Source organism: Streptomyces sp. DH10, from assembly GCF_029813805.1.
In the GTDB taxonomy this organism is placed as follows: domain Bacteria; phylum Actinomycetota; class Actinomycetes; order Streptomycetales; family Streptomycetaceae; genus Streptomyces; species Streptomyces coeruleofuscus.
In genome coordinates this window covers 112484-167573 of the sequence record NZ_JARVKU010000016.1, presented here as the reverse complement: position 1 = coordinate 167573, position 55090 = coordinate 112484, and the positions used below count along the sequence as shown (strand labels likewise).

General features: G+C 72.2%; 57 protein-coding genes and 1 pseudogene (2 of these 58 cut by a window edge). 29 read left to right on the top strand and 29 right to left on the bottom strand.

Features of this window, described 5'->3' with window-relative positions; genetic code table 11:
* Positions 1–161, top strand: partial view of an ABC transporter permease gene (locus QC385_RS29485; protein ID WP_279544437.1) — the 3' end only. 2221 nt of this gene lie to the left of the window's left edge; only the last 161 of its 2382 coding nucleotides appear in the window; its start codon lies beyond the left edge, outside the window; its stop codon occupies positions 159–161.
* A gap of 31 nt (positions 162–192) precedes the next feature.
* Here the strand turns inward: QC385_RS29485 and QC385_RS29480 are convergent, their stop codons facing one another.
* From QC385_RS29480 to QC385_RS29470, 3 genes are read right to left on the bottom strand one after another with little or no spacing between them, the layout of a single operon-like run.
* Positions 193–1638 carry a hypothetical protein gene (locus QC385_RS29480; RefSeq protein WP_279544436.1) on the bottom strand — a complete coding sequence of 482 codons (1446 nt, stop codon included), beginning with the start codon at positions 1636–1638 and terminating at the stop codon, positions 193–195.
* Complete coding sequence (locus QC385_RS29475; RefSeq protein ID WP_279544435.1) at positions 1635–2087, bottom strand: hypothetical protein; 453 nt, start codon at positions 2085–2087, stop codon at positions 1635–1637. Before QC385_RS29475 ends, QC385_RS29480 begins: the two co-directional genes overlap by 4 nt.
* Before the next feature lie 5 nt (positions 2088–2092).
* On the bottom strand, positions 2093–2932 hold the full coding sequence (locus QC385_RS29470) for a glycoside hydrolase family 16 protein (protein WP_279544434.1): 840 nt from the start codon (positions 2930–2932) through the stop codon (positions 2093–2095).
* A 296-nt stretch (positions 2933–3228) separates the two neighbouring features.
* Here QC385_RS29470 and QC385_RS29465 point away from each other — a divergent pair, with 296 nt between their 5' ends.
* Positions 3229–7146, top strand: coding sequence for an nSTAND1 domain-containing NTPase (locus tag QC385_RS29465; protein WP_279544433.1), 3918 nt, complete (start codon positions 3229–3231; stop codon positions 7144–7146).
* A gap of 6 nt (positions 7147–7152) precedes the next feature.
* Here QC385_RS29465 and QC385_RS29460 read toward each other — a convergent pair whose 3' ends face one another.
* Positions 7153–8073 carry a hypothetical protein gene (locus QC385_RS29460; protein WP_279544432.1) on the bottom strand — a complete coding sequence of 307 codons (921 nt, stop codon included), beginning with the start codon at positions 8071–8073 and terminating at the stop codon, positions 7153–7155.
* Between the two features lie 132 nt (positions 8074–8205).
* Complete coding sequence (locus QC385_RS29455) at positions 8206–8586, bottom strand: ArsR/SmtB family transcription factor (protein WP_279544431.1); 381 nt, start codon at positions 8584–8586, stop codon at positions 8206–8208.
* Positions 8587–8682: 96 nt separating this feature from the next.
* Between QC385_RS29455 and QC385_RS29450 the strand changes: the two genes are divergently transcribed.
* The gene (locus QC385_RS29450; RefSeq protein WP_279544430.1) at positions 8683–9888 is read left to right on the top strand and encodes an MFS transporter; all 1206 of its coding nucleotides are present in this window, start codon (positions 8683–8685) and stop codon (positions 9886–9888) included.
* 165 nt (positions 9889–10053) lie between these two features.
* Here the strand turns inward: QC385_RS29450 and QC385_RS29445 are convergent, their stop codons facing one another.
* Positions 10054–10608: a DUF4232 domain-containing protein gene (locus tag QC385_RS29445; RefSeq protein ID WP_279544429.1), complete on the bottom strand. Its 555-nt coding sequence runs from the start codon at positions 10606–10608 to the stop codon at positions 10054–10056.
* Between the two features lie 529 nt (positions 10609–11137).
* Here QC385_RS29445 and QC385_RS29440 point away from each other — a divergent pair.
* The 12 genes from QC385_RS29440 (at position 11138) to QC385_RS29385 (ending at position 23446) form a co-directional block, all read left to right on the top strand.
* Positions 11138–13183 carry a flavin monoamine oxidase family protein gene (locus QC385_RS29440; RefSeq protein WP_279544428.1) on the top strand — a complete coding sequence of 682 codons (2046 nt, stop codon included), beginning with the start codon at positions 11138–11140 and terminating at the stop codon, positions 13181–13183.
* Positions 13180–15024 (top strand): alpha-keto acid decarboxylase family protein, encoded by a 1845-nt coding sequence (locus QC385_RS29435; RefSeq protein WP_279544427.1) that lies wholly within the window; start codon positions 13180–13182, stop codon positions 15022–15024. The genes QC385_RS29440 and QC385_RS29435 overlap by 4 nt, the downstream gene beginning before the upstream one ends.
* A 25-nt stretch (positions 15025–15049) precedes the next feature.
* Positions 15050–15559, top strand: coding sequence for an inclusion body family protein (locus QC385_RS29430; RefSeq protein ID WP_279544426.1), 510 nt, complete (start codon positions 15050–15052; stop codon positions 15557–15559).
* Positions 15560–15889: 330 nt separating this feature from the next.
* Positions 15890–16258, top strand: coding sequence for a hypothetical protein (locus QC385_RS29425; protein WP_279544425.1), 369 nt, complete (start codon positions 15890–15892; stop codon positions 16256–16258).
* Positions 16259–16335: 77 nt separating this feature from the next.
* Positions 16336–16884: a GNAT family N-acetyltransferase gene (locus tag QC385_RS29420; RefSeq protein WP_279544424.1), complete on the top strand. Its 549-nt coding sequence runs from the start codon at positions 16336–16338 to the stop codon at positions 16882–16884.
* Positions 16885–16894: 10 nt separating this feature from the next.
* Positions 16895–17806: a LysR family transcriptional regulator gene (locus QC385_RS29415; protein WP_279544423.1), complete on the top strand. Its 912-nt coding sequence runs from the start codon at positions 16895–16897 to the stop codon at positions 17804–17806.
* A gap of 167 nt (positions 17807–17973) precedes the next feature.
* Positions 17974–19143 carry a CaiB/BaiF CoA transferase family protein gene (locus QC385_RS29410; RefSeq protein ID WP_279544422.1) on the top strand — a complete coding sequence of 390 codons (1170 nt, stop codon included), beginning with the start codon at positions 17974–17976 and terminating at the stop codon, positions 19141–19143.
* A gap of 19 nt (positions 19144–19162) precedes the next feature.
* Positions 19163–19936: a crotonase/enoyl-CoA hydratase family protein gene (locus QC385_RS29405; RefSeq protein ID WP_279544421.1), complete on the top strand. Its 774-nt coding sequence runs from the start codon at positions 19163–19165 to the stop codon at positions 19934–19936.
* A 6-nt stretch (positions 19937–19942) separates the two neighbouring features.
* Positions 19943–20689: an acetoacetate decarboxylase gene (locus tag QC385_RS29400; RefSeq protein WP_279544420.1), complete on the top strand. Its 747-nt coding sequence runs from the start codon at positions 19943–19945 to the stop codon at positions 20687–20689.
* A complete protein-coding gene (locus QC385_RS29395) occupies positions 20686–21636 on the top strand; it encodes a 3-hydroxyacyl-CoA dehydrogenase NAD-binding domain-containing protein (RefSeq protein ID WP_279544419.1) in 951 nt (316 codons plus the stop codon). Before QC385_RS29400 ends, QC385_RS29395 begins: the two co-directional genes overlap by 4 nt.
* A gap of 1 nt (position 21637) precedes the next feature.
* Positions 21638–22840 (top strand): acyl-CoA dehydrogenase family protein, encoded by a 1203-nt coding sequence (locus QC385_RS29390; RefSeq protein ID WP_279544418.1) that lies wholly within the window; start codon positions 21638–21640, stop codon positions 22838–22840.
* 183 nt (positions 22841–23023) lie between these two features.
* Positions 23024–23446: a hypothetical protein gene (locus tag QC385_RS29385; protein ID WP_279544417.1), complete on the top strand. Its 423-nt coding sequence runs from the start codon at positions 23024–23026 to the stop codon at positions 23444–23446.
* Positions 23447–23513: 67 nt separating this feature from the next.
* Here QC385_RS29385 and QC385_RS29380 read toward each other — a convergent pair whose 3' ends face one another.
* Together QC385_RS29380 and QC385_RS29375 are read right to left on the bottom strand one after the other, a co-directional pair.
* Entirely contained in the window at positions 23514–25454 is a 1941-nt protein-coding gene (locus QC385_RS29380) for a protein-arginine deiminase domain-containing protein (protein WP_443033028.1), read from the bottom strand.
* 118 nt (positions 25455–25572) lie between these two features.
* Positions 25573–26538: a helix-turn-helix domain-containing protein gene (locus QC385_RS29375; protein WP_279544416.1), complete on the bottom strand. Its 966-nt coding sequence runs from the start codon at positions 26536–26538 to the stop codon at positions 25573–25575.
* Positions 26539–26659: 121 nt separating this feature from the next.
* On the opposite strand from QC385_RS29375, the gene QC385_RS29370 reads away from it, so the two are divergent.
* The gene (locus tag QC385_RS29370) at positions 26660–27703 is read left to right on the top strand and encodes a saccharopine dehydrogenase family protein (protein WP_279544415.1); all 1044 of its coding nucleotides are present in this window, start codon (positions 26660–26662) and stop codon (positions 27701–27703) included.
* Positions 27704–27721: 18 nt separating this feature from the next.
* Here QC385_RS29370 and QC385_RS29365 read toward each other — a convergent pair whose 3' ends face one another.
* Both QC385_RS29365 and QC385_RS29360 read right to left on the bottom strand, forming a co-directional pair.
* On the bottom strand, positions 27722–28177 hold the full coding sequence (locus QC385_RS29365; protein ID WP_279544414.1) for a hypothetical protein: 456 nt from the start codon (positions 28175–28177) through the stop codon (positions 27722–27724).
* 84 nt (positions 28178–28261) lie between these two features.
* On the bottom strand, positions 28262–29614 hold the full coding sequence (locus QC385_RS29360) for a hypothetical protein (protein ID WP_279544413.1): 1353 nt from the start codon (positions 29612–29614) through the stop codon (positions 28262–28264).
* Positions 29615–29727: 113 nt separating this feature from the next.
* Between QC385_RS29360 and QC385_RS29355 the strand changes: the two genes are divergently transcribed.
* Complete coding sequence (locus QC385_RS29355) at positions 29728–30963, top strand: molybdopterin-dependent oxidoreductase (protein WP_279544412.1); 1236 nt, start codon at positions 29728–29730, stop codon at positions 30961–30963.
* A gap of 385 nt (positions 30964–31348) precedes the next feature.
* Here the strand turns inward: QC385_RS29355 and QC385_RS44120 are convergent, their stop codons facing one another.
* From QC385_RS44120 to QC385_RS29335, 3 genes are read right to left on the bottom strand one after another with little or no spacing between them, the layout of a single operon-like run.
* Positions 31349–32113, bottom strand: coding sequence for a class I SAM-dependent methyltransferase (locus QC385_RS44120; RefSeq protein ID WP_336621334.1), 765 nt, complete (start codon positions 32111–32113; stop codon positions 31349–31351).
* On the bottom strand, positions 32110–32799 hold the full coding sequence (locus tag QC385_RS29340) for a TIGR04282 family arsenosugar biosynthesis glycosyltransferase (protein WP_279544410.1): 690 nt from the start codon (positions 32797–32799) through the stop codon (positions 32110–32112). Before QC385_RS29340 ends, QC385_RS44120 begins: the two co-directional genes overlap by 4 nt.
* The gene (locus QC385_RS29335; RefSeq protein ID WP_279544409.1) at positions 32796–33500 is read right to left on the bottom strand and encodes a glycosyltransferase family 2 protein; all 705 of its coding nucleotides are present in this window, start codon (positions 33498–33500) and stop codon (positions 32796–32798) included. Before QC385_RS29335 ends, QC385_RS29340 begins: the two co-directional genes overlap by 4 nt.
* Before the next feature lie 123 nt (positions 33501–33623).
* On the opposite strand from QC385_RS29335, the gene QC385_RS29330 reads away from it, so the two are divergent.
* Both QC385_RS29330 and QC385_RS29325 read left to right on the top strand, forming a co-directional pair.
* Positions 33624–34367, top strand: a complete 744-nt coding sequence (locus tag QC385_RS29330) for a response regulator transcription factor (RefSeq protein WP_279544408.1) — start codon at positions 33624–33626, stop codon at positions 34365–34367.
* Entirely contained in the window at positions 34364–35476 is a 1113-nt protein-coding gene (locus QC385_RS29325) for a sensor histidine kinase (protein ID WP_279544407.1), read from the top strand. Before QC385_RS29330 ends, QC385_RS29325 begins: the two co-directional genes overlap by 4 nt.
* A 470-nt stretch (positions 35477–35946) precedes the next feature.
* Here the strand turns inward: QC385_RS29325 and QC385_RS29320 are convergent, their stop codons facing one another.
* From QC385_RS29320 to QC385_RS29305, 4 genes are all read right to left on the bottom strand, one after another.
* Positions 35947–36948, bottom strand: coding sequence for an NAD-dependent epimerase/dehydratase family protein (locus QC385_RS29320; RefSeq protein WP_279544406.1), 1002 nt, complete (start codon positions 36946–36948; stop codon positions 35947–35949).
* Positions 36949–37026: 78 nt separating this feature from the next.
* Positions 37027–37653: a glyoxalase gene (locus QC385_RS29315; protein WP_279544405.1), complete on the bottom strand. Its 627-nt coding sequence runs from the start codon at positions 37651–37653 to the stop codon at positions 37027–37029.
* 62 nt (positions 37654–37715) lie between these two features.
* Positions 37716–37913 (bottom strand): hypothetical protein, encoded by a 198-nt coding sequence (locus tag QC385_RS29310; RefSeq protein ID WP_279544483.1) that lies wholly within the window; start codon positions 37911–37913, stop codon positions 37716–37718.
* Positions 37914–37925: 12 nt separating this feature from the next.
* A complete protein-coding gene (locus tag QC385_RS29305) occupies positions 37926–38282 on the bottom strand; it encodes a PRC-barrel domain-containing protein (protein WP_279544404.1) in 357 nt (118 codons plus the stop codon).
* A gap of 169 nt (positions 38283–38451) precedes the next feature.
* Here QC385_RS29305 and QC385_RS29300 point away from each other — a divergent pair.
* A pseudogene (locus QC385_RS29300) lies at positions 38452–38637 on the top strand (acyl-CoA desaturase); the annotation flags it as partial.
* Positions 38638–38678: 41 nt separating this feature from the next.
* Positions 38679–39077, top strand: coding sequence for a DUF5994 family protein (locus QC385_RS29295; RefSeq protein WP_279544403.1), 399 nt, complete (start codon positions 38679–38681; stop codon positions 39075–39077).
* Positions 39078–39098: 21 nt separating this feature from the next.
* Here the strand turns inward: QC385_RS29295 and QC385_RS29290 are convergent, their stop codons facing one another.
* Entirely contained in the window at positions 39099–39350 is a 252-nt protein-coding gene (locus QC385_RS29290) for a hypothetical protein (RefSeq protein ID WP_279544402.1), read from the bottom strand.
* Positions 39351–39508: 158 nt separating this feature from the next.
* On the opposite strand from QC385_RS29290, the gene QC385_RS29285 reads away from it, so the two are divergent.
* The 4 genes from QC385_RS29285 to QC385_RS29270 all read left to right on the top strand — a co-directional run bounded on the left by QC385_RS29285 (position 39509) and on the right by QC385_RS29270 (position 41463).
* Positions 39509–40021, top strand: coding sequence for a DUF5994 family protein (locus QC385_RS29285; protein ID WP_279544401.1), 513 nt, complete (start codon positions 39509–39511; stop codon positions 40019–40021).
* 149 nt (positions 40022–40170) lie between these two features.
* Entirely contained in the window at positions 40171–40767 is a 597-nt protein-coding gene (locus QC385_RS29280; protein WP_279544400.1) for a DUF5994 family protein, read from the top strand.
* 5 nt (positions 40768–40772) lie between these two features.
* Positions 40773–40988 carry a hypothetical protein gene (locus QC385_RS29275; protein WP_279544399.1) on the top strand — a complete coding sequence of 72 codons (216 nt, stop codon included), beginning with the start codon at positions 40773–40775 and terminating at the stop codon, positions 40986–40988.
* A 34-nt stretch (positions 40989–41022) separates the two neighbouring features.
* Positions 41023–41463, top strand: coding sequence for an STAS domain-containing protein (locus QC385_RS29270; RefSeq protein WP_279544398.1), 441 nt, complete (start codon positions 41023–41025; stop codon positions 41461–41463).
* Here the strand turns inward: QC385_RS29270 and QC385_RS29265 are convergent.
* On the bottom strand, positions 41440–42426 hold the full coding sequence (locus QC385_RS29265) for an AraC family transcriptional regulator (protein ID WP_279544397.1): 987 nt from the start codon (positions 42424–42426) through the stop codon (positions 41440–41442). The two genes, QC385_RS29270 and QC385_RS29265, sit on opposite strands and share 24 nt — an antisense overlap.
* 81 nt (positions 42427–42507) lie before the next feature.
* On the opposite strand from QC385_RS29265, the gene QC385_RS29260 reads away from it, so the two are divergent.
* Positions 42508–43347 (top strand): NAD(P)H-binding protein, encoded by an 840-nt coding sequence (locus QC385_RS29260; RefSeq protein ID WP_279544396.1) that lies wholly within the window; start codon positions 42508–42510, stop codon positions 43345–43347.
* Positions 43348–43361: 14 nt separating this feature from the next.
* On the opposite strand, the gene QC385_RS29255 is transcribed toward QC385_RS29260, so the two are convergent.
* From QC385_RS29255 to QC385_RS29210, 10 genes are all read right to left on the bottom strand, one after another.
* Positions 43362–43703, bottom strand: coding sequence for a MerR family transcriptional regulator (locus QC385_RS29255; RefSeq protein WP_279544395.1), 342 nt, complete (start codon positions 43701–43703; stop codon positions 43362–43364).
* A 454-nt stretch (positions 43704–44157) separates the two neighbouring features.
* Positions 44158–44469 carry an SCO5918 family protein gene (locus QC385_RS29250; RefSeq protein WP_279544394.1) on the bottom strand — a complete coding sequence of 104 codons (312 nt, stop codon included), beginning with the start codon at positions 44467–44469 and terminating at the stop codon, positions 44158–44160.
* Between the two features lie 46 nt (positions 44470–44515).
* Positions 44516–44863 carry a CBS domain-containing protein gene (locus QC385_RS29245; RefSeq protein WP_443033024.1) on the bottom strand — a complete coding sequence of 116 codons (348 nt, stop codon included), beginning with the start codon at positions 44861–44863 and terminating at the stop codon, positions 44516–44518.
* A 47-nt stretch (positions 44864–44910) separates the two neighbouring features.
* Positions 44911–46398, bottom strand: a complete 1488-nt coding sequence (locus QC385_RS29240; RefSeq protein ID WP_279544393.1) for a DEAD/DEAH box helicase — start codon at positions 46396–46398, stop codon at positions 44911–44913.
* A 199-nt stretch (positions 46399–46597) separates the two neighbouring features.
* Positions 46598–46801 carry a cold-shock protein gene (locus QC385_RS29235; protein WP_030730357.1) on the bottom strand — a complete coding sequence of 68 codons (204 nt, stop codon included), beginning with the start codon at positions 46799–46801 and terminating at the stop codon, positions 46598–46600.
* Positions 46802–47249: 448 nt separating this feature from the next.
* The gene (locus tag QC385_RS29230) at positions 47250–48491 is read right to left on the bottom strand and encodes a PP2C family protein-serine/threonine phosphatase (RefSeq protein ID WP_279544392.1); all 1242 of its coding nucleotides are present in this window, start codon (positions 48489–48491) and stop codon (positions 47250–47252) included.
* A gap of 21 nt (positions 48492–48512) precedes the next feature.
* Positions 48513–48815: a hypothetical protein gene (locus tag QC385_RS29225; RefSeq protein ID WP_279544391.1), complete on the bottom strand. Its 303-nt coding sequence runs from the start codon at positions 48813–48815 to the stop codon at positions 48513–48515.
* Positions 48816–48962: 147 nt separating this feature from the next.
* The gene (locus QC385_RS29220; protein ID WP_279544390.1) at positions 48963–49415 is read right to left on the bottom strand and encodes a DUF5990 family protein; all 453 of its coding nucleotides are present in this window, start codon (positions 49413–49415) and stop codon (positions 48963–48965) included.
* 67 nt (positions 49416–49482) lie between these two features.
* The gene (locus QC385_RS29215) at positions 49483–50313 is read right to left on the bottom strand and encodes a hypothetical protein (RefSeq protein ID WP_279544389.1); all 831 of its coding nucleotides are present in this window, start codon (positions 50311–50313) and stop codon (positions 49483–49485) included.
* A 215-nt stretch (positions 50314–50528) separates the two neighbouring features.
* Positions 50529–52073, bottom strand: a complete 1545-nt coding sequence (locus tag QC385_RS29210) for a fused MFS/spermidine synthase (RefSeq protein WP_443033023.1) — start codon at positions 52071–52073, stop codon at positions 50529–50531.
* Between the two features lie 260 nt (positions 52074–52333).
* Between QC385_RS29210 and QC385_RS29205 the strand changes: the two genes are divergently transcribed.
* The 3 genes in view from QC385_RS29205 to QC385_RS29195 are tightly spaced (at most 12 nt apart) and all read left to right on the top strand, a layout consistent with a single transcriptional unit that may run on beyond the window.
* A complete protein-coding gene (locus tag QC385_RS29205) occupies positions 52334–52972 on the top strand; it encodes a (2Fe-2S)-binding protein (protein WP_279544387.1) in 639 nt (212 codons plus the stop codon).
* Between the two features lie 12 nt (positions 52973–52984).
* Positions 52985–53965, top strand: coding sequence for an FAD binding domain-containing protein (locus QC385_RS29200; RefSeq protein ID WP_279544386.1), 981 nt, complete (start codon positions 52985–52987; stop codon positions 53963–53965).
* Positions 53962–55090, top strand: partial view of a xanthine dehydrogenase family protein molybdopterin-binding subunit gene (locus tag QC385_RS29195; RefSeq protein WP_279544385.1) — the 5' portion only. Its footprint extends 1067 nt past the window's final position; the window shows 1129 of its 2196 coding nt (coding positions 1–1129); its start codon is at positions 53962–53964; its stop codon lies beyond the right edge, outside the window. The genes QC385_RS29200 and QC385_RS29195 overlap by 4 nt, the downstream gene beginning before the upstream one ends.

Genomic DNA, 55090 nt, shown 5'->3' with positions numbered 1-55090 from the left:
TCGGCATGGCTCAAGGGTTGTGCCGGGAACTGGGGCTGCCGGTCGAGCTGTCGGTGGCCTGGCCCTGGGTCGCGGGTGTGGTGGCCGGATGTCTGCTGCTCGCCACGGCGGCCACCGTGCTCCCGGCCCGGGCCGCGCTGGCGCGGATGCGGCGGGCGTGACAGGACGGCCCGGGCCGGGAGGAACGGACGGTCAGCGTCGGACGACCGGGCGGAAGGCGTCCCGTACGCCGGACTTGGACGTCGAGACGAACTGGTCGCCCGGTCCCAGGTCGTACTGGTAGTACCTGTAGCGCAGCACACTCGGGCAGCTTCCGCCGCCGATCTGGACCGAGCGGGGGTCGAGGCGCTTGCCGGTGCGCAGTTCGTAGACCTTCAGGGGGATCTTGACCTTGTAGAAGGTCACTTGGTGGGGCAGGTACTTCGACCTGTCGTTCTCGTAGGAACAGGTCTCCACGGCGGCCCCGTTCTCCGCCGCGCCCGCGCAGACCACGAGCGCGGCCTTGGCCGGGTCGCCGGTGCGCCAGGAGCCGGGGAGCTTGCCGGTGTACTCGGAGTCGCCGAGGAACAGGGCGCGGTGGGTGCCCTTGCGGTACGGCGGGGCTTCGCTGTACTTCGCGGGCTCGGAGCAGTAGCCGGAGTCGGCGCTGTAGGTGTTCTCGACCAGGCCGCGCACGTGGTCCAGTTCGATGGCGAGGGTCGCCTTGCGCACGCCGTCGCGGGCCTCGTCCGCGCGGGTGTCGTCCGGGTAGGCGTCGAGGAGCCGCTGGTAGTGGGTCCGCGCCTGCTGCCAGGCGCCCTCGCTCATCAGATGGTCGCCGCATCCCACCAGGGCGGCGGGTTCCGTGCGTGCCGCCGCGTCGGCGGAGCGGTCCAGTACGTCGTGGCCGGTGCCGCGGTCGCGGAGCCAGGCGGTGAGGGCGGCGGTGTCGCAGGAGTCGTCGGTGGGCAGGCCGTCGAGGAAGGTGTCCAGGACCGTCCTGACGGTCTGCTCGTTGCCGGGCCGGCTGAGGACGCCGGCGAGCGTGCCGAAGCCCCGCCCCAGGTCCTCGGTGCTGCCGCTGCGGGCGGCGCGGGCCAGGGTGGCCGCCGCCCCGTCCAGCCGGCGGCACGCCTCCACCACCGCGTCGCCGGGTTCCACCACCGGCGCGCCCGCCAGGCGGTGGCCCCACCACACCTCGCCCTGCGCGGCGACGGCCGCCTCGCAGTCGCCGCCCTCGCGGGCCCCGGTCACGCGGTCCTCGATGCCGTACGCGTCGGCGCGGAGCAGTGCGGCGGTCAGTACCACCGCGAGCGCGAGGCCGAGCGTGCCCGCGCGCTGCCCGCGTCGTACGACGTGTTCCGGGCGGCGACGGGCCAGGAACCAGCCGTGGGCGATGCCGGCCGCCCACCACAGGAGCAGCAGGACCTCGTACCGGGTCTCGGCGGTCGAGGCGATGAGGTCGAGGAGCAGGGCCGTGCCGAGGACGGCGACGGCGGCCAGGCGCCACCGGCGCAGCAGCAGATAGCCGATGCCGAGCAGCGTGGCGTTGCCGAGGGCGACCGCCGCCGGGTCGGCGGGGGATGCCGGCGGGTCGGTGGGGGCCGGGGACCGCGGTGGGTCGTACGCGGGGTAGGTCATGTGGTGGTCACCGGTCATGCGGTGGTCACCCCCGGGTCCGGAGCGCGTACCGAGAAGTACCGGCGGCCCGTCTCGCCGCTCACCGTCCACAGCGCCGCCAGGTCCGCGAACGCGACCAGGAACGCGGGGAGGCTGGGTGCCCCGCCGGCCAGCGAACCGACGGAGGCGAGGACCATCCCCAGGGCCGCGAAGGACAGGCACACGATGAGCACCACACGGACCCAGAGGCGGCGGCCCCGCGCCAGGGCGACGCCGACGACCTGGAGTGCCGCCAGGCCCCAGCAGAACAGCGCCAGGAACCAGGCCAGGGCCATCGGCATGAGCAGGTCCTGCCCGTGGTCCAGCTTGCTCTGGTTCTCGTCGATGACCGCCCAGCCGCCGAAGACGTTGCCGAGCGCGTGTGCGCCGGCCAGGACGAGAACGAAGATCAGGGATTTCGGCATACGCGTCGTCGTGGAGTCCGGCATCACGGTCACCTCACGCCCTCGTCGTCCGGCAGGTCGTAGACCCGCGCCCAGTCCACTTCGTAGACGGCGCTCTGGAGGCCGTCCCCGTGGAAGTTGTCGAGCTGGATGGTCTGGTGCATCGACGGGGCGCACTGGACGCAGTCCCGGTCCGCGTTCGCGCCGCCGGAGAAGCGGAACCACTCCTCGCCGTCGATGAAGCCGCGCAGGTGGTCCGGGGTCCACTCGACGGCCACGTTGTGCCACCGCGACAGGTCCACACCGCAGGTGCGGGCGTGTTCCTGCTGCACGGGCACGTCCTGCGGGTGCGGGTAGTGCAGGAACGCCTCGGCGCACTTCTCGCCGGGGGCGCCGTTCTCCAGGTAGTCGTACTCGCCGTCCTCGGGGTGCTCGTTCGAGTCCGGCCACAGGATCAGCAGCGGGTGATACGGCCTGCCGTTGTCGGGGGCGGTGGCCCGGGAGCGCACGCGGGCCTCCCATCTGCCGTACTTCTGGCCGTACCGCGAGGCGATCCAGCCGGTGTCGCCGTCCGCCTCGCCGGTCATGCGCAGGATTCCGCCGACGACGCGGGTGTTGGCGTCGCAGCGGCGGCCGTTGCCGCTGTGGCCCGGCCAGCACTCGCCGGGACCGCCGCCCGCCAGGCGCCACTTGGCGCGGTCCGGTACGGCGGGCCCGGCCTCGGAGCCGTAGCCGAACTCGTCCGACCACGCGGAAAGCGGCTCGCCCCAGCCGTACAGCTCCGCCGCGGTGGTCGCCGAGTGGGGTGCCGCCGTCGCCGTGAGCGTCATCGTGAGCGCCGCCGCGCCCAGCCCCACGGCGAGGTGCCGGGTGCGATGTCGTGCGTGCATGGCTCTCCTCCAGCCTGTCGCGGGTGTGTGCGGACGTGGGCGCGGTCCGAGCCCTCCCCTCGCAGGGCTCGGACCGCGCAGCCGCCGGAAAACGGCCCGTCCCGGCCACGTCCTCGGGCCATTCGACCGCCGTGCGCCGTTGTTCGGCTGGCCACTCACCAGCACCGAACAACCCCGGGGCGCCAACCGGACCGAGTGGCCTGGAGGAAGCGTGAGGATCGGGTGAACTCCCGTGTCACGGCCGCCGATACGGCCGAAGGTCAGTCAAGGGCGTGCGAGGTGAGGGGGGCGGGTACGTGCCGGGACAGACAGGGCCGGGTCGCGCCGAGGGCGAGCTGGATCCGGACGCCGGGCCGGTGCAGCGGTTCGCCGCCGGGCTGCGTGCGCTGCGCGAGGCCGCGGGCAGGCCCACCTACCGGGAGATGGCCCGGCGGGCGCGGTACGGGGTGACCACCCTGTCGCAGGCGGCGGCGGGCAGGCAGCTGCCCACCCGCGCGGTGACGCTCGCCTACGTCAAGGCGTGCGGCGGCGACCTCGCCGAGTGGGAGCGGCGCTGGCGCGAGGCGTCTCAGGAGCTGGCCGCCGAGACGGCCGCCGAGGACACCGCCCGGCCGCCCTACCGCGGCCTGACCCGGTTCGAACCGGGCGACGCCGAACTGTTCTTCGGCCGTGACCGGCTCGTGGAGCGGCTCACCGAGCTGAACCGCAAGCACCGCTTCACCGCCGTCTTCGGCCCCTCCGGCAGCGGCAAGTCGTCGCTGCTGCGGGCGGGCCTGATCCCACGGCTGCGGGCGGCCGGCCACGACGACGTGCCGCCCGCGGCCGTACGGATCCTCACCCCCGGCGCCGACCCGCTGCGCACGCACGCCGAGCGGCTGGAACCCGTACCGGACACCGACGCCGACACCTGGCTGATCGTCGACCAGTTCGAGGAGTTGTACACCCTCGGCGCCGGCCCGGCCGACCGCGACACCTTCATCGACCGGCTCGTCGCCGCCACCGACGCCGACAGCAGACTGCGCGTCGTCATCGCGGTGCGGGCCGACTTCCTCGGCCGGTGCGCCGAACACCCCGGGCTCACCGCCGCGTTGCAGGACGCCACGCTGCTCGCCGGTCCGATGAGCCGGGCGGAACTGCGGGAGGCCGTCGTCCGCCCGGCCACCGCGGCAGGCCTGATCGTCGAACGCACCCTGACCGAGCGGCTCCTGGACGAGGTCGAGGACGCCCCCGGCGGACTGCCCCTGATGTCGCACGCCCTGCTGGAGACCTGGCGCCACCGCAGCGGCCGGGCCCTGACCGAGGCGGCGTACGAGGCGGCCGGCGGGCTGCACGGCGCCGTCGTACGGACGGCCGAGCAGGTGTACGGGGAACTGACGGAACAGCAGGCCGAGTTGGCGCGCCGGATCCTGCTGCGCCTAGTCGCGCCCGGCGACGGGGCCGCCGACACGCGCCGCCCCACCGACCACGCGGAGCTGGACTTCGGAGACCCCGCCGACACCCGGCTGGTCCTGGAACGGCTGGCCCGGGCCCGCCTCATCACCTTCGACGACGGCACCGCCGACCTCGCCCACGAGGCGCTCATCACCGCCTGGCCCCGCCTGCGTGCCTGGATCGACGCCGAACGCGACCGGCTGCGCGTCCACCGCGCCCTCTCCGAGGCGGCCCGCACCTGGCAGGACCTCGCGCAGGAGACCGCCGCGCTCTACGCCGGTTCCCGGCTGTCCGCCGCACGCGACGCCTTCCCGACGGACGGCGCGGCCCCCGGCAGTGACGAACTGACGCCGCTGGAGAGGCGGTTCCTCACCACCTCGCTCCGCCGCCGGCACCGCGCCGCGCTCCTGCGCCGCACGGTCGTGGCGGTACTCGCCGCGCTCGCCCTGCTCGCCACCGGCACCGCCGTCGTCGCCCTCCAGGCTCGCGCCACCGCGCAGGCCGAACGGGACGACGCCGTCTTCGGCGGGCTCACCGCCGAGGCCGACCGGGTCCGCGACACCCACGCCGGGCTTTCCGCCCGGCTCGACGTGGCCGCGTACCGCATGCGCTCCACCCCGGACCTGCGGACCCGGCTGGCCTCGGACGCGGGCCGGGTCCTGGCCACGCGGCTGGCCGGGCACGACGGCGTCGGCAGCTCCGTGGCGTACGCGCCCGACGGCCGCACCCTGGCCGGCGGCGGCCACGACGGCACGGTCCGGCTGTGGGACACCGGCGGCGGTCCCCTGGGCGAACCGCTGCGGTTCGGGACGGACCGGGTCGGAGCGGTCGCGTTCGCACCGGCGGGCCGCGACCTGCTGGCGGCCACCGGCGAAGGCGGCGTGATCCGCCTGTGGGACGTGCGCGACCGGGAGCACCCCCGCGCCCTCGGCCGCCCGCCGGCGAGCCACGGCGAGGAGAACATCGTCTCCGTCGCCTTCGCCCCCGACGGCCGCACCCTGGCCACCGCCGGCGACGACGGCACCGTACGCCTGTGGGACCTGACCGACCCGGCCCGCCCCGCGCCCCTCGGAAAGCCCGCCGCGGCCGACGACTCGGAGGACCGCAGCGTCCGCGCGGTCGCCTTCGCGCCGGACGGGAAGACCCTGGCGACGGCGGGCTACGACGGCACCGTCCGGATGTGGCGGTACGGCGGGAACGACGGGAACGGCGGGAACTTCGGAGACGGCGAGAACGGCGGGAAAAACGGGAACGACGGGAACGACGGGAACGACAGAGACGGTGAGAACGGCGGGAACGGCGGGAACGACGGCATCACACCGCTGGGCAAGCCCCTGCGCGCCCACACCGACCCGGTCTGGACCCTCGCCTTCTCGCCGGACGGGCGCACGCTGGCCACCGCCGGTTTCGACGAGACCGTACGGCTGTGGGACGTGTCGCGCCCGGCCCGGCCCACCTCGCTGGGCGAACCGCTCACCGGTCACACCGCGCCCGTCATGTCGGTCGCGTTCAGCCCCGACGGGGAGACCCTGGTGAGCGCCGGCGAGGACGACGCGCCCCTGCTGTGGAACGTGGCCAACCCCGCCTATCCCCAGCGGCTCGGGGAGCCGCTGACCGGGCACACGGAGCCCGTGTGGGAGGTCGCCTTCAGCCCCGACGGCCGTACCCTCGCCAGCACCGGCGCCGACGGCGGCGTGCTGCTCTGGCACCGGCCGCCGACCGTCCTCACCGACTTCACCAATCCGGTGACCGCCGTCGCCTACAGCCCCGACGGCCGCCTGCTCGCCGCCGCCAGCACCGACGACGGGCTGGTCCGCCTGTGGGACGTGCGCCGCCCGGACCGCCCGCGCCGGCTGCCGAGGCCGCTCCCCCATGAAGACCGGGTGCTGGCGGTCGCGTTCGCACCGGACGGCCGTACGGCGGTCAGCGGCTCCGCGGACGGCACCGTACGCCTGTGGGACCTCTCCGTGCCCGACCGCCCCGCCCCGCTCGGAGCGCCCCAGCGCGCACATGACGGGGAAGTGGGCGCCGTCGCGTTCGCGCCGGACGGCCGCACCCTGGCCACCGGCGGCACGGACGACACGGTTCGGCTGTGGGACGTACGGCGACCGGACCGGGCACGGCCGCTCGGCGCACCGCTGCGCGGCCACACGGACGCCGTCACCTCCGTGGCCTTCGCCCGGGGCGGCCGCCTCCTGGCCACCGGCGCCGAGGACGCCACGGCCCGCCTGTGGCACGTGGACGGCGACGGCACACGGGCCCGGCCCGCGGGCGCCGCCCTCACCGGACACGACGAGTCGGTCGAAGCGGTGGCCTTCGCCCCGGACGGGAGGACACTGGCGACGGGCAGCGACGACCGCACAGTGCGGCTGTGGGACGTGCGGGACGTCGAACGGCACGACCGGGCCCGCCCGTCGGGGGAGGAGCTGACCGGACACCGCGCGGCGGTCAGGGCCCTGTCCTTCGCCCCGGACGGCAAGACGCTGGCGACCGGCGGCGGCGACCACACCGTCCGCCTGTGGGACGTGTCCGACCCGGCCCGGGCCGAGCCGTCCGGCCAGGAACTCACCGGCCATCTCGACACCGTCACCACCGTCGCGTTCAGCCCGCGCGGCGACGCCCTCGCCTCCGCCGGCTACGACCTGACGGCCCGGGTGTGGACGCTGGACGAGGACCGCGCGGCGGAGTACGTCTGCGAGCACACCGGCGGGATCCTGACCCGGGCCGACTGGGAGGAGCATCTGCCGCAACTGCCCTACAGGCAGGCCTGCGCAGGGCGGTAGAGGTGCTCACTGGCGGGCGAACTTCAGCACGGCACCGTCCTTGTTGTGGGCGACGACGTTCGCTTTCAGGCCGTTTCCGAACCCCGCCTCACCGCCCGCGCCTCCGAACTGCATCACGCCGCCCCCCGACTGGAAGGTGATGGAGTCGTCAGCCACGATGACGTGCACCTTCGTGCCCTTCGCCGTGATGTCCGCCGTAGACGTCACCAGGACCTCGCACGCACCGTCCGAGCAGGCCTGGTAATTCTTCCCGTCCGCCGCCTTGGGCAGCGGGCCGGTGGGGCCGGGCGCGGCCGGGTCCCCCTCCCCGGACGACTCGCCGGGCTTCCAGCCCGGCGCGCACTGCTCGGCCTGTTCATACGCCGCCGCGAGGCGCGGAATTCTCTTGGCCAGCGCGGGCAGGTCCGGCTGGGGCGGGGTGAGGGACTGCACCCGCTTGTCGACGTCCGCGACAGTGCTCTCGGCGTACTCGAGGCCCACCGCCGGTGACTGTGCTTCGAGCTCGTTCGCGACACTCCTCACCTTCTTCCGCAGGGCGTCGCGCAGCCGGTCGGCCGCGGGAACGCCCGACGGACCGAGGGCCTCCAGGCCGTCGGCCACGGTCTCCACGTCCGCCGGTGTCGAGGAGAGATAACTGAGGGCGCGGGCGTGGGCGAGCATCCCGGTCTCGTCGTCCGAGTCCCGGATCTCCTTCAGGTCCGCGGCGCTCTCCTTCCGCAGGTTCTGAAGCGCGACCGTCGACTCGCACATGTCACCGGCCCACGCGACGAGTTCGGACGACTGCGACGGTGACGATGACGGCGACCGGGCGGGCTTCGGCTCGGCCGACGACCTGGCGGCCTTCCCGTCCGTCCCGCCCTCCCCGCACCCCGCGACGGCCAGTACCAGCCCGGCGACCACGACCGCGACGCCCCTGCTCCTGCCCATCCGATGACCCCTCTCCGTGCTGCGGCCCTTTCCGGCGAGCCCAGTTCAGCCGGGGCACGGATTGTTCGGCCACCCGGTCCGCCGCCCGAACAACGTGTCCGGGCGGTCGTCGGTGGCGGTTCCCGCCTCAGCTCACGGCGTCTTCGGAGTCCACGCCGCCACCAGCTCCAGGAGGCCGGGGAAGCGGGCGTCGAGGTCGGCCACGCGGACGTGGCTGCGGCGCTCCAGGCCGTACTGGCGCTGACGGGTGACACCGGCCTCGCGCAGGGCCTTGAAGTGGTGGGTGAGGGAGGACTTGGGGCGGTCCAGGCCGAACCAGCCGCAGGAGTGGTCGAACGCCTCCGACTCCAAGAGGAGCTTGCGCACGATCGTCAGACGCAGCGGGTCGCTCAGCGCGCCCAGCACCGTCTCCAGGCGCAGTTCCTCGACCGCCGGCTCGAGCAGCGGTTCCGGCAGGTTCTCCGGTTCCGGCAGCACCTTGATGACCGGCACGTCGTGAGCCGTCGCGGACATGGGCAGTTCCCTGTCATCCGAATTGCTTGTACGAGTTTCATCGTACTGCATGCTAGGTTCGAAAAAACTCGTACTGAGCTCGCCGGAGGGATCCCCATGTCGGAACGTCAGGCCGCACTCCGTACCCCCACCTGGTGGGTGTGGCTGGCGGCGTGGCCGGTCACCGCCGTCTTCGTGCTGTCCAACGCGGCGACCCCGCTGTACGTGCTGTGGCAGCGGGACATCGGGTTCTCCAGGGGCACCCTGACCGTCGTGTTCGCGTTCTACATCGTCGGCCTGCTCGGCTCGCTGCTCGTCTCGGGCGTCGTCTCCGACCGGCTGGGACGCAAGCCCGTGCTGCTGCCCGCGCTCGTCCTCGCACTCGCCGCCTGTGCGATCTTCGCGACCGCCACGACCGTCACCGCGCTGCTCATCGCCCGGCTGTTCACCGGGATCGCCGTCGGCGCCGTCGTCTCCGCGGGCATGGCCGCCGTGACGGACGTGGCGGGACCGGAGCGTCGGCGGCTGGCCGCCCTGCTCGCCTCCTGTGCGATGGTCTTCGGGGCCGGCCTCGGTCCGCTGCTCGCCGGCGTGCTGTCCGAGACGCTGCAGGCGCCCACGGTGACCGTCTTCGCCGTCGAGGCGGTGCTGCTGGTCACGGCCGTCCTCGCCGTGCTGCGCATGCCCGTACGGCGTCCCGTCGCGCCCGGTAAGGGCGCCTGGGCGCGGGTGCCAGGCGTGCCGCGCGGCAACGGCGTCCATCTCGCCCTGGGAATCGCGGTGTTCGCCCCCGGTATCACCGCCACGTCGTTCGTGCTGTCGCTCGGCCCCACCCTGCTGACCGAACTGCTCGGCACCACCAGCCGGATCGTCGCCGGAGCCATGGTGTTCGCCATGTTCCTCGCCGCCACCGGCGTGCAGTTCGCCGTGCGGAAGCTGCCGCGGCGCACCGTCCTGACCGCCGGCGCGATCAGCACCGCCCTCGGTATGGCCGCACTGATCGCCGCCGTGCCCGCCTCGTCCGTCGTCCTGCTCGTCGCCTCCGCCCTGCTCGCCGGGGCCGGCCAGGGCATGGGCCAGCTGGGCGGCCTCTCCCTGCTCAACTCCACCGTCCCGCCGCAGCGGCTCGCCGAGGCCAACGCCGCTCTGAACGTGGGCGGTTACCTCCCGGCGGGTCTCCTGCCGGTGTCCACCGGCTACCTCATGGACGCGGTGGGACCGCCCACCGGGGCGACCGTCTTCGGCACCGCCCTGACGGGCCTGGCCGTCGTCGGCGCGCTCTTCGTCCTCGTGGGCCACCGCCGGGTTCCCGAACCCGCCTGACCGTCAGGCGGCCGGTCCCCTTCCCGGCCCCTGGCGGTCGACGTCCCCACGGGGAGTCTCAGGTGCGGCTCGGCCCGTCCGAACAGTCGGGCGCCTCACAGTCTTCACGTGCTCCGCGTCCCACGGCACCGCCATCACCGGCGGTGCCGTGGGACGCCGGACGGCTCAGCCGAACAGGGCGTCGTACACGTCGCTCTGCCAGTACGTGACGAAGTTGGCGCTGTTGAAGTACACACCGCCGTTGGGCAGTGGCAGCGTCGCGCCCTTGCCGAGCGAGCCGTTCAGGTTCTTGTTCGAGAAGTCCACTCCCAGGGTCTTGGCGATGTGGCCCTCGTAGCCGTCGGGGCTGGAGGTCCCGATGCCGGCGTACCCGGACTCGCCGGGAGCCAGAGTCACCACGGCCTGAGGCTCGCTGGAGTCCAGCCACGGGACGGGGGCCTGGGCGTCGGCGCCGGCGGCCAGGTAGGGCGCGCCGTAGAGGTTGCAGGGCTTGGTGCCGGTGTTGGTGGCCGTCAGGAGCAGGGTGTTGATGGGCCGGGAGACCTTCTCGACGGTCAGCTTCGTGTTCGCCGCGGTGCAGTCGACGGTCGCGGCGGCCTTCTGCGGGGTGGCGGCGGAGGCCGTCTGGCCCGCGGCCTGGACACCGACGAGCGCGAAAGCGGCGGCGGCGACCAGGGAGGAGGCGGCCACGCGGGTGGTGAAGCGCTGTGCGATAGGCATGCGTTGAACTGCTTTCTCTGAGTTTCGAGTTTCCTGAGTTCCGGATTTCCGGAATGGAATCTCCCGGTTCATGGATGCCGGCCGTACAGATGTGCGGCCGAGACCGGAAGTTGAGATCGGCGTCACCGCCCTCGAAGGGGCGGCGTGCTTCGATGACCGAAGCTTGCGCCACGTTCCGTCCCACCCGCCATTCCCATCGGACCTTTTGGGACGCTGGGATGGCGGCACCGGCTCTGACCAGGGGTAACGCCCTCCTCGTGGGATGCGGAACGGGATGGAGGGCTGGTGGGGCCGGCTGAGGGGGCGCGCTGCGTGCGCCGCAGGTACCGGGATTTCCGAATTCCCGCATTCCGTAAGTGAATTGCCTGTCCGGTGTGATCCGTATTCCCTTCCGCCCCTGCTGGATCTTCCGTATTCGAAAGGGGGTGCGGGCAAGCTCAAATTGCGCCAAGCGGTGCGATCGCTGCTTTCAGGACTTTGTTCGCGGTAAAACCGCGAAATCGTTCCGGCATATATACGATCCCAAGCTATGACCGACTTACCTCGGGACGACTCGGCCACCCGTGCCCGCTGGCAGACCTGCCTCAGGCTCGCCCGCGAACTCCTCCTCGTCGGGCCGGACGGCACCGACCTCAAACTCGGCTATCTGCACACCCTGATAGACACGGGCCGCCTCGGCCCCACCACTCACCCGCGCAAGAAGATCCTCGTCATCGGCGCCGGCATCACCGGTCTCGTCGCCGGCCGGCTGCTCAAGGACGCCGGACACGACGTCACCATCCTGGAAGCGAACGCCAGCCGGGTCGGCGGACGCATCAAGACCTTCCGCTCCACCAAACACCACCAGCCCTTCGACGACCCGGCCCAGTACGCCGAGGCCGGGGCCATGCGGCTGCCCGACTTCCACCCGCTGGTCCTCGCCCTGGTCGACAAACTCGGGCTCGGCCGCCGCCAGTTCTACAACGTGGACGTGGTCCCCGGCACCGGCAGCGGCCCCGACGTCCCCGTGCCCCCGGTGACGTACACCTCCTTCACCGGCCGCACCTGGACCTACGGCGACGACAGCCCCGACTTCCGCGAACCCGACAAGCGCGGCAACTCCTGGATCCGCGCCAACCGCACCCAGGTGCGGCGCGCCGACTACGCCGCCGCCCCCGAGCGGATCAACGAGGGCTTCCACCTCACCGACGACGAAGTCCGCGCCCCCGTCGTGAAGATGGTCGACGACGCGCTGGAGAGCGTGCGCGACTACTACTCCGACATCGTCGACGGCAAGCGCGTCAACAAGCCCCTCGAGGAGTGGGTCGAGGGCTGGGCGCGGGTGGTCCGCGACTTCGACGGCTACTCGATGGGCGGCTTCCTGCGCGACCACGCCGGACTCAGCGACGAGGCGATCGAGGCCGTCGGAACGCTGGAGAACATGTCCTCGCGGCTGCATCTCTCGTTCTTCCACAGCTTCCTGAGCCGCAGCGACATCAACCCCGGCGTCCGCTACTGGGAGATACCCGGCGGCAGCTGGCGCCTGCCCCACGCGCTGCACCAGGGCCTGCGCGACGAGGTGCGGCTCGGCCACCGCATGATCCGCCTGGAGTACCACGACCCCAGCCGCGACACCGACCCCGAGGGCACCGGCGCCGTCGGGCCCGACGGGTGGGGCGTGGCCGTGCAGACCGTCACCGAGAACGATCCACAGGCCCCGCCGCGCCTGTGGACGGCCGACCTGGCGATCGTCACGATCCCGTTCTCCGCCCTGCGGTTCGTGGAGATCGTCCCGTCGATGTCGTACAAGAAGCGCCGGGCCGTCATCGAGACCCACTACGACCAGGCCACCAAGGTGCTGCTGGAGTTCAGCCACCGGTGGTGGGAGTTCACCGAGGACGACTGGCGCGACGAACTCGACCGCATCGCACCCGGCTTGTACGAGTACTACCGGCTGGGCGGCCAGGTGGACACCGACACCGACACCGCCCTCTCGCTCTCGGAGTCGGGCACCGACCTGCTGGCGGCCGCCGTCAAGGACAGCAGCGTCACCGAGGAGATGCGGCAGCTCAACAGCACCCTGCCGCTGCGCGGCCCCGCGCTCCGCCCCGCCACCCACTGCTTCGGAGGAGGCTCCGCCACCGACAACCCCAACCGGTTCATGTACTACCCGTCGCACCGGGTCGAGGGCAGCACCGGCGGCGTCGTGCTCGCCTCGTACTGCTGGTCCGACGACGCCGCCCGCTGGGACTCCATGCGCCCCGCGGAACGCTACGTCTACGCCCTGCGCAACCTCCAGGCCCTGCACGGCCGGCGTATCGAGGTGTTCTTCACCGGACGCGGCGCCACCAAGAGCTGGGCCCGCGACCCGTACGCCTTCGGCGAGGCCGCCATCTACACCGCGCACCAGATGACCAGCTTCCACCTGGACGTCTCCCGGCCCGAAGGCCCCGTGCACTTCGCCGGAGAGCACACCTCCCTCAAGCACGCCTGGATCGAGGGCGCCCTGGAGAGCGCCGTGCGTGCCGCCCTCGCCGTCCACCAGGCCCCGCCGGTCACCACCCCGGGCGCGGACCGGGACGGGGGCCACTGGTGATCGCGATCGAACCCGGGTGCACGGTCGCCCGCTACCTCGCCCTGCGCCTGGCCGAGCTGGGCATCACCCACCTCTTCGGCGTCCCCGGCAACCACCTCGGCCCGTTCCTGACGACCCTGCGGGCCGAGGGCGACATCGAGTGGGTCGGCACTCCCACCGAGGGCGGGGCGGGCCAGGCCGCCGACGCCTACGCCCGTATCCACGGTATCGGAGCGGCCGCGGTCACCTACAGCGTCGGCGCGTTCAACCTGCTCAACGCCTGCGGTGGCGCCTACGTCGAACAGGTCCCGCTCGTCGCCGTCAACGCCTCCCCGCCCTACGAGCAGTGGCAGAACTACAGGGCCGTCGGCCTGCTCACCTCGCACATGAGCCCCCGCCCGGAGAGCAACCTGGACGTCTACCGGCAGGTCACCGTGGACGCCCAGGTCATCTCCAACCCGGGCCTCGCCCCCGGCCAGATCGACGCCGCGCTCACCGCGTGCCTCTCCGAGCGCCGGCCGGTCTACCTGGAGGTCATGGAGGACCTCTGGGACGAGCCCTGCCCCGAGCCGCAGGCGCCGATCGTCCCCCGGGAGCGGCCGTTCAGCGCGCGCAACCAGCCCATGCTGGACAAGGCCGTGCAGGCGGTCCTCACCCTGGTCGAGGAGCACCCCGGCACGGACGGCAGGCCTCGCCCGATCATCTGGGCCGGCGAGGAGATCGACCGGTTCCGTCTCGGCGGGCAACTCACCGACCTGGTGGAGGCGACGGGCGTGCCGTTCTGCACCACCGTCGGCGCCAAGGCCGTCGTCGACGAGGACCTGCCGCAGTTCCACGGCGTCTACAACGGCGGCGCCAGCCACCCGGACGTGCACGCCGTGTTCAAGGACTGGGCCACTTGTCGCATCGGGCTCGGCGCCTGGTCCACATCGAAGAACCTCGGCGGGGAGCAGTGTGTCGGCGGCGACTGGGTGATGGTCGCGCACGGCGGCGTCAGCGTCGGCACCTCCTACTTCCCCGACGTCCAGCTCACACAGTTGCTGCCCGCCCTCCAGGACGCGCTGGTGAAGGCGTACGGCTCGGGGGGCCTGGCCGCCGACTACTACGCGGAGTCCTACGCCCACCACGGACCGCTCGGCGACCGCCCCGCGGCCCTCGGACACCACCGCGCCTCGCTCCGCGCCGCCGGTTCGGCAGCCCCGCACGGCGCCGGCCCACGCCTCACCTACGACGGCGTGTTCGACCGGATCAACCACTTCCTGAACCACGAGACGCGGGAGGACTGGACGGTCGTCTCCGACGCCGCGTTCTCCCTCATCGGCTCGATGAACCTGTCCCTGCCGGCGGGCGGCTTCCTCTCGCAGGTCAGCTGGCTGTCCATCGGCTGGTCGGTCGGCGCGGCCACCGGCGCCGCGTTCGCCCCCGAGCGCGGCGACGCCCGCCCGATGGTGTTCGTCGGTGACGGCGCCTTCCAGGAGACCTGCCAGGAACTCTCCACGCACACCAGGCACGGGCTGCGGTCGGTGGTGTTCGTCATGGACAACGGCCACTTCTACGGCGTCGAGCAGATGCTGGTGCATCCGCGGTACTACGCGGACGAGGACGCCGCCGACCCGGACTTCTACAACGTCCTCCACCCCTGGCACTACGACCGCCTCGCGGACGTCTTCGCCGGCAAGCACACCCCGGCGCACGGCGTCACCGTCGCGCACACCGCGGAACTCGACGACCTCCTGGGCCGCCTCACCGACCCGGCCGACCCGCTCAACGCCGGACCGCTCCTGGTCCGCGTCCGACTGCACCGCCACGACTACCCGCGGGCGATGGCATACAAGGTGCCGAAGCCCTCCCACACCAGGTGAGTCCCGTATTCGAAGGGGGCAAGACATGGCTGAACTCAACGTACTGATCTCGTTCGACGCGGCCACGATCGTCGAACAGAACCCGAACGCGTCACGCAACCCCGACGCGCCCACGCAGGTCGACCCGCGCCTGATCTACATGACCACCCGCCAGGACCACATCGTCGGCACGTCGGGCGCCGAGCTGAACCTGCGCGCCGAACCCGGGGACAGCATCAAGTGGCGGGAGACGACCCTGTCGCTCGGCAGCGAGTACAAGGCACTGCTCTACCGGTACGTGAGCAGCGACAGCCAGCACCGGCTCATCAGGACGCCGGAGATCGAGGTGGTCAGCGGCATCTACCCGCTGCCGAAGGAGGGAACCGAGGGCAGGCCGGAGTTCGAGACCCAGCGGTACCAGGACCACTACTGGCGCACGACCGTCAAACAGCCCGGCAAGGTCGTCTACCACTTCTACTTCCAGATCCTGGACCGTCACCGCCAGTTGAAGGGGTACTTCCAGTGGGACCCCTTCATCACCATCGAGGACTCCTGACCCACGCGCGGGCGGCGGTCACACCGACCGCCGCCCGCGCGAGCGGACGGAACCCCGCGGCCGGGTCCGCACGCCCTGCTCCGCCCGCATTCGCGCGGCAGTGGGGCAGTCCCCGGGTTGTTGTGAGGGAGTGGTGGAGCCGGCCGATCACGCGCTCGACCGCGTGCGAAGATCACGACGAGCGCGCGTTCGCGCGCCGCGTGGCACGGGGGTGCATTGCGTGAGCGGCCTGTCCTGGTTCCGGCTGCTCGCTGTTCGGTCGTTGCGGAAGACGGGCGTGTACCTCCGGCCCGCTGACACACCGCCCGCTATGCGAGCACGGAGGAACATGTGAAGTCACTGAAGCGACGGGGTCTCACCGTAACCACGGTCCTGGCCACGGCGGCCTTCGTCGCCGGGGCGTTCGGCGCCACCGCGGCGTCGGCCTCGACACAGAGCACCACCACGAAGGCCTCGACCCGCGCCTGCGCCGGAGGTGACTACGTCAAGGCACACGAGAGCGTGAAGATCCGCAAGTCGAAGAAGCTCAACTCCACCGCCCTGGGCCTGCTGCCCAAGGGCAAGAAGGCCAAGCTCCTGAAGTGCTCGGTCGACCTCGCCGGCACCTACTCGCTCTGCGGCTGGGACGACGACAACCGCTGGCACCACATCTCGTACCGGGGCATCAAGGGCTACGTGCCGCTCGCCTGCGTGGTCTAGGGAGCGTCTTGCCGCCCCCGGCGTGACGGCAGCGGTCCTGAGGGATCGTCGTCGGACGGTTGTGCGACGATCCCCGCGTGAATGATCTACGCGTGCGCCCGGCCACCGAGGCCGACCTGACCACCCTCGTCCGTCTCCGCGACGCCGCGGCTCGCTGGATGCTGGCCCGCGGTGTCACCGGGCAGTGGCGGCCGGGGGAGCTGGACGAGGAGCACTTCCTTCAGGTCATGGCACAGGGCGAGGCCTGGCTCGGGGAAGCCGGCGGGCGGATCCTGGGCGCGTGGGAGCTGTGGTGGGAGGACGAGGACGCCTGGGGGCCGCAGCCACCCGTGGCCGGGTACGTGCACCGGCTCATGGTGGACCGGAGCGCCGCCGCGCCCGGGACGGGGCGACGGCTGCTGGAGGCTGCGGAACGCCGGGTGGCCGAGGCCGGGCGAACCCGGGTCCGCCTGGACTGCCTGGCGGGGAACGCGCAGCTCAACGCCTATTACGGGCAGGCCGGTTACCGGGTCGTGGGCCACAAGGAAGGCAAGCCGCAGCCGTGCGGGACGCCCAAGTCGTTCACCCTGCTGGAGAAGGAACTCTCCGGTCCCGCAGCCCCGGGGACCTCCACCCACAGCGGTTAGGGTGAACCGCGTGGAGCTCCTGCACCTGCGCTATTTCGTCGCCGTCGCCCAAGAACTGAACTTCTCCACCGCGGCCCGCAAACTGCACATGGCGGCGTCACCGCTGAGCAGGCGGATCAAGGACCTCGAGAACGAACTCGGACACCGGCTGTTCGACCGCGACACCCATCATGTGCGACTCACCCCGGCCGGCAGCGCGCTGCTGCCGATCGCCCGCGGGGTCCTGGAGCAGGTCGACTCCATCCAGTGGCGGCTGGACGAGACGGCCCGGCCGCGGCGGACCACCCTGCTGCTCGGCGTCCCCAGCGGCATCCATCCGGACCTGCGTGCACGGATGGACGCCCTCGCCGAACGGGTCGGCGACCGGTTCGAGATCAAACGCTGGCCGGGCGGCACCGAGCGTCTGGTCGACGCCGTGTGCGACGGCAGACTGGCGCTCACCCTGGCCCGGCTCCCGGTCGGCGGCGACCCGGCCCTGGAGCAGCTGCCGGTGATGTCGGAGCGGCTCGGCGCGGTCGTGCCGAGGGACCGGTTCGCCGGGCGGGAGTCGATCGCCCTGGCGGAACTGTCCGGGCTCGCCTACGCGGGCTCGCCCACGGCCGTGACCAACGCCTATTTCCGCGGCCTCGACCAGCAACTGGCCGAACTCGGCATCAAGAAGCGTATCGAAATCGGCAGTGCGACATTCGACGGAGTTTCCGAGATAGTGTCCAGCGGCCTGGCGTTCTCCATTTCCATGCTGGATCCGCGAAGCCCCGTGCAGAATCACCGCCTCGACAATGTGACCGTCCTTCCCTTCTCGGATTTCCATCCCCACCTGGAGACCGGACTGCTGTGGCGCAAGGACCGTGCCAACGGCGGTGACCTGGAGGAAGTGGTCGCATCCGCCCGCGAGATCTTCGCCGAGCCGCTCCATACCTGACCCGCCCAAGCATTCGGAAAAGCATTCACCAAAGGCGGTATGACCACAGCGGTCATGCCGCCTTTCGTTAATCGGTCACTCCATTCGTTTCCGTCCTCCGCCTCCTCCTTGCTAATTTAGTTGTCAGATACACATACATGGTGAAGCGAGGAGTTGAAGGAAAAGCGATGACGGACATCACGGACACCGCCACCGGCCCCCTGGAGGGCATCCGCGTGATCGACCTGTCGACCGTGGTGATGGGCCCCTACGCGGCACAGATCCTCGGCGACCTGGGCGCCGACGTGATCAAGATCGAGTCGCCCGCCGACACCGTGCGCGTGGGCCACTACCGCACCACGCCGGGCATGACCCCGCTGAACCTCAACGTCAACCGCAACAAGCGCAGCGTGGCCCTCAACCTCAAGGACGACACGGACCGGGAGCGGGCGCTGCGGCTGATCGACACCGCCGACGTGCTGATCACCAACATGCGGCCGGGCGCACTGCACCGCCTCGGCCTGTCCCACGACGACATCGCCGCCCGCAACCCGGGCCTCGTCTACGCGCACGCCCAGGGCTTCCGCAGCGACTCGGACCGGGCGGGCAACGCCGCCTACGACGAGACCGTGCAGGCCGCGTCCGGCCTGGTCGACATCGCCGACCGCGCGCTGGGCGAGCCCGTCTACCTGCCGACCATCATCGGCGACAAGGTCTCCTCCCTGACCATCGCCTACAGCGTGCTCGCCGCCCTGCTCCACCGGAACAGGACCGGGCAGGGCCAGCTCGTCGAGATCCCGATGACGGACACCCTCATCGCGTTCAACCTGGTCGAGCACCTGGCCGGACACACCCACGTCCCCGAGACGGGCCCCACCGGCTTCGCCCTGTCGATGCTCAAGGGCCACAAGGCGGTGCGCACCAAGGACGGCCTGGCCTGCGTCATGCCGTACAACCCGCGGAACTACCGGGACTTCCTCACCGCCGCCGGACGCCCCGACCTCGCCGAGGACCCGCGTGTGAACGGGGACGCCATCGACAGCGCCGACCACGAGGACCTGGCCGCGCTCCTGGAGAGCTGCGCCCCGGCGCTGACCACCGAGGAGTGGGCGGAGGTGTGCGCCAAGCACAGCATCCCGATGGCCCCGGTGCTGGAACTGGACCGCGCCCACGAGGACCCCTACGTCCGCGACGGCCACCTGCTCGACACCGTCGAGCACCCGACCGAGGGCGCGGTCCGCACCATCGGCATCCCGCTGCGCTTCTCCGCCACCCCCGGCTCGATCCGCCGTCTGGCGCCGGTCGCCGGCCAGGACACCGAGGACGTCCTCGCCGAGCTCGACACCGCCGCCCGCTGACCATCACAGGAGGACAGCCATGAGCACCCCCACCACTCCCGTACGCACCGAGCGGATCGGCTCCACCCTGCTGATCACCCTCGACCGCCCCGAGGCCCGCAACGCCGTGAACGCCGCGGCCGCGGCCGGACTGGCCGCCGCACTGGACGAACTGGAGGCCGACCCCGAGCTGCGGGCCGGTGTCCTGACCGGCGAGGGCGGCACGTTCAGCGCCGGCATGGACCTCAAGGCCGCGCTGCGCGGCGAGTCGCCCGAGGTCGAAGGCCGCGGCTTCGGCGGCCTGACCGAGGCCGAGCCGGCCAAGCCCCTGATCGCCGCCGTGGAGGGCTACGCCATGGGCGGCGGCTTCGAACTGGCCCTGGCCTGTGACCTGATCGTCGCGGCCGAGGACGCCCGGTTCGGGCTGCCCGAGGTCAAGCGCGGGCTGATCGCGGCGGGCGGCGGCGTGATCCGGCTGCCCAAGCGCGTCCCGCACCACCTGGCCATGGAACTCCTGCTGACCGGCGAGCCCGTCGACGGCCGCCGCGCCGGCGACCTGGGCCTGGCCAACCGGGTCACGGCCACCGGCCAGGCCGTCGCCGAGGCGCTCCGGCTGGCCGAGCGGCTCGCGGGGAACGCCCCGCTCGCGCTCGCGGCCGTCAAGCGCGTCGTCCGCGCCGCCGGCGGGGCGCCCGACGCCGACGCCTTCGCCTTCCAGCGCGGGGAGATGAAGACCCTGATGGCCTCGGCGGACGTACGCGAGGGCATGACGGCCTTCGCCGAGCGCCGCCCCGCGCGGTGGACGGGACGGTGAGCCGCCATGCAGGCCGAGGACGTACGACAGCACCTCACCACCCCGCTCACCAGCCCGGCGTACGCGCCGACGGTCCCGCGGTTCACCGACCGTGAGTACCTCAACGTCGTCTACCGCACCGACCCCGACGCGCTGCGGGCCGTCGTCCCCGAACCGCTGCGGATCGGTGAACCCCTGGTCCGGTTCGAGGTCATGAAGATGGGCGACGTCAGCGGATACGGCCCCTACACGGAGGCCGGCCAGGCGATCCCCGTCAGCTTCGAGGGCGAGCACGGCGAGTACCTGCACGCCATGTACCTCGACAACTTCCCGGCGACCGCCTCCGGCCGCGAGGTCTCCGCCTACCCGAAGGTGCTCGGCTCGCCGTCGCTCACCGTCGACTCCGGCGCGCTCGTCGGCACCCTCGACCACGGCAGCCTGCGGGTCGCCACCGCGACCATGGGCTACAAGCACCACGAGCTGGACCGGCGCGAGGCCGAGGCACAGATCACCGTGCCGACGTTCATGCTCAAGACCATTCCGGGCTACGACGGGCTGCCGCGGGTGCAGGAACTCGTCCGCACGCGCATCACCGACGTCACCGTCAAGGAGGCGTGGACCGGCCCCGCCCGGCTCCAGCTGTTCCAGCACGTCCTCGCCCCGCTGGCCGACCTGCCGGTGCTGGGGATCGTGTCAGCCAGTCACCTCCTCACCGACCTGACGCTGTCCGGCGCCGAGCCGGTCCACGACTACCTGAAGGGAGCCGCGTCATGACCCGCACCTTCCGTACGGCCGCGGTGATCGGCGCCGGGACCATCGGACTGTCCTGGACGGCGCTGTTCGCCGCGCACGGCCTGACCGTCCGGGTGAGCGACCCGCGACCGGACCTCGCCAAGGCCGTGGACGAGGCCCTGGCGCGGTCCGCCCCGCAGCTGGCCGCCCGCGGCCTGGACGTGACGGGCCTCGCCGGCCGGGTGCACCTCGCCCCCGACGTCACCGAGGCGGTCCGGGACGCGGACGTCGTTCAGGAGAACGGCCCCGAGCGCGTCGAGTTCAAGCAGGACCTGTTCGTCACCCTGGCACGGGAGGCACCACACCACACCCTGCTGCTCAGCTCCTCGTCGGCCATCCCGTCGACCGAGTTCACCAAGGAGCTGGCGGACGACGACGCCGCCCGCGTCCTGATCGGCCACCCCTTCAACCCGCCGCACATCCTCCCGCTGGTCGAGATCGTGCCCGGCGAGCGCACCGGCGAGGACGCCGTGCGGGCCGCGGTGGACTTCTACACCTCGGTCGGCCGCACCCCGGTCGTCGAGCGCAAGGAGATCCCCGGCTTCGTCGGGAACCGGCTCCAGAACGCGCTCAGCCGCGAGGCCGTGTACCTCGTCGAGCAGGGCGTGGTGACACCCGAGGAGCTCGACACGGTGATGACCAACTCGCTGGGGCTGCGCTGGGCCACGGTCGGGCCGTTCCTCGGCTCGCACCTGGGCGGCGGACCCGGCGGCTACCGGCACATGGCCGAGCACATCGGCGCCTCGATGCAGCGGATGTGGGCGGACCTCGGCACCCCGTCCCAGAGGCACGACCAGCAGGAACGGCTCATCGCAGCCGTGGAACGGGCCTACGGCTCCGCCACGTACCCGGACCTCACCGGGACGCGCGACCGCAGGCAACTCGCTGTCCTGTCCGCCCTGGACAGCGCCGACAAGGAGGAGAACTGAGATGACCACCACGACGGAACCGCTCGAAGACCAGCTCGCCGCGGACTTCTACGCCTACGAGACGCTGCTGCCGGACGAGGAGCGCAAGATCCTCCTCAAGGCCCGCGCCCTCATGCGCGACGAGATCAAGCCTCTGGTCAACGCCAACTGGGCCAAGGGCGAGTTCCCCCGGGAACTCGTCGGCATCTTCCGCGACAGCGGCCTCGCCGGCCTGCCCTACGAGGGCTACGGCGAGCACCGCCCCGCCGTCTCCAACCTGCTCAGCGGCATGCTGGCGATGGAACTGAGCCGCACCGACGCCTCGGTGGCCACCTTCTTCGGCGTCCACAACGGACTCGCGATGTACTCCGTCCACTCCGGCGGCGATCAGGAACAGCGCGACCGCTGGCTCCCGGAGATGGCCGCGATGGACAAGATCGGCGCGTTCGCCATGACCGAGCCGCTCGGCGGCTCCGACGTCGCGGGCGGCATGCGCACCACGGCCAGGCGCGAGGGCGACACCTGGGTCCTGAACGGCGCCAAGAAGTGGATCGGCAACGCGACCTTCGCCGACTACGTCGTGGTGTGGGCGCGGGACGCCGACGACAACCACGTCAAGGGCTTCGTCGTCGAGAAGGGCACACCCGGCTTCGAACCGGCGAAGATCGAGGGCAAGATCGCCTTCCGCATCGTCGAGAACGCCGAGATCACCCTGACCGACGTCCGGGTACCGGAGGCGAACCGCCTCCAGAACATCAACTCCTTCCGCGACGTCGCCGAGATCCTGCGCGCCACCCGCAGCGGGGTGGCCTGGCAGGCGCTGGGCGTCATGGCCGGCGCCTACGAACTGGCCCTCGACTACGCCCGCGAGCGCCGTCAGTTCGGCAGCCCGATCGGCGGTTTCCAGCTCGTGCAGGACCTGCTGGTCAAGAGCCTGGGCGACATCACCGCGTCGTGGGGCATGCTGGCGCAGCTCGCCCGGTTGCAGGACGCCGGCGTCTTCCGCGACGAACACTCCGCCCTGGCCAAGGCGTTCGTCACCGCGCGGATGCGGGAGGTCGTGGCCCGGAGCCGGGAGATCTTCGGCGGCAACGGAATCCTCCTGGACCACGACATCGCCAGGTTCTTCGCCGACGCCGAGGCGATCTACTCCTTCGAGGGCACCCGCGAGATGAACACCCTGATCGTCGGCAAGGCGATCACGGGCCAGAGCGCCTTCGTGTGACGCCCCGCCGCCGGGACACGACCCGGTGCGGCTGGACCGGCCGGTCCGGACGAAGCAACCCCAGGTCTTGGACCTGGGGTTTCGTCATGCCCGGCGGCGTCGCCCGACTGTCCGGTTCGAGTGTTTCACTGAACAGCTGTGAGTGGGACCCTGACGAGCACCCTCGGGGAAGGAAGCACCGGCATGATCGAGTGGAGACCGCTGGGCACCGGAGCCAGGCCCGTTCCGAGGCCCGTGGCGACACCGCTGGTGTGGGCCGGGGCGTTCGGCGGCGCGCTGGTGCTGGTGGCAGTCCTCAACGCCGTGGTGGGGACCGGCCGTCCGGGACTGGCCCTGCTCGCGCTGTCCCTGCTGGCCGCGGTGCTCGGCCTGTGCGCGCGCTTCGCGGCGGCCCCCGGCACGGCCGTCCTGTGCTGGCTGTTCCTCAACGGCTTCGCCATCCCGCCCGCGGGCACCCTCACCTGGGCCGGCCCCCGGGACACCACATGGCTGGCCTGCCTGCTCACCGCCACGCTCGTGGGCACGGCCCTGGCCCGCCTCGCCCACGCCCGCGCGGCCTACCGCCGCCTGGCACCCGGGCGGGGCGACGGACCGTCCGGCTCCTGACCTCCGGTTCCGCCGCCCCGGGCCGACGGGTGGCCCGAACCACCCGCCGCCTACCCCTCGTTACGGCTCACCCCACCGGTCGCTGCCACCACGCGGCCGTCGCGTCGCGCAGGGTGTTGGTGCCGCAGTGCACCTCGCCCATGCCGAGGTGGTACGTGTACCAGTCGTCGATGTACGACACCTTCAGGCCGACCCGCTGGTAAGCGGCGGTGACGGCCTGCGTGAAGATGTCCTTGCCGCCGATGACGGGTCCCCACTGGCGCGGGGCGAGGTAGCGGTCGCGTCCCAGGAGCACGCCGTTGACCGCTCCGGGAACGTACGCGCTGGTCATCACCGTCGCCGCAGCCGCCGCACGCGAGCCGGCCGGGTTCTCGGCGAGCCACTTCTGCTGGCCGCGGTCCTTGAGGCTGTCCACGAGGTCGGAACCGGCGCCCATGCGCGTCAGACGCGGCACGGGAATCTCCTGGCCCTCGGCGGTCAGCGCCTCCGAGTCACGGGTGTACAGAGCGGGCACCCGCACGATCTCCGCGTCGGTGACCCCCGTCTCGCGCTTGAGGATCTCAAGGTTGGCGGCGATGCGCTGCGCCGCCATCTCGTTGTCGGCCACCAGGTGCTTGGAGGCGAGCGCCTGGTCGATGGTCTCCTTGGGCGCCGGACTGTCACTGCGGCCCGGGACGGAGAACATCTTCGTCTTGCCGTGGCCGTCGCGCTTGGCGTCGCGCAGTAGCTCCAGTCCCGCCTTCGGGTCGGCGACGCCCATGCGCCAGCCGCGGGGGGTGTCGGCGGGCAGGAACTGCACGAACTCGTCGACGTGCCCCACCCCCAGCCAGGAGGTGTCCATCAGCAGCGGGTCCTGCAACCCCTGCGACTTGAGCATCGTCCGCATCACCTTGGACGGCCGCGCCCCGCTGTCCTTGCGCTCGCCCATGATGATCCGCCCAGCCGGGAACGAGCGCCCGCCGTGCGCATAGGGCGGGATGGTCTCCAGGTTCCCCATGGAGTTGAGCGACCAGTCCTCGGGCTCGGCCGGGTCGTTCACCTGCACCACGCCGACGTCCCGGCCGCGCACCTTCTCGAACAGTTCCCGGCCCGCGTCCCGGTCCGGCTGGGCGGAACGCAGCATCACGCGCATCACGTGCCGCTGACCGCCCGGCCCGGTCATGCTGACGTAGGCCGGTTCGACGAAGTCCTGGGCCCAGGGGTCGGCGTACTTCGTGAAGGTGACCAGCGGCGCGGTGACCCCGGCGTTCTTGACCTCCTTCGCGAGTTCGGCGACGAACTTCTGCTGAAGACGGCTGTACTCGCCCTCGCCCTGGACCTCGGTGACCATCACCTGCTGGGTGTTCTGGAGGTGATGGTGGGTCAGCAGCGGCGCGACGCGCAGGGTGACGGCGTCGGAGGTGGACTTCTGCCCGGACGTCACCGTCAGCCGGACCACCGCCCGGCCGTCCCACTTCGCGCTGTCCCGGACGACGTCGGTGCCCTCGACGCCGAACTCCACACCGGACCGCAACTCGGCGCCGGTCAGGCGGGTCTTGGGCGTCACCGGGACCCACGTGCCGGAACGCTTGACGAAGAGGCGGGCGTGCTTGCCTCCCGTGGTGAACTTCAGACTGCCCTGGGCGTCCTTGCCCAGGCCCGGCATGGGGACGGAACGGACCCGGGCGAGGTCGGCGGCGTCCGCACTGCCGTTGACCTTCGTGTCGGTGCCGTCGTTGCAGGCGGCCAGCTTGGCGTCGGACAGCGGCTTGCCGCCCGGCCCGGTCACCGGGCACCGCTTGCTGTCGTCGTCGATGTTGGGCAGATAGACGGCTCCACGCCCGACGGACCAGCGGTCCTCGCCGTCCTTGTCGCTGCCACCGGTGACATCGACCCGTCCGTCGCGGTTCACATCCGCCCGCAGATCGGCGCGGCCGCCCGTATCGGCGGCGAAGGCGGAGCCGGCCGGCCCCGCCAGCACGGATCCCGCGGCGGCGAGAGCCAGGACGACGGACCCGGCCGGGTACAGGCGCGAAGGTCTACGTGTACGTATCCGCGTACGTGAACGCACAGCATGTTCCTCTCGGTTGGGGGGTTCGCTGTGCAAGAGGAGGAACAGCGGCTGTGCGTTCACTGCGTGGCCGGAGTTACTCCACTGCCGGCCGGACGGATCCGGGCGCCGAGCGGAAGGTCCGGCGGTAGGTGTCCGGAGGCACGCCGACCGTGCGGTTGAAGTGCCGGCGCAGCGTCGTGGCGGTGCCCATGCCGGTGGCCGCCGCGATGGCGTCGACCACGTCGTCGGTGGTCTCCAGCAACTCCTGGGCGCGGCGGATCCGCTGGGTCAGCAGCCATTGCAGCGCAGTGGTGCCGGTCACCGCCCTGAAGTGGCGGCCCAGATGGCGCGAGCTCATCCCCGCCCGGCGTGCCAGGTCCTCCACGGTGAGCGGCTGGTCGAGACGCTCGATCGCCCAGGGCAGCAGCGCGGCGAGCGGGTGGTCGTCGCGGCTGGGCACGGGTGCGGCGACGAACTGGGCCTGGCCACCGGCCCGGTGCGGCGGCACGACCAGGCGGCGGGCCACGGTGTTGGCGACGGACGAGCCGTGGTCGAGACGTACCAGGTGCAGGCACAGGTCCATCGCGGCGGCCTTGCCGGCCGAGGTCAGCACGCTGCCGTTGTCCACGTAGAGCACGTCCGGGTCGACCTCCACCCGTGGATACCGTGCGGCCAGCGCCTCGGTGTGCGCCCAGTGCGTGGTCGCTTGCCTACCGTCCAGCAGGCCGGCGGCGGCCAGCACGAACGCGCCCGTGCACAGGGAGGCCACACGCGCCCCCGCCTCGTGAGCCGCCCGCACGGCACCGACGAGCTCGGCGGGCGGTTCCACGTCGGTGTCCGCCCAGCCGGGCACGATCACGGTGTCCGCGTCCCGGAGGCCGTCGAGCCCCTGGTCGGCCTCCAGCCGGAACCGCCCGACCCGCACGGCGTCCACCCCGCAGACCCGGACGTCGTACCAGGGCACGCCCACGCCCACCGGGGCCGATCCGAACACCTCGTAGGCCATGGACAGTTCGAAGTGCAGCATGCCGTCGGTGACGGCGAGCGCGACAGTGGTCATGTCCGGAACTGTACGGGTCATGTCGTTCCGGACACTCACGCTGGGCGGCTCAGGGTGGCCAGGATGTAGGTAACAGCTCGCGGCGGACCGGATGACGTGAGCACTTGACGGGGGAGAACCCATGGGACCGGCAGAAACGATGATGCCGACGGTGACGGTATACGGCGCGTACGGCCACACGGGACGCTTCGTGGTGGCTGAACTGCGCGATCGCGGGTTCGTCCCGATCCTCGCCGGCCGCGACGCGGACAAACTGCGCGCGCTGGCGGCATCCATGCCCGACGTCGAAGCCCGCCCGGCATCGATCGACGACCCGGCGTCCCTCGACCGTGCCCTGGCCGGCGCGGCCGCCGTGATCAACTGCGCCGGTCCCTTCGCCCTGACCGCCGCGCCCGTGATCGAGGCCGCCCTGCGCGCCGGGATCCCGTACGTGGACGTGGCGGCCGAGATCGAGGCCAACGCCGACACGTTCGCGCACTTCGCGGACCGTGCCCGGCAGGCGGGAGCGGTGATCGTCCCCGCGATGGCCTTCTACGGCGGCCTGGGCGACCTCCTGACCACGGCCGCGATGGGCGACTGGACGACGGCCGACGAAGCGACCGTCGCGTACGGACTGAGCGGCTGGCACCCCACCCCCGGGACACGCACCGCGGGCACGGTCTCCCGCGAGCGGCGGTCCGGCCGACGCGTCCGCTACACGAACGGCCGGCTGGACTACCACGACACCGAGCCGACCCTTCTGAAGTGGCCCTTCCCCGACCCGATGGGCACCAGGGAGGTCATCGGCGACTTCACGATGGCCGACGTGGTCACCATCCCCAGCCACCTCGCCATCCCCGAGGTACGCACCCACATGACGACGGAAGCGGCCGGCGACCTCTCGTCCCCGGACACTCCGGCCCCGACGCCGACGGACGAGACCGGCCGCTCCGACCAGACCTTCCTCGTCGAAGCCGTCGTACGCTCCGGCGGTCACGAACGCCGCGCCGTGGCAACGGGCCAGGACATCTACGCCGTCACGGCACCGCTGGCGGTGGAGGCGGTCGACCGCATCCTCACGGGCCGCACGCACGCGGTAGGCGTGGCCTCCGCGGGCCGGATCTTCGACGCCGCGGACTTCCTCGGGGCGCTGGCGCCGCACATCACCTTCGAAGGGCCCCAGTGACGGACGGTGTCCCGACCGCTAGTGGTGCGACCTCACGGCGGTTCGCAGAGCTTCGAGCTCGGTTCGGGGAAACGGCCGGCCCCACTTGGACTCATAGGCCGCTTCGCCCTGCTCGTGATCGATCCGGTCGAAGGCCCGGACGGCGGATCGTGCGAGTGCCGTGATGGTGTGGCGGCCTGACCAGACAACTGCCCCCGTGCCGTCCGGAGCTTGGACGTCGTCAGCCAGGACCAGACGGACATCGACCACAGATCCGTCTCTGCGGAAGAACCACCGGTACACCTGCGGCTCTGCCTCCCACTCGGCGCGTGCTTCCTCCTCACCGAGGACGAGCCGGGCAACGGCATGGAGGAACTGCTCGGGTGCGTCAGTGATGTAAGAAGCGACGGCCTCGGCCTCGCCGTGATCATCAGCCACCTTGACGACGGCCCAGCCGTGACCGCCCAGCGTCCACGTGATCGCCAGAGACGACATCCCGCCCTCCTCCGGGGTGAGTCTAGGGACTCAGGCGCTCTGCGGCCGGGGCCGAGCGGTTTCCTGGCGTTGAGGCTGTCCGCGTCACCACCCCGTCAACAGCACATGGTTGAGCAGCAACGCCAGCACCACCTGCCCGGTGAGCCACGCACGCGGGTGGGACAGGAGCGCGCAGGACGGGAGGAGCCACAGCGCGAAGGGCAGCCAGATGCGTTCCGTTTCCGCCTTGCTCATGCCGGACAGGTCGGCGACCAGCAGGGCGAGGAGGGCGGCGGAGACGAGGAGTGCGAGGCGGGGCTCGGCAGCTCGGTGGGGCGGATCGGTGCGGCGGGAGAGCAGCGCCGCGCCCGTCCGGCGCAGGCCCGCCGCCGTCGCCAGGCCGGTGATGAGTACGGTGCAGGCGAGGTTGGCCCAGACCCAGTAGCCGTAGGGGCGGATGCCGCCCGCGCCTTGGTGGTAGCGCGTGACCAGCAGGTGGTACGCCTCCCACCAGTCGAACCCGGCGAGCGTGAACGCCGCCGGGACCACGGCCAGTCCGGCGAGCAGCGGCATCAGCAGGACGGGGCGTTCCCGGATGCCGTGCCGGCCGAGGAGCAGTACCGCCGCCGCGATCAGCGCGACGAGTGTGAGGCCGTAGGAGAGGTAGCAGGTCAGGCCGAAGAGGAGGCCGGACGCTCCCGACCACCACAGCGACCGTCTCGTGACCGCCAGGGCCAGCAGCGCCACCGCCCACGCCGCCACCGCCGCGAAGTACGCGTCGGCCGAGGTGCCCATCCACACCGCCGCCGGGGCCAGGACGAGGAAGGGGGCAGCCCTGCGCGCGAGGGTCTCGTCGGCCAGGGCGCGGATCGTGACCAGTACGGCGACGCAGGCCGTCGCCCCGACGGTGATGCACCACATGCCCGCCCAGCCGCCGCCCCGCAGCCCGATCCGGTCGAGCAGGACGAAGGTGAGGGTGGCGGCGGGTGGGTGGCCGGCGATGTGGGCGGGCCAGTTGTCGGGGGAGTCGAGCAGGATGTGCTGGGTGAAGTCCCGGAGCGCTGCCGGGATGTCGTCGAAGCGGTCGATGACCTGGAGGTACTCGTAGCGGGTGGTGAGGCGGCGCGCGATGCCCCGGTCCCAGCCGTCGATCAGGGCCAGGGAGAAGATCCACGCCGTGGCCGCGGCCCAGGTCACAGGGAGCAGCGTCCGCCAGGGGAGCCGGGCCGCGAGGGTGGGGCCGTACGCCACGGTGGCGATCGCCAGGAGTACGGCCGCCGGAGTGCCGGGGCCCAGGTGGGGGCCCCAGGACGCCAGCAGCGGGGGCCAGTCGACGAACAGGGTGCGGCTGGTGTCCTGGATGTGGCGGCCGACCAGGACGGCGGCCGTCACCAGCAGGGCAGCGGCCCCGACGGCGTACAGGTCGCGGCGCAGGTCACGGCGGAGGGAGCGGGTCACAGCGGAACGCTAGGCCGACAGGGCGGGCGCGGACCGCCGTCCGGGCCGGATGTCAGCGTTTCGTCATGGGTCGGGCACCCATTCCCGGGGTGTTCCGGGCCTACGGTCGGGCCATGCGAGACGACCCACGGCTTCCCTCCTCACCCGGCTTCTGGCGCAGCCCCCTGCGCGGCCCCCGGTTCACCTCGGTGCTGGGCCTCGTCCTGCTCGTCGGCATCACCGTGCTGTTCGTGACGGGGCTGGTCTCGTACGCCGCCTACAACCCGGGCCTGTCGCCGGTGAACGACAAGACCCCGGACAAGGGGATCCTCGGCTTCTACCTCTTCGCCTGGCCGACCAACCCGCACTGGCTGTACCGGCTCAACCAGGGCGTCCACGTCACGCTGGGCATCACCCTGATCCCCGTCCTGCTCGCCAAGCTGTGGTCCGTGATTCCGAGGCTGTTCGCGCTGCCGCCGGCCCGCTCGCTCGCGCACGCCCTGGAGCGGATCTCGCTGCTGCTCCTGGTGGGCGGTGCGCTGTTCGAGTTCGTGACCGGTGTGCTCAATGTCCAGCTCGACTATGTCTTCCCCGGCTCTTTCTACCCGCTGCACTTCTACGGAGCGTGGGTGTTCTTCGCCGCCTTCGTCGCCCACGCGCTGCTGAAGATGCCCACGGCGCTGCGCAATCTGCGGCACCTGCGGGAGGAGAGGAACGACCTCGTGACTCCCCGTCCCGCCGCGCCGACCGTCTCCCGCCGGGGTGCGCTGTGGTTCGTCGGGGGCGGCTCGCTGCTGCTGTTCGCGACGACGGTGGGACAGAACTTCGACGGGCTCCTGCGGCGCACCGCCCTCCTCGCACCGCACGGCGGCGGCGATCCCGGCAGCGGCCCGAACGGCTTCCAGATCAACAAGACCGCCGCGTCCAGGGGGATCAGCGGAGCCGAGACGAGCGACGAGGCATGGCGGCTCGTCGTGACGGGGCCCGCGGGCACGGTCCGTCTCAGCCGGGCCCAGCTCGCCGCACTCCCCCTGCACAGCTCGGCGTTGCCCATCGCCTGTGTGGAGGGCTGGTCGACGTCGGACCAGTGGTGGCGCGGGGTGCGGCTGCGCGATCTCGCGGCGCTCGTCGGCTACGACGCCGACGACCCGCCGGACGTGTTCGTCGAGTCCCTCCAGCGGCGCGGCGCCTTCCGGAGCGCGGCCCTGCGCGCCAACCAGGTGGCCGACCCGCGTTCCCTCCTCGCCCTGTACGTCAACGGCGAGGAACTGTCCCCCGACCACGGCTACCCGGCACGGATCATCGTGCCCGCGGCACCCGGCGTGCTGAACACCAAGTGGGTGGCCCGGATGACGTTCGGAGACCTGTGATGCGCCGACCGATGGGTAGGCCTGCGATGCGTCGGCCTGTGATGCGTCGTCGCCGGCCGAGCACTGCGCCTGTGACGCGCCGGCCGCGGATCCCCGTCGGGAGCCCCTTCCAGCTCCTCCTGCTCGGCTGCTCGCTCGCGCTCGCCGCCTACGCGGGCGTACGGCTGCTCGCCGGTGACTGGCTCGGCGTGGCGCTGTGGTTCGTGGGCGCGGCACTGCTGCACGACCTGGTGCTGCTGCCGTTGTACGCGGCCCTGGACCGGGCGGTCGTACGAGGGTTCGGGCCGCGCCGGGAGTGGGTGGGGTACGTGCGCGTACCGGCGGCCCTCTCCGGGCTGCTGCTCCTGGTGTGGTTCCCGCTGATCAGCGGGATGGTGGAGGGGCGCTACCGGTCCGCCACGGGGCTGCCGGCGGACGTGTTCCTCGCCCGCTGGCTGCTGATCACCGCCGTTCTCTTCGGCGGCTCGGCGCTGCTGCTGGCGGTGCGCCTGCTGCGGGTGCGCAGGGCGGCGAAGCGGCGTCCGTCGGACGTCCACTGACCGGCCCGGGTCCAGCCCCGGGCGTACCGGAGCAGAGCGGGCGTGCCGAGCCGCGCCCAGGGAAACGTATCGCCGGCACCGCGCGCGTCCGGGAGGCCGACGACCCGCACCTGGGCGCGTTCGTCGATGTCCACGGGCGCGGTCTCGGCGATCAGCAGGCCGCCGGGGCGCAGGAGCCCGGCCACCCGGTCCAGCAGGGCGCGCGGGTCGCCGCCGATGCCGATGTTGCCGTCCATGAGCAGGACGGTGTCCCAGCGGCCCTCGCCGGGCAGCGGCTCGAACACCGAGCGCCGCAGCGCCTGGCCTCCCGTCCGTACGGTGTGGTCGACGGCGGCGGCGCTGACGTCGATGCCGAGGACGGCCCGGCCCCGGGCGGCGAGTTCCGCCACCAGCCGCCCGGGCCCGCACCCGACGTCCAGTACGGCCCCCTCGCACCGGTCCAGCACGTCCCGGTCCACCGCATCGGCCCGGGCACACCAGCGCTCCACCTCCAGCGGCAGCAGCCAGCCGTCCGCACGCCGCAGGAACAGCGGCCCGTGACCGGCACGCAGGGCAGCGGCGTAGGGGTCGGCGGTCGCCCAGGCGACGGCGGTGGCGGGCGGGGCGCTCATCGGGACACGGCCGGGCGGGAGGCCGGTGTTATGCCAGGCGGGGAGTCGGGGGCCGGGCCGGACCGCCCACCACCCCACCCCCTCCCCGCACACCGGGCCAGCCGCGCCGCGAACCGCCCCTTCGGAGCCAGCGCGGCGACAGCGTGGGCGTCGGCCTCCGTGTCGACGTCGCGCAGCCGGGGCAGGTCGCGGACCCGCAGGCCCGCCGCGACGAGCCGGTCGCGCTGGACCGCCCCCGTAGCGGAGGTCGACATGGGCACGCCCCGCAGCAGGGCGGGGTCGGGGCGGCCCAGGCCGAGGGCCCAGAAGCCACCGTCCTCCGCCGGGCCGAACCATGCGTCGCAGCCGGCGAAGTCCACGGTGAGCAGCTCCGGCGTCACCTGCGGCGTGTCCATGCCGATGAGCAGGGCCGGGCCGGCACAGCGCGCGAAGGCGTGCGCCAGCCGCTCGTCGAGTCCGCCCGCGCACTGCGGCACGACGTCGAAGCCGGGCGGCAGCCACGGGCCGGGCTCCCCGTCGAGGACGAGGACCCTGCGGTCGGCCGGGGCCGCCGCGACCGCCTCCAGGGTGTCGGCGAGGGACGCCTCCGCGAGGGACGCGGCCTCCCGGGGCGTGAACGGCGGGGTGAGCCGGGTCTTGACCCGGCCGGGGCGCGGCTCCTTGGCGATGACGAGGAGTGCGGTCACCGTGCGCCCCTTCCGACGGCCGGAGTCTCTCCGGGGGCTTCGCCCAGCACGCGGCTCATGTCCCGTACGGCCTGCCAGGTGCCGCGCCACGTGCCCGTCACCTTCGAGGCCCCGGTGCGCGGCAGATACGGCACGTCGTGCTCGGCGATCCGCCAGCCGGCGTCGGCCGCGCGCACCACCATCTGGAGCGGATAGCCGCTGCGCCGGTCGGTGAGGGAGAGGGCGAGCAGCGGCTCGCGGCGGGCGGCGCGCAGGGGACCGAGGTCGTGCAGCCGCAGCCCGGTGCGGCGGCGCAGCATCCGCGCGAGCGCGAGGTTCCCGGCGCGGGCGTGTGCGGGCCACGCGCCCCGGCCCTGCGGGCGCCGCCGGCCGAGGACCAGGTCGGCCCGGCCGTCCCGTACCTCGCGCACGAAGGGCACGAGGAGCGAGGGGTCGAGGGAGGCGTCGCAGTCGCAGAAGCACACCACGTCGGCGGTGGCCGCGGTCAGCCCGGCGTGGCAGGCCGCGCCGAAGCCCCGGCGCGGCTCGTGCACGACGGTCGCGCCGAACGCGCGGGCGACCCGCTCGGAGCCGTCGGTGGAGCCGTTGTCGACGACGAGTGCGCGCCAGCCCGGCGGGATCCGTTCGAGCACCCAGGGCAGGGCCTCGGCCTCGTTCAGGCAGGGCAGCACCACGTCGACGTCGGAAGATGTCGTCGTCACGGTTTCACCCTACGAACGCGAACCAGGCATACCGGACTTCGGCTCCTTACGAAACGCGGACGTCGGCGGCCGAGGGGGCTTCCGGGCGGGCCACCGTCGGCCGTCCGGTGCGAGGCTGGAGCCATGCAGCAGCCCCATCAGCACGAGGAGAGCCGCGGGGACACCCCCGACGGGCCTCCGCGGGTCCTGGTCGTCGACGACGACCCGACCGTCGCCGAGGTCGTCGCCGGGTACCTGGACCGCGCCGGTTACGTCGTCGACCGCGCCGACGACGGCCCGGCCGCCCTCACCCGTGCCGCCGCGCACTGGCCGGACCTGGTCGTCCTCGACCTGATGCTGCCCGGGATGGACGGCCTGGAGGTGTGCCGGCGGATGCGCGGACAGGGGCCGGTCCCGGTCATCATGCTCACCGCGCGCGGCGACGAGGACGACCGCATCCTGGGCCTGGAGGTCGGCGCCGACGACTACGTCACCAAGCCCTTCAGCCCTCGCGAGCTGGTGCTGCGCGTGGAGTCGGTGCTGCGCCGCAGCCGGCCGGCCGTCCCCGGGCACCGGCTGGGAGCGGCCGGTCTGACCGTCGACCCGGAAGCGCGCCGGGCCACCAAGAACGGGGTCGAACTCGCCCTCACTCTCCGCGAGTTCGACCTGCTCTCCTTCCTCCTGCGGCACCCGGGGCGGGCCTTCGGCCGCGAGGACCTGATGCGCGAGGTGTGGGGGTGGGACTTCGGCGACCTGTCGACCGTCACGGTCCACGTCCGCCGGCTGCGCGGCAAGGTCGAGGACGACCCGGCCCGGCCGCGCCTGATCCAGACCGTGTGGGGCGTGGGCTACCGCTTCGACCCCACGGGAGAGGAGGCCGGATCGTGAACGACACCCTGCTCATCGCCCTGTACGCCTTCGCCGGCGCCGCGGCCACCGGCCTGGCCGGAGCCGGTGCGCTGCGGCTGATCCGGCGCCGTTCGCTCACCGCCTCGCTCGCCGTGGTCGCGGCGGTCGGGGTCGTCGCGATGCTCGCCGGCACGCTCGCCGTCGCCTGGGCGATGTTCCTGTCGCCGCACGACCTGTCCGTCGTCACGACCGTCGTCGCCATGGCGGCCGTCGTCTCCCTGGCCACCGCGCTGCTGCTGGGCCGCTGGGTCGTCGCCCGCAGCCGCGAACTCGCCGTGGCCGCACGCTCCTTCGGCGACGGCGGGGACTTCGCCGCCCCCGTCGGCCCGACGACCGCCGAACTGGACCACCTGAGCCGCGAACTGGCCGCCACCAGCGCCAGACTCGCCGAATCCCGGGAGCGGGAACGCGCGCTGGAGACCTCCCGGCGTGAACTCGTCGCCTGGATCTCGCACGATCTGCGCACCCCGCTGGCCGGCCTGCGCGCCATGTCGGAGGCCCTGGAGGACGGCGTCGCCGCGGACCCCGGCCGCTACCTGAAGCAGATCCGCACCGAGGTCGAACGCCTCAACGACATGGTCGGCGACCTCTTCGAGCTCTCCCGCATCCACGCCGGCGCGCTCGCCCTCGCCCCCAGCCGGATCTCCCTGTACGACCTGGTCGGCGACGCGCTGGCGGGAGCCGACCCGCTCGCCCGGGAACACGGGGTGCGGCTGGTGGGCGGCCGTATCGAGCCGGTGCCGGTGGAGGTGGACGGCAAGGAGATGAGCCGGGTACTGGGCAACCTGCTGGTCAACGCCATCCGCCGGACCCCGGCCGACGGCACGGTCGCCGTCACCGCGGAGCGCTCCACCGAGGGCGTGGTGCTGTCGGTGACGGACGGCTGCGGCGGCATCCCCGACGAGGACCTGCCGCGGGTCTTCGACACCGGCTGGCGCGGCACACACGCCCGGACGCCCCCGGCCGGCGCGGGCCTCGGCCTCGCCATCGTCCGGGGGATCGTGGAGGCGCACCAGGGCCGGGCCACCGTACGGAACATCCCCGGCGGCTGCCGTTTCGAGGTGGTGCTGCCCGCCGCCGCTTCGTAACACGGACAGCACCACCGGTCTTTCGCGGGCCGGACCCCGAATCCTGCGCGGGCCCGACCCGGGGTCTTGCGCGGGCCCGACCCCGGGTGTTGCGCGGGCCCGACCCCGGGTCTTGCGCGGGCCCGACCCCTGGCCTTCGCGGGCCGAACCCCCGGGTCTGCGCGGTCCAGACCCCCGGGTCTTTCGCGGGACGGCCCCCGGTCTTGTGCGGTCCCGACCCCCGGCCTTCGAGGGCCCGGCTCCTCAGCCTGTCGTGGGCCGGACCCCCGGTCCCTTGCGGTCCCGAGTCCCGAGTCCCTTGCGGTCCCAACTCCTGGTTCCTTGCGGTCCCGACTTCTGGTTCCTTGCGGTCCCGAGTCCTGGTCCCTCGCGGTCCCGGCCCCCGGTCCCTCGCGGTCCCGACCCCCGATCCCTCGCGGTCCCGACCCCCAGTCATTCGTGAGCCGGCCCCCCGGGGACATCGACGACTCCTACGCGCCCCGCATCCCGGCCCGCGCGAACTCCGCCATGCCCTCCTCGAATCCGGCCTCCGGCTTCCAGCCCAGCGCGTCCCGTAGTCGCGCGGAGTCGGCGGTGATGTGCCGTACGTCCCCGAGCCGGTACTCGCCGGTGACGACGGGCTCGGGCCCGCCGTACGCGGCGGCGAGGGCCCGGGCCATCTCGCCGACGGTGTGCGGGTCTCCGCTGCCGGTGTTGTACGCCGTGAGCACGCCCGGGGCGGCCTCCGCCTCCAGCGCCACGGCATTGGCCCGCGCCACGTCCCGGACGTGCACGAAGTCCCTGCGCTGCCGTCCGTCCTCGAACACGCGCGGTGCCTCGCCCCGGGCGAGCGCCGAGCGGAAGAAGGAGGCGACACCGGCGTAGGGGGTGTCGCGGGGCATGCCGGGCCCGTACACGTTGTGGTAGCGCAGCGACACCGCCGACCCGCCCGTGCAGCGGGCCCAGGCGGCGGCCAGGTGCTCCTGGGCCAGCTTGGTCGTCGCGTACACGTTCCGGGGATCGGCCGGGGCGTCCTCGCCGACCAGCCCGGGGACGAGGTCCGCCCCGCACACCGGGCACGGCGGCTCGAACCGTCCGGCGCCGAGGTCGGTGACGGCACGCGGACCGGGCCGTACGACCCCGTGCCGGGGGCACTCGTACCGCCCCTCCCCGTAGACCACCATCGACCCGGCCAGTACGAGACGCCGTACCCCCGCCTCCGCCATGGCGGCGAGCAGCACGGCCGTCCCTAGGTCGTTGTGCGAGACGTACTCCGCCGCGTCGGCGACCCCGTCGCCGAGCCCGACCTTCGCGGCCTGGTGGCACACGGCGTCCGCACCGGCCAGGGCACGTCCGACGGCGGCCGGGTCCCGCACATCGGCGCCGGCGTCGTCCCGCACGTCGAACACGACCGCCTCGTGCCCGCGCTCCCGCAGGGCGGCGACCACGTGGGACCCGATGAACCCGGCACCGCCGGTGACCAGTACGCGCATACGGCCACGCTAGGCCCGCGACCCGGCCGCACCACGGGACCGCGCTCGTACGTCACGACTCCGTAAGATCGCGCGCGGTCACAGCGACGCGGTCTCCGACGCGGTCGCCCACGCGAACCCGTCCGGGTCGGTGAAGGGCCCGGAGTCGCCGTTGACCGTGATCCGGTGCGATCCGGTGCCGTCGGGGGAGACGCCGACGAGCTTGGCCAGGCCACGGCGCTTGTAGAGCGCCAGCTTGACGGAGCCCGACCCGGTGTCGAACTCGACGTACTTGCTGCCGAAGCTCTTCGCCACGGGGATGCCGTGCTCGACGTAGAACCGCTTGCTGCCTGCCATGTCCTCGACTCCCAGCAGGAGCACGATCTCGTCGATCCGCCGGGTGGCCGGGCCGGTGTCCTTCTTCGACGACGACGCGATCTGCCAGATCGTCCCGTCGGGAGCCTGCACGACGCCCCCGTAGCCCCTCAGCGACTTGCCGGCGGGCTTCAGCGTCGTGGCGCCGGCGTCCACGGCGGCGTCGAAGAGGGCGTTGACGTCGGCCGGCTGGGACACCACGAGCGACAGCGTGAACCCGCGAAAGCCGGTCGTCGGCGCCTGTGAGGCCCGCACGCGTACCTGGTCGCCCAGTCCGAACGCGCTGGTGTAGAAGCGGTGGGCGGCGGTGGCGTCGTCCACTTCGAGGGTGACGGATGCGATGGAAGTCATGACGTTGACGCTAGGCGCCGCACGAGACCCGCGCTTCTCGAATCCTGACCGGAACGAGGTCGTCAGCGCACAGGCCGTCGTCCCGCGTGCCGGGACAGCCGTACCGCGAAGAAGATCACGTCGATGGCGAGAAGCACGATGCCGATGGCCAGGAGATAACCCAGGCCCTCCGCCGCCAGGCCGATGATTCCCAGTACGACGGCCACGAGGACGACCACAAGGAAGAGCGCCATCATCGCGGACCACCTCTCCTGTGCCACGCGTACCCACGGTCACCGGCGGGCGAGCCGGCGCTCGCCCCCCGCTCCCGGCCGGTACGTCATGCCGTAGTGCTGGAAGATCTGCTCCTCCCGCTCGGCCGGGAGAACGTCGTCCGTCCCGATCGACGGGGCTTTGCGCACCTGTCCCCTGGCGTGGGAGACCTTGACGTAACCCGGTCCGACCACGGCGTCGTCGAGGGGGACGAAGACCAGGCGCCGGCGGCCGGGCACCCCGGTGCGGACGGTGGCCATGGTCGGTTCGTCGGTGGCGGTGTCCACGTAGACGCCTTCGAGCATGCCGATCCTGTGCTGCTTCGGATCGACCACGTCATGGTCGCGCCATTCGCGGATGTCGGCTGAACGGATCATGCCGTACTCCCTGTCCGGTCCCGCCGTTTCACCCTACTCCGGCCCGGGCCGGAGTACCGTGGGGAGGATGAGGACTTTCCGTATGCCGGAATTCTGACCGGTTCCGGACCAGGCACGCCATCCGTCCTCTCATGGGCAGCCCGTGACCCGGCCGCGCATCCGCATCCAGGCCGAGCTGTCGTTCGGCGAGAGCTGGCACAACCTCCACCACGCCGACCCCACCACCGCCCGTCACGGCGTCGACCGGGGTCAAGTCGACCCCTCCGCCGCCTTCATCCGCCTCCTCGAACGCCTCGGCTGGGTGCACGACGTGCGCTGGCCGACCGCGGACCGGGTCGCGCCCCGTCCCGTCTGACACCGACCACCGGACCCCTCATGAAGTCGGCAGGAGCCCTCATGACCACCGCGCTACCGCCCCCGCTCCCCTCCCACCCGGTCCTGCGGCTGCGTCTCGCACCCCGCAGCGGCATGCCCCGGCCCATCGACGGGGCGTGGTGGCCCCGCTCCTACGACCTGCTCGCGGAACTCCCGTCGCTGCTCTCGGGGTTGCCGCGCACATGGGGCCACGTCACCAGCGTCACGGTCAACGGGGCGACGTGGCCGGCGGCCCCCGGCCGGATGCTCGTCTCCAACCAGGTCGTACGGCTGCACAGGGCCCTCGCGGCGTCCGCCCCGCACACCGTCGTCCTGCTCGCCCCCGGCCGGGGCCGCTGGGACCTGCTGGTGGTGCCGCCGGATACGACCGAGGAGGCGGCGGCACCGCTGATGGCGGCCGCGGCGAGCGATCTGGAGTGACCGCACCCGCCGGGCGCCGTCTCACTTCCGCTGGTGGCTGTCCTCCATGGACCGGCTGGTGTCCAGCCAGGACCGTGCCGGTTCCGCCGCGCGGCCGGTGTCCACGGTGAGGTCGAGGCGGGTTCCCCCGTCGGGGCCCGCCGGGTAGCTGCGCTGCTCGGTGGCGGCGAAGCAACGGCGGAGAACCTCCGCGACCCGCCGGGCGACCTCGGGCGAGGCCGCGATGATGCGGACCTCGGCGTGCTCGTCCGAGGGGGGTTCCGTGAACTGCATGGCGACCTCGGAGTTCGATGTCCCGGCGGGAGACGGGCCGGATCCCTCACTCTACTCCGGGCTCTCCGGCCGCCATCGGCCGGAGAGTACCGTGAGACGAGGAAGCCACCAGGCTTCCCGATGCCCGGCAGGATTTCCCCGGCAGGCAGGCGAGAGCGATGTCCGACTCCGACTCCCCGCGTGTGACCAGGCTCCTGCCGGACGCCGTCCACCAGGCCGTACGGCCCGGAACGGCCGTGGTACGGCTGGAGACGACCCACGAACGGCAGGGCGTGCTCGACGGGGCGTGGTGGCCGCGCTCCCGTGACATCGCCGCCGAACTCCCCGGCCTGATCAGCGCATTGACCGAGCACCTCGGGCCCGTCACCCGGGTCGGTCTGGACGCCGGTGCCTGGGAAGAGCTGCCGACGCGGATGACCATCGACGACCGTGTCGTCCACATCGACTCCTCCGCGGTCGGCGACGACACCGTCCTCATCACCCGGAGCGGGCAGGACCTCTTCTCCCTCCTCGTCGTCCCGCCGCACGCGACGCCCGACGCCGCGCGCGCCGCCATGGCCGAGGCCGTCCGCTCCGGCAGCGTTGCGCAGGCCGAACAGATCCTCGTCGACACCGGCACCGGGCATTCGAGCCCGAGCGCGACGGACGTCCCGAGCGCCTCCGGCGAATAGCCCCCGGATCCGTACGGCCCGCCGGGCCCGTCCGAGGAGTACGGTTGAGGTACCGAGGATTCTTCGCGCACCGGCTTCCAGGCTCGTGTCGTTTTCGGCGATCGAATATGCCGGGCCGGTCGCGGCCGTCCCGGGGCAGGGTTCGCGTCATGACTGCGACCATCTCCCACCCGCCGACGGCCGAAGCCGATGACCGGTCCTCCTCGTCCTCTCCGCGTCTGTCGCTCGCCGCCACCGGTTCCGCACCGGCTCTGCTGGACGGCGCCTGGTGGCCCCGCTCCCGCGATCTCGCGGCGGAACTCCCCTCCCTGACCGCCGTACTGGACCCGGTGTGGGGGCGGATCACCCGGGTCACGGTGAATCCCACCCACTGGCCGGTCGTCCCCCGCAAGGTGCCCGTCGCCGGGCGCGTGGTGAAGGTGGGCTGGTTCCGGTCCGAGCAGGACCCGCACGAACTGCTGCTGCTCTCGTACCGCGTGGGGCGCTGGAACCTCCTGGTGATCCCGCCGCAGACGGCTCCCGACTCGGCCGCCCGGCTGATGGCCGCCGCGAGCGACCCGCTCGGCACGTCGACCGGGAGCCGGCTGATGGAGGACGAGGCGCGCTCGCTGACGGAGTACGAGGCCGACCGGGCCGTGGAAGCGGTCTGGGACTCCGAAGGAGGACACGAGGCCGGTGACCCGGCAGCAGGTCCGCGGGTCCCGGCCGGGTCCGCCCCGGTGCCGTACCAGCCGATGGGAAGGTGAGAACAGTGGAGGCATTGGTGTTCGTGGCGGTGATCCTGGGGATGATCGTTCTCGGTGTGTTCCTCATCCACCAGCTGAACTCGCAGCACGACGACCGCATCGCCGCCTTCCACTACGGCCGTTCCGGGGTGCCTGTCGCGGGACCGGCTCCGTCCGGTCGGCGCAGGGCCCGCGGCCGCGGGCGGTTCTCCTGGCGCCGCTCCCGTGAGCAAGCCGAGTGAGCCCCGCCCTTCAGGCAGTCCCGACAGAGGAGCCATGCCCCTTCCGCAGCTGAACGTCCGCCGGCACGACCACACCACCCGCACGCTGATCGTCCTCGCAGGCGAGATCGACCTGGCCACGGCCCCGCTCGTGCACGCCGCGCTCGCCGCGTGCGTGCGGGACGGCGTCCGCACCACCGACGTCGATCTCACGGCGGTCACCTTCTGCGACGCCAGCGGGATCAACGCCTTCCTCGCGGCGTCCCGCCTCGCCACCGACGCCGGAATGACCCTCCGGCTGCACGGCCCGGCCCCGGCGATGGCCCGCATCATCGAGATGACCGGCTCCGCCTTCCTGCTCCACGAGCCCCTCACCGTCCGAACACCCTCACGCCGGTTTCCCGCCGCCACGAGGAGCACGGTGCGCGTGCGCGCCACCGGCCGGGGAGGGCACGGCCTTCCCCGGGTGTGCCTACGGCGTCCCCGTACCGCGTGAGGGGACGCGGTCGCGCAGGCGGTACTCGCTCGGGCTGATGCCGTGTTCCCGCTTGAACGCCGTACTGAAGGCGAAGGCGTTGGCGAACCCGACGCGGTCCGCCACCACGGCGAGCGTGACCTCCGGCTCGCGCAGCAGGTCGGCGGCCAGGGCGAGGCGCTGTTCCCGTAGGTAGGTCATGGGCGGCCGGCCGACCAGAGCGGTGAAGCGCCGTGCCAGGCCGGCCCGGGACACGCCGGTCCTCGCCGCCAGGGCCGGCAGGGTCCACGGGTGGGCGGGATCGCTGTGCAGCATGCGCAGGGCGGGGCCGACCACGGGGTCACTGTGGGCCCGGTACCAGGCGGGGACCTCGGCGCCGGGGCGGGTGAACCAGGCGCGCAGGGCGGTGATGAGCATCAGGTCCAGTGCCCGGTCCAGGAGGAGCTGCTGCCCGGGTTCCTCACGGGTGATCTCCTCGAAGGCGGACATGCTGAAGGGGCAGGTGCCCACGCTCGCGTCGATGACGGCGAGGGGCGGCAGCGCGGCGAGCAGCCGACTCGGGGTGCTGCTCTCCAGGGTGTGGAGCCCGCTGATCAGGAGCGTGTCACCGGCCCCTGCCGCGCCCCGGGCGCCGGTACCCGGAATCCGGGGGCGGTCCAGCTCCTGGCCCTGCGGGGTCGTGCAGCGGCCGCCGTGACGGATCACCACGTCCGGTTCGGTGCCGGGGTCGTCCGCGATCACGTACGGTGCGCCGCCGCACAGCACCGCGACGTCTCCGGAGCCGATCCGCACCGGGTCGCCGCCCTGGGGCGCGATCCAGGCGGAGCCGCGCACGAGGACCGCGAGCGCCAGCGGCGAGCCGTCCTCGAAGCGTGCCGCCCAGGAGCCGGCCGGGGAGGACTGGTGGAAGACGGCGCCACTGGTCCGCACCCCGTTCAGAAGGTCCGTCAGGGGATCCGTGCTGGTCAGACCCATGGGATCCATGCCGGTCAGCGTAGACGAACGCGTATGGACGTGAGTCCGCACGGCATGTCCCGGGCGGACGGCGACTGGTTCGCTGGAGCCATGAGCGACGAGATGATCCTGGTGACAGGAGCCACGGGCAAGACGGGCCGCCGGGTGGCGCGGCTGCTTCGGGAGCGGGGCGTGCCGGTCCGCGCGGCGTCCCGTTCCGCCACGCCGTCCTTCGAATGGACCGACCGCGGCACCTGGGAGCCGGCCCTGCGCGGAGTGACGGGGATGTATGTCGTGCACCCCGAACTGGGCAGCCCCCGGGCCGCCGACGACGTCGCCGCGTTCGCCCGGCGGGGCGCGGCCGCCGGGGCCCGTCACGCGGTGCTGCTGTCCACGCCCTCCGACGCCTGGGGCCCTGCCGGGGAACACGTCCTGTCCGCCGAGCGGGCCCTCGGACACGCGGGTCTGGACTGGACGGTGCTGCGGGTGCGGTGGTTCTTCCAGAACTTCAGCGAGGACTTCCTCCGCGACCCCGTACTGAGCGGCGAGGTACGGCTGCCGGCGGGCGACGGCAAGGAGGCGTTCATCGACGCCGAGGACATCGCCGAGGTGACGGTCGCGGCCCTGACGGAGGCCGGGCACGCCGGGTGGAACTACGAGCTCAGCGGCCCCCGGCTGATGACCTTCGCCGACGCCGTCGCGGAGATCGCCCGGGCCACCGGCCGCGATCTGCGCTACGTCCCGCTGACGCCGGAGGCGTACGCGCAGGAGCAGCGGGCGCAGGGCGTGCCCGAGGAGTGGGTGCAACTGACGGTCGGTCTGTACGAGCACGTCCGCTCAGGCGGCCTCGCCTCGCTCGGCGACGGCGTCCGCAAAGCCCTGGGCCGGGCTCCACGGGACTTCTCCGAGTACGCCGACACCACCGCCCGGGAGGGTGTCTGGAACAGCTGACCTCGCCTGGGCGATCAGCCGGAACCCTCGGGCGCGCCGTGCCCGGCACGGCGGCGGTACTCGGCGTTGATGCGCTGAGCTTCCTCGAGCTGGTCCTCGAGGATGACGATGCGGCACGCGGCCTCGATCGGGGTGCCCCTGTCGACGAGCTCGCGGGCACGCGCCGCGACGCGCAGCTGGTAGCGCGAGTACCGGCGGTGTCCGCCCTCCGAGCGCAGCGGAGTGATCAGACGAGCCTCACCGATGGCTCGCAGGAAGGCCGGGGTGGTGCCGAGCATCTCGGCGGCCCGCCCCATCGTGTATGCGGGGTAGTCGTCGTCTTCCAGACGATCGCTGAGCGGGGTATCTGCTGTCATGTCACCTCGTAGTGCAACGCGTCGAGGGGCCCTGGTGCCGTACGGCACCAGGGCCCCGAAGGAAATTGAACACCATCTGTCGGCCCTAATGCTGCGCCGACCTTCTGTTTCCGCTACCGGCCCTGTGGGAGGGGGGATGCGGGGATCGCGGCTGCGTGACCGGGGACCACCTTCCAATCCGGGGTCTTGCGGTACCCGGCCGAGCACCGCTCGGGCCGGGCGATCCTGATGGCGTCTGCTCCTCCGTCCTTCTTCGCTGAGTGATCTCGTGTCAACGAGAAAAAGGCTAACTGCGCCGAAGTCCAATGTCTACTCTGGCAAGAGTAGATTTTTGTTCGCTGGTGGCGCAGGTTGCCAGTGGCCCGCAAGAGTGGCGACACGACGACGAGGGCCCTGCCGACGCGCGTCGGCAGGGCCCTCATCGGGATCGGGGTGGGCGGTGGTCCGCCCGTCCTCATGCGTCCAGGTGTGCGGCGCCGAGCAGTGCCGACGCGGTCTGGAGCGGGGTGGGGACGCGCACGGGCGCGGCCTCGGGGTGGTCGTGGCAGGTGAAGCCGAGGCGGGTCATGGCCCGGATGACTTCGCTGCCCGTGAAGTCGCGGCGGTCCTGCCGGGTGACGACCTGGCCCACCTGCTTGACGGGGTAGCGGCGGCGGCCGATGGTCACGGACTCACCCGTGACGATCTCGGGCGTGACGCCCTTCATCGAGGCCAGCACCCCGCTCTTGGTCAGGTCGAACGGGTACCGGGCGATGACACAGCGCATGATGCCCCCACAGGGAGAAGGAGAACGGCTGACCGGGTGAGGCGGTTCAGCTGGAGAGGGCGAGGACGCCCGGGGCCCGGCCGTGCTCCCCGGCGGCGGTGCGCCGGGGGACGGGCGAGGTGAACGGTCCGACGAGCACGTCCCGCAGCCGGGTCCGGTCCGTGTACGTGGAACTGCCGCGGTGAGCGACCAGTTCGGCCAGGGTGACCGAGCCCGTGCTCTGGTCGTCCCCGTCGCACAGGACAAGGAACTCCACCCGGGCACCGGCCATGACGGACAGCGCGACCTCGACGGTCATGTCGTCCCCGACCCGGGGGCCGGAGGCGTCCATGGTGTCGACCGCGGACACGGGGGAGGGATCCACCTGCTGGCACTGCGTCTGAACCGGTGTCAAAGCTGCCTCCGCGGAGATGGGTGGGCTGAGAATTCGACGCGACAGGCCTAGGCCGCCGGGTCGAAGGCGGGCCGCTGCGCCCTGCGCCGCCCCGCCTGTCCGGTGGGGCGCCCCTGGACGGGACGGTTCCGGCGGCCTCGGGACGAGGGCGCCCCGGACGCGGAACGGCGGGGAGCCGGAGCCGGTGCGGTGATGACGACAGGGACACCGGACGGTGTCTGGGCGCCGGTGATCCGGCTCAGTTCCGCTTCACCCGAGCGCACCGGGGTGACCTGGGGGGTGATGGCGGCCGAAGCCATCAGCCGGGTCATGCTGCGGCGCTGGCCGGGTGTCACGAGCGTGACGACGCTGCCGGACTCGCCGGCCCGGGCGGTACGGCCGCCGCGGTGCAGGTAGTCCTTGTGGTCGGTGGGCGGGTCCACGTTGACGACCAGGTCGAGGTTGTCGACGTGGATGCCGCGGGCCGCGACGTTGGTCGCCACCAGCACCGTCACATGGCCGGTCTTGAACTGGGCGAGGGTCCGCGTGCGCTGGGGCTGGGACTTGCCGCCGTGCAGAGCCGCGGCGCGGACGCCGTTGTTCAGCAGGTGCTCGGTCAGCCGGTCCACGGCGCGCTTGGTGTCCAGGAACATGATCACCCGGCCGTCCCGCGCCGCGATCTCGGTCGTCGTGCGGTGCTTGTCCGCTTCGTGCACGTGGAGCACGTGGTGCTCCATCGTGGTGACCGCACCCGCCGACGGGTCGACGGAGTGGACCACGGGGTCGGTCAGGTAGGTGCGGACCAGGCGGTCGACGTTGCGGTCCAGGGTGGCCGAGAAGAGCATCCGCTGCCCCTCGGGGCGCACCTGGTCGAGCAGCGCGGTGACCTGGGGCATGAAGCCCATGTCGGCCATCTGGTCGGCCTCGTCGAGGACGGTGATGGCGACGTCGTCCAGCCGGCAGTCGCCGCGGTCGATGAGGTCCTTGAGCCGCCCGGGCGTCGCGACGACGACCTCCGCGCCGGTCCGCAGCGCACCCGCCTGCCTGCCGATCGACATGCCGCCGACGACGGTGGCCAGCTTGAGCCGGACGGAGCGGGCGTACGGGGTGAGCGCGTCGGTCACCTGCTGGGCGAGCTCGCGGGTGGGGACGAGGACGAGGGCGAGCGGCTGCCGCGGCGCCGCACGCCGGCCCGCCGTACGGGCCAGCAGCGCGAGGCCGAAGGCCAGGGTCTTGCCCGATCCGGTACGGCCGCGGCCCAGCACGTCACGCCCGGCGAGGGAGTTCGGCAGGGTCGCCCCCTGGATGGGGAACGGCACGGTCATGCCCTCGTGGCCGAGCGCGGCCAGCAGCGGCGCCGGCAGGTCGAGGTCGGCGAACGACTCGACGGCGGGCAGCGCGGGCGTGGTCGTCACCGGCAGCGCGAACTCCCCCTGGAGTGCGGCCGGACGGCGCTCGTAGCCCTTGGAACGCCGCGGAGCGCCCGAGCCCTTGGCGGCGGACCCCCTGGAGCGGTCGTAGGAGCGGGTCGGGCGGGCGGTGCGTGCGCGGTTCAAGCGGAACCTTCCTCGATGTGAGCTCGTGGGCACGTAGCAAGGAATTTCCGCCGCGCAAAAGAACGGCGCAGAGAATCGCGAGAACGAGCCGGAGATGTTGGGCGCGGCATTGTGGTCACGCGCCCTGAAAAGCAGCGAGCCGGGGCCCGCACCCCAAGGTGCGGGTCCCAGCTGCGAAATATGCGTTGCTGCCGTGATGTCAGGCGGGAACGATGTTCTCGGCCGTCGGGCCCTTCTGGCCCTGCGCGATGTCGAAGGACACCTTCTGGCCTTCCAGCAGCTCACGGAAGCCCTGGGCGGAGATGTTCGAGTAGTGGGCGAAGACGTCGGCGCCGCCGCCGTCCTGCTCGATGAAGCCGAAGCCCTTTTCCGCGTTGAACCACTTCACGGTACCAGTAGCCATGTTAATTCTCCTTCGGAGACGATGTTCGGAATTCGCCCTGTGCGGATTCCGCGTCGCCGTGCTGATTACCCCGTAGGAAAATGAACCTTCTGGCAACCACACCTGCAACTGAGATCGACAGTAGCATGGCGCGACCGGCGCTGTGTGGATCAGTAATTCCGCCCCGTCCGGAGGTCGAGGAATACTCGCCGGGTGCCGCGGTAATTTCTCATCTCGCAAAAACAGATATTGGTCCCGCGCGGACGCACTGTTCCTGCCGCGCGCTCCCGGCCGCAGCGCCATGACCTCCCTCGATGGCCCCTGCGCCGCGGCCGCCTCCCTCAGCGGACGACACGACGGCGAACGCGCCGGAACGCCGTCATCGCGATGAAGGTCACATCGGCAAACGGGTGACCTGCCGGAGGGTCCGGTGGCGGCCGGCCGTCCGAAGGGGTCCGCACCGCCGGAGTCAGTCGAAAGCGGCGAGATGATCGGCGCCGCCGCCTCGCCACTCGACGAGGAAGATGGTCGCGTCGTCGCTCGTGGCGCCGCTACGCTCGTGTTTCAGGGCGTGGGAGAGCGCTCGCACCACCGCCCGCACCTCGGTGCGGTCGCGGAGGACCCGGTTGGTCCACTCGATGAGCTGCTCCTCACCGAACTGGTCCCCGCCGGGCTGGCGCTCCTCGATCAGGCCGTCGGTGAAGCACAGCAACCGGTCACCGGGCCGCAGCATCCGCTCGCTGACCACCGGCTCCTCACCGCCGAAGCCGACCGGCAGCGTGGTCGGACTCTCCAGCCGGTCCACCACGGCGCGGTCGCGGATCAGCAGCGGAGCCGGGTGGCCGGCGTTGACCCACTGGAGCCGGCCGGTGGCGACGTTCAGCACCATCATCTGCGCGGTGACGAAGTGGTCGTTGCCGAACTGCTCGTTGATGGCCCTGTCCATGAACGCGTACACCTGGGACAGATCGGTGTGGGACCGCCGCGTGTGGCGGTAAGCGCCGACGGCCACCGTCGCCATGGTCGCCGCGTCCAGCCCGTGGCCCATCGCGTCGAGCATGGCCACGTGCAGGATGTCGCCGTTGAGGGCGTAGTCGAAGCTGTCACCCGCCACGTCGTAGGCCGGCTCCAGGATTCCGGCCACCTCGACCTGCGGAACGGTCATCGACAGCGGGGGCAGCAACGACCACTGGATCTCGGCGGCCACGCTCATCGGGGCGCTGCGGCGGGCCTGGAAGAACTGGTCGGTGTAGGCGTCCTTGGTGACGATCATGTCCGCGACCAGACCGGCGAGTCTGCGGAGCAGCCGCCGGTCGTCGTCGTCGACCGTGTCCAGGGTGACGGCCAGCACCCCGATCTGGTCGCTGCCGTCCAGCAGCGGCAGGTACATCCGCACACTGCCGCCCTGCGGCACCTCCACCGTCCGGCGGCTGAGGAACGCCTCGCCGGCGGGGGAGTCCTCGACCGACTCGGGGCCGCCGACCCTCAGCCTCCGGCCCGGCAGCGGCACCAGCAGCACCTGTTCGTAGTCCTGGAGGAGGATGGAGACGTCCCGCCCGCCGACCCTGGCCACCTCTTCCGCGACGAGCGGGGCGATCAGGTCCGGCGGCATCTCGTGGGCCCGGTCCAGCAGCACACCCAGCAGTCGCTCGCCGAACCCCTCCGACCGGTCCACCCCGATACTGTCCGGCTTCCGCCCGCTGTCCGTCATCGCTGTTCGCCGACGCGGGCGTCAGGCGGCGCCGCTGACGCCCGGGGCGACGAAGCGCCTGTGGACGGGGAAGAACTCCGGCTGGGGGTCGCTCTTCACCCCCTGCTCGCCCTTGAGCACAGGTTCGATCCTGCCGGCGATGAACCGGGCGAAGTGCTCCTCCGACTCCCAGATGTCGAGCACGTTCAGGCCGTCGGCGGTGAACCACGCCACGTGCGACACGCACCCGTCCGGGGGCTCCTCTTCCCAGCGCACCCTCTTGCGCGTCGCGTCGTACAACTCGGGCGTGATCTCGGGCCAGACGAAGGTCATCACGACTGCCATGGGGTGCCTCTCAATCGCCTGGGCGCGGCGCGGGCGCGGCGCGGTCTGTGCGGGGTACGCACGACGACGCTAAGTAGCTCGGGTCCAGGAGGCACTTCGGGGCGGGCCATTCGTGCGCTGTCGGACGGCGGATGACGCCACAGACCGCTACGAGCCCTCCTGGCCGGCGCGCGCGGCGCTCCAGCTGATGTGAGGGGGCTCGACGCGGGCGCACAGGGGACTGCCCTGTGGGTCGGTCAGGCCGAGGCGGCCGACCAGCAGGCCGTCGCGTGCGGCGGCGGTGAGGACGTCGGCGGGGATGACGTCCAGCATCAGCTTGGCGCGGCGGAACATCGTGAAGACGCCCGACTCGTCGACCGTGCCCCACGACAGGTAGATGAACCGCCGGCCCAGACGGTCCTGCACGTAAGGGCCTTTGATCTCGATGCCGGTCGGCGAGGTGCTCGTGGTGCACTCCAGCGTCCAGGTCGCGGACGGTGCGTCGGCGGGCTGTGGTTCGAGGAGTTCGGCCGGGCGGTCGCGGCGTTGTACGGCGACGTGGAGGCCGCCGTACTCGGGGAGACTGCCGGGCAGGTCGACGGCGTCGATGCGGATGCGCATGGCCGCCATCATCCGCCATCGTCCGGCATATCGATGCCGTCGGCGACGACGGTGGCCGGACCGCGGCTCAGTGGTCGTCGCGGATGGTGGTCGCGATGCCGTTGCCGATCACGACCTCGGCGGTGAAGCCCTTCTTGGCGGCCTGCTCCAGTTCGGCCTCGGTGCACTCGATGCCGCCCTGGCCGCCCTCACCCGTGTTCGTGTCACCGCAGATGTCGCCGTAGCCCCAGATCTCGGTGTCCTCGGCGACGAGGAACTGCTGCTCGACGCCCTTCATGTCGGAGACCGTGTACTTGCCCGGAGCCAGGTAGGAGACGTTGCCGAACCAGGTTCCGCTGACTCCCTTGCCCTTGTTGACGCCCTCGACGACGGTATCGCGGGGGCCGGAGTCGGAGCCTGAGCCGGTGTCAGAGCCGGAGCCGGTGTTCTGCTGAGCGGCTCGCCGCTCGGTCACCAGCGTCGCGATGCCGTTCTTCATCTTCACGTCGGCGCCCACGGCGTTCTTCTTGGCGGCCGCCTCCAGCTGGTCCAGCGTGCACGGCGCGTCCACCTTGGACCCCGCCTCGCCGCATATCGTGCCGGCGCCGTAGACCTCGGTGTCGTCGGCGACCAGGAACTGCTGGTCGCCCTTGCCCGGCACGGACACGATGTACTTGCCCGGGGCGAGATAGCTGACCTCGCCGTTCTTGAACGTGCCGCTGACGCCCTTCGCCTTCTCCGAGACCGGCTTGGAGTCCGAGGCCGGCTTGGAGTCCGACGCCTTCTCCGCGACCGCCGCCGCGCCCGTCGTGCTCTTGCCGGACGAGCTGTCGTCCGTGCCGTTCTGGCACGCCGTCATCAGCAGCCCGGCGGTGATCGCGGCGGTGGCGACGACGGCCTTGCGCAGGTGGCGGTTCATCACGGAGTGTCCTTCCGAAGTGGGGAGTGGCAGGGAGCCGGCGGCTCCTGCGCCGGTTCCCGCTCTGTGCTGACTATGAGGAGCCCCAGAGCCCCCGGGTCGCACCCGTCTTCCCTTCAGGACACCGCCGTGGCACGGCCGTGACACGGCAACACATCGGCTGTGGACGGCGGTTCGCCGACGCGCCGCCTTGCGTCACACGGCCGTGTGCCCCGTCACCGGCCGTCCCCCGGGCTGTAGGGCTCGAGGAGCTGGTCGACGGGCGCGTAGTCGTCGGTGAGCGGCTGGGCGTCGCCGATCCAGGACGTGAGGTCGCCACCCGTGGCGATCTTCCAGCCGGTCTGCCGGGCGTCCAGCGCCTTCTGGGTCGCGCGCAGGTCGACCGGCCGGTCGGAGGCGATCACCACCAGATTGCCGCCCAGGGCCGTGGCGGTCGGGTCGAGGCCGATATCGACGGGTCGGCCGACGAGGGCGACGTGCTCGAACATCTCCTTGAGGGTGGCCGCTTCTGCCCGCGCGAAGGCCAGACCGCCGTGATCGATGAGGTTGGCGACGTACAGGCCGTCCTCGTCGAGCACCCGCCGCACGTCGGTCATCGCCTCCACCGTGGTGAGGTGCCACGGCACGCTGACACCCCCGAAGGCGTCGCCGACGACGAGGTCACGGCTGCCGGTGTCCAGCCGCCGCAGGCCGAGCCTGCCGTCCTCCACGCGTACGTCGACACCCTCCGCTGATCCCAGACCGAGCCGCTCGCGGTCGATGCGCACGACCCCGCCGTCGATCTCGGAGACGAGGCTGCGCGTCCCGGGCCGGGTGGCCGCGAGATAGCGGGGAATGGTGAGCCCGCCGCCGCCCACGTGATGGGCGGCGAGCGGCTCACCTTCCGGAAAGGCGGCGTCGACCACCGACGCGATGGCGCGCACGTACTCGAACTCGAGGAAGGTCGGGTCGTCGAGGTCGACGTAGGAGTGCCGCAGGCCGTCCAGGACGAGTGTGCGGCCGCTGTCCCGGTCGGGGTCCGCCACGACCCGGGCGCAGTGGTACCTGGTCTCCGTGTCGCAGGCACCGGGCGCGACCGTCGTGGCGAGGCCGCCGGCGACGACCACGAGTGTCAGGGCGGGGGTGCCGCTCCACCCGCGCCTTCGCCACTCCACCAGCGCCGAGCCGGCCACCAGCAGGATGCCGAGGCCGATCAGTATGCCGCTGACCGGCAACCGCGACACGAGGACGAAGCCGGTGAGGACGGTGCCGACGATGGCCCCGAAGGTGCCGACGCCGGACAGCCGGCCGACGACCGTTCCGGTCTCGGCGAGGCTGGTGAGCCGCAGCTTGGTCACGATCGGCGTCACCGCCGAGAGCAGCGCGCCCGGCACGAGGATGGTCAGCGACGCGATCAGCAGGAGCAACGCCGGCGCCCACTCCGCGGTGCTGCGCAGCACGGCCGGGGTGAGCGCCACGACCGCGCCCGACACCCCGAGCGAGGGGCCCAGGAGCCGGCGTGGATCGACCTGGTCGGCGAAGTGCCCGCCCATCCAGGAGCCGGCGGCGATCGCGGTGAGGGCGATGCCGATCACCATGGTGCTGGTTTCGAGGGTGAGGCCGAGATAGGGAGCCAGGAGCCGCAGAGCGACGATCTCCACCACCAGGACCGCGGCGGAGGACCCGAACACCAGCACCGCGGCGGTACGGGGACCCAGGCCGTCGTCGTGCGGCGTGCCCTCGGCTACAGGCGAGGAAGACGATCCGGTCACGGGCGACATCCTTGCACGCCCCGCCCGTTCGGCGCCCAGCCGTCGCCGCCGCCTCGGCGGCGCGAGCGGCGGGGCACCCGCGCCGCCCTCGTGAGGAAGCCAAGGGGGGACAAAACTCTCCCCGTCACAGGCGCTGCTCGCGGTGCCAGACTTCCCACATGGACGGCCGCGGAAAGGCGCGCGGTCGCCCAGGTCTGCGGTGACAACGATCCCGTCTCCTGCCGTGCCGCTCTGTACGGCCGATCCGTCCGTGATGCGAAGGCGTATCCATGTCCATTGACCTCCCTGAATCCGCTGCTCCACCCCCCACCGGACCCGGCGGGTCCTCCTCGGCGCCCAGCCGGCGCACCTTCATCGCCACCAGTGCCGCGGTCGGCGGTGCCGTCGTGGCCGGAGGCACGTTCCTCGCGGTCCCGGACGAAGCCACCGCCGAGGGGGCGTCGCCCTCCAGCCGGGTGTCGTTGACGGTCAACGGCACCCGCCGGACCGTGACGGTCGACAACCGCACGTCGCTGCTGGACCTGCTGCGCGAACACCTCGGCCTGACCGGCTCGAAGAAGGGCTGCAACGCCGGGGCCTGCGGGGCGTGCACCGTGCTGGTCGACGGCCACCGGGTCAACTCCTGCCTGACGCTCGCGGTCCGGCTGGAGGGCGCCGAGGTCACCACCGTCGAGGGCCTGGCCGAGGGTGACCGGCTGCACCCGTTGCAGCAGGCGTTCATCGACGAGGACGCCTTCCAGTGCGGCTACTGCACGCCCGGTCAGATCGTCTCCGGGGTGGGCTGCATCCAGGAGGGGCACACCGGTTCGCCGGAGGAGATCCGGGAGTGGATGAGCGGCAACATCTGCCGCTGCGGCTGCTACGTCAAGATCGTGCGCGCGGTCGAGCAGACCGCGGGCCGGAAGTAAGGAGCGGCCCCCATGCACCCCTTCGCGTACACCCGCGTCTCCGACACCCGCGAGGCCCTCAAGGCCGGTCGCGCGGGCGGTCGTTACATCGCCGGCGGCACCACCCTGGTCGACCTGATGCGCGAGACCGTCGAGCGCCCCGGGACCCTGGTCGACATCTCCGGCCTGCCGCTGCGCGACATCCTCGTCACCAAGGAGGGCGGCCTGCGCATCGGCGCCCTGGTGCGGATGGCCGAGGCCGCCGCCCACCCCGCGGTGCGCGCCGCCTACCCGGTCGTCTCCCGGGCGCTGGAACTGAGCGCCTCGGCCCAGCTGCGCAACATGGCCACCATCGGCGGCAACATCATGCAGCGCACCCGCTGCACGTACTTCCGTGACGTGACCGCCGACTGCAACAAGCGCGAGCCCGGCTCCGGTTGCGCGGCACTGCACGGCGTCAACCGCTCGCACGCGATCCTCGGCACCTCCGGCCACTGCGTCGCCACGCACCCCTCCGACGTCGCCGTGGCCTTCGCGGCGCTGGAGGCACGAGTGCACCTGCTGGGCCCCGAGGGAGAGCGTGAAGTCCCCTTCGCCGACTTCCTGCTGCGCCCGGGAAGCACCCCGCAGCGGGAACAGGCCGTCAGGCAAGGCGAGTTGATCACGACGATCGAGATACCGGCGCTTCCGCGTCCCCTCAAGTCGGGCTATCTGAAGGTGCGCGACCGGCAGTCCTACGAGTTCGCCCTGACCTCCGCGGCGGTCGCGCTGCACATCCGGGGCGGGGTGATCCGGGAGGCGAAGGTCGCCGCCGGGGGAGTGGGCACCGTCCCCTGGAAGCTGCCCGCCGTCGAGCGGCACCTCATCGGCGAGCGCCCCTCGGACGCCCTGTGGACAGCGGCCGCGGAGAAGGCGACGGAGGGGGCCCGCCCCCTGAGGCACAACCGCTTCAAGGTCGCGCTGCTGAAGCGGACCGTCGAACGCCAGCTGCGCATCGTAGGAGGTACGAAGTGAGCCCCCAGCCTCAGGCAGCCGTGGGCGCGCCGCTGTCCCGCGTGGACGGGCGGCTGAAGGTCACCGGCCAGGCGCGGTACGCCGCCGAGTTCGACATCGACGGGGCGGTGCACGCGGTCATCGTCGACGCGAGCATCGGCCGCGGGCGTGTCACCGGCGTCGACACGGACGACGCCGAAGCCGTCCCGGGTGTACTGCGGGTGATCCACCACGGCAACGCGCCGACACTGCCGTACCGCGACAACTCCTCCGGTTCGAACAACCTGCCGGGCCGCAAGCTGCGGGTCTTCCAGGACGACCGGGTCCTCTTCCACGGCCAGCCGGTCGCCGTCGTGGTGGCCACCACGCTGGAGGCCGCGCAGCACGGCGCGAGCCTGGTGAAGGTCCGCTACGACGCCGAGCGGCCCACCACGGACCTCGCCCAGGGCGAGCCCGGCGAGCCGACCAGGTACGCGCGCGGCGACGTAGAAGCCGGCCTGCGCGACGCGGACGTGCGGCTGGACCTGACGTACCGCCTGGCGCGCAACCACCACAACCCGATGGAGCCGCACGCCACCATCGCCCGCTGGGACGGCAACCGGCTGACCGTGTGGGACAAGACCCAGTGGGTGCCCGGCACACAGCTGGAGCTCTCCACGGTGTTCGGCGTGCCGCTGGACTCGGTGCGGGTCGTCAACCCCTACGTCGGCGGCGGCTTCGGCAGCGGGCTGCGCTGCTGGCCGCACACCGTGGTCGCCGCGCTGGCCGCGCGGGTCACGGGCCGTCCGGTCAAACTGGTCCTGAGCCGCAGGCAGATGTACTTCGGCACCGGCTTCCGGCCCTCCTACGACTACCGGGTGAGCATCGGCGGCGACCGGAACGGCCGCCTGGTCGCCGCGGACCACCGGATCGACGCGGAGACCTCGTCGTACGAGACGTTCACCGAGGCCGTCATGACGCCCGGCCAGATGCTCTACAGCACGCCCGGCGTCCGCCAGGCCTATCGCACGGTGCCGCTGGACGTGCACACCCCGATCTGGATGCGCGGCCCCGGCGCCGCCACGGGGGTCTTCGTCGTCGAGTCGGCCATGGACGAACTCGCCCACGAGCTCGGCATCGACCCGATCGAACTGCGCCGCCGCAACG

What these genes read in the sequence shown, in the direction of transcription:
- QC385_RS29265 (WP_279544397.1), bottom strand. Translation starts at nt 42,426, where the DNA reads ATGGATCCCATGGGTCTGACCAGCACGGATCCCCTGACGGACCTTCTG.
- QC385_RS29330 (WP_279544408.1), top strand. Translation starts at nt 33,624, where the DNA reads ATGCAGCAGCCCCATCAGCACGAGGAGAGCCGCGGGGACACCCCCGAC.
- QC385_RS29390 (WP_279544418.1), top strand. Translation starts at nt 21,638, where the DNA reads ATGACCACCACGACGGAACCGCTCGAAGACCAGCTCGCCGCGGACTTC.
- QC385_RS29395 (WP_279544419.1), top strand. Translation starts at nt 20,686, where the DNA reads ATGACCCGCACCTTCCGTACGGCCGCGGTGATCGGCGCCGGGACCATC.
- QC385_RS29470 (WP_279544434.1), bottom strand. Translation starts at nt 2,932, where the DNA reads ATGCACGCACGACATCGCACCCGGCACCTCGCCGTGGGGCTGGGCGCG.
- QC385_RS29285 (WP_279544401.1), top strand. Translation starts at nt 39,509, where the DNA reads ATGTCCGACTCCGACTCCCCGCGTGTGACCAGGCTCCTGCCGGACGCC.
- QC385_RS29280 (WP_279544400.1), top strand. Translation starts at nt 40,171, where the DNA reads ATGACTGCGACCATCTCCCACCCGCCGACGGCCGAAGCCGATGACCGG.
- QC385_RS29235 (WP_030730357.1), bottom strand. Translation starts at nt 46,801, where the DNA reads ATGGCTACTGGTACCGTGAAGTGGTTCAACGCGGAAAAGGGCTTCGGC.
- QC385_RS29430 (WP_279544426.1), top strand. Translation starts at nt 15,050, where the DNA reads ATGGCTGAACTCAACGTACTGATCTCGTTCGACGCGGCCACGATCGTC.
- QC385_RS29210 (WP_443033023.1), bottom strand. Translation starts at nt 52,073, where the DNA reads ATGTCGCCCGTGACCGGATCGTCTTCCTCGCCTGTAGCCGAGGGCACG.
- QC385_RS29480 (WP_279544436.1), bottom strand. Translation starts at nt 1,638, where the DNA reads ATGACCGGTGACCACCACATGACCTACCCCGCGTACGACCCACCGCGG.
- QC385_RS29315 (WP_279544405.1), bottom strand. Translation starts at nt 37,653, where the DNA reads ATGACTTCCATCGCATCCGTCACCCTCGAAGTGGACGACGCCACCGCC.
- QC385_RS29220 (WP_279544390.1), bottom strand. Translation starts at nt 49,415, where the DNA reads ATGCGCATCCGCATCGACGCCGTCGACCTGCCCGGCAGTCTCCCCGAG.
- QC385_RS29375 (WP_279544416.1), bottom strand. Translation starts at nt 26,538, where the DNA reads ATGACCACTGTCGCGCTCGCCGTCACCGACGGCATGCTGCACTTCGAA.
- QC385_RS29225 (WP_279544391.1), bottom strand. Translation starts at nt 48,815, where the DNA reads ATGGCAGTCGTGATGACCTTCGTCTGGCCCGAGATCACGCCCGAGTTG.
- QC385_RS29270 (WP_279544398.1), top strand. Translation starts at nt 41,023, where the DNA reads ATGCCCCTTCCGCAGCTGAACGTCCGCCGGCACGACCACACCACCCGC.
- QC385_RS29295 (WP_279544403.1), top strand. Translation starts at nt 38,679, where the DNA reads ATGACCACCGCGCTACCGCCCCCGCTCCCCTCCCACCCGGTCCTGCGG.
- QC385_RS29405 (WP_279544421.1), top strand. Translation starts at nt 19,163, where the DNA reads ATGAGCACCCCCACCACTCCCGTACGCACCGAGCGGATCGGCTCCACC.
- QC385_RS29355 (WP_279544412.1), top strand. Translation starts at nt 29,728, where the DNA reads ATGCGAGACGACCCACGGCTTCCCTCCTCACCCGGCTTCTGGCGCAGC.
- QC385_RS29205 (WP_279544387.1), top strand. Translation starts at nt 52,334, where the DNA reads ATGTCCATTGACCTCCCTGAATCCGCTGCTCCACCCCCCACCGGACCC.
- QC385_RS29250 (WP_279544394.1), bottom strand. Translation starts at nt 44,469, where the DNA reads ATGCGCTGTGTCATCGCCCGGTACCCGTTCGACCTGACCAAGAGCGGG.
- QC385_RS29215 (WP_279544389.1), bottom strand. Translation starts at nt 50,313, where the DNA reads ATGAACCGCCACCTGCGCAAGGCCGTCGTCGCCACCGCCGCGATCACC.
- QC385_RS29230 (WP_279544392.1), bottom strand. Translation starts at nt 48,491, where the DNA reads ATGACGGACAGCGGGCGGAAGCCGGACAGTATCGGGGTGGACCGGTCG.
- QC385_RS29260 (WP_279544396.1), top strand. Translation starts at nt 42,508, where the DNA reads ATGAGCGACGAGATGATCCTGGTGACAGGAGCCACGGGCAAGACGGGC.
- QC385_RS29365 (WP_279544414.1), bottom strand. Translation starts at nt 28,177, where the DNA reads ATGTCGTCTCTGGCGATCACGTGGACGCTGGGCGGTCACGGCTGGGCC.
- QC385_RS29385 (WP_279544417.1), top strand. Translation starts at nt 23,024, where the DNA reads ATGATCGAGTGGAGACCGCTGGGCACCGGAGCCAGGCCCGTTCCGAGG.
- QC385_RS29450 (WP_279544430.1), top strand. Translation starts at nt 8,683, where the DNA reads ATGTCGGAACGTCAGGCCGCACTCCGTACCCCCACCTGGTGGGTGTGG.
- QC385_RS29475 (WP_279544435.1), bottom strand. Translation starts at nt 2,087, where the DNA reads ATGCCGGACTCCACGACGACGCGTATGCCGAAATCCCTGATCTTCGTT.
- QC385_RS29320 (WP_279544406.1), bottom strand. Translation starts at nt 36,948, where the DNA reads ATGCGCGTACTGGTCACCGGCGGTGCCGGGTTCATCGGGTCCCACGTG.
- QC385_RS44120 (WP_336621334.1), bottom strand. Translation starts at nt 32,113, where the DNA reads ATGAGCGCCCCGCCCGCCACCGCCGTCGCCTGGGCGACCGCCGACCCC.
- QC385_RS29290 (WP_279544402.1), bottom strand. Translation starts at nt 39,350, where the DNA reads ATGCAGTTCACGGAACCCCCCTCGGACGAGCACGCCGAGGTCCGCATC.
- QC385_RS29460 (WP_279544432.1), bottom strand. Translation starts at nt 8,073, where the DNA reads ATGGGCAGGAGCAGGGGCGTCGCGGTCGTGGTCGCCGGGCTGGTACTG.
- QC385_RS29255 (WP_279544395.1), bottom strand. Translation starts at nt 43,703, where the DNA reads ATGACAGCAGATACCCCGCTCAGCGATCGTCTGGAAGACGACGACTAC.
- QC385_RS29200 (WP_279544386.1), top strand. Translation starts at nt 52,985, where the DNA reads ATGCACCCCTTCGCGTACACCCGCGTCTCCGACACCCGCGAGGCCCTC.
- QC385_RS29445 (WP_279544429.1), bottom strand. Translation starts at nt 10,608, where the DNA reads ATGCCTATCGCACAGCGCTTCACCACCCGCGTGGCCGCCTCCTCCCTG.
- QC385_RS29305 (WP_279544404.1), bottom strand. Translation starts at nt 38,282, where the DNA reads ATGATCCGTTCAGCCGACATCCGCGAATGGCGCGACCATGACGTGGTC.
- QC385_RS29410 (WP_279544422.1), top strand. Translation starts at nt 17,974, where the DNA reads ATGACGGACATCACGGACACCGCCACCGGCCCCCTGGAGGGCATCCGC.
- QC385_RS29370 (WP_279544415.1), top strand. Translation starts at nt 26,660, where the DNA reads ATGGGACCGGCAGAAACGATGATGCCGACGGTGACGGTATACGGCGCG.
- QC385_RS29440 (WP_279544428.1), top strand. Translation starts at nt 11,138, where the DNA reads ATGACCGACTTACCTCGGGACGACTCGGCCACCCGTGCCCGCTGGCAG.
- QC385_RS29455 (WP_279544431.1), bottom strand. Translation starts at nt 8,586, where the DNA reads ATGTCCGCGACGGCTCACGACGTGCCGGTCATCAAGGTGCTGCCGGAA.
- QC385_RS29400 (WP_279544420.1), top strand. Translation starts at nt 19,943, where the DNA reads ATGCAGGCCGAGGACGTACGACAGCACCTCACCACCCCGCTCACCAGC.